General features: G+C 70.6%; 37 protein-coding genes and 3 pseudogenes. 32 read left to right on the top strand and 8 right to left on the bottom strand.

Annotated elements, in window-relative coordinates; all coding sequences use genetic code 11:
* Nucleotides 1–714: pseudogene (locus tag ABZ818_RS32610) on the bottom strand (Fe-S oxidoreductase); the annotation flags it as partial.
* Nucleotides 715–940: 226 nt separating this feature from the next.
* On the opposite strand from ABZ818_RS32610, the gene ABZ818_RS32605 reads away from it, so the two are divergent.
* The 7 genes from ABZ818_RS32605 to ABZ818_RS32575 all read left to right on the top strand — a co-directional run bounded on the left by ABZ818_RS32605 (nucleotide 941) and on the right by ABZ818_RS32575 (nucleotide 9764).
* A complete protein-coding gene (locus tag ABZ818_RS32605; protein WP_361422644.1) occupies nucleotides 941–2326 on the top strand; it encodes an undecaprenyl/decaprenyl-phosphate alpha-N-acetylglucosaminyl 1-phosphate transferase in 1386 nt (461 codons plus the stop codon).
* Nucleotides 2327–2419: 93 nt separating this feature from the next.
* Complete coding sequence (gene dnaK, locus ABZ818_RS32600; protein WP_361422641.1) at nucleotides 2420–4267, top strand: molecular chaperone DnaK; 1848 nt, start codon at nucleotides 2420–2422, stop codon at nucleotides 4265–4267.
* Nucleotides 4264–4950 carry a nucleotide exchange factor GrpE gene (gene grpE, locus ABZ818_RS32595; protein ID WP_361422638.1) on the top strand — a complete coding sequence of 229 codons (687 nt, stop codon included), beginning with the start codon at nucleotides 4264–4266 and terminating at the stop codon, nucleotides 4948–4950. Before dnaK ends, grpE begins: the two co-directional genes overlap by 4 nt.
* A 39-nt stretch (nucleotides 4951–4989) precedes the next feature.
* Entirely contained in the window at nucleotides 4990–6165 is a 1176-nt protein-coding gene (gene dnaJ, locus ABZ818_RS32590; protein ID WP_361422635.1) for a molecular chaperone DnaJ, read from the top strand.
* A 5-nt stretch (nucleotides 6166–6170) separates the two neighbouring features.
* On the top strand, nucleotides 6171–6620 hold the full coding sequence (locus tag ABZ818_RS32585; RefSeq protein ID WP_361422654.1) for a helix-turn-helix domain-containing protein: 450 nt from the start codon (nucleotides 6171–6173) through the stop codon (nucleotides 6618–6620).
* Between the two features lie 793 nt (nucleotides 6621–7413).
* Complete coding sequence (locus ABZ818_RS32580; RefSeq protein WP_361422651.1) at nucleotides 7414–8523, top strand: substrate-binding domain-containing protein; 1110 nt, start codon at nucleotides 7414–7416, stop codon at nucleotides 8521–8523.
* A gap of 197 nt (nucleotides 8524–8720) precedes the next feature.
* Nucleotides 8721–9764, top strand: coding sequence for a helix-turn-helix transcriptional regulator (locus ABZ818_RS32575; protein ID WP_361422632.1), 1044 nt, complete (start codon nucleotides 8721–8723; stop codon nucleotides 9762–9764).
* On the opposite strand, the gene ABZ818_RS32570 is transcribed toward ABZ818_RS32575, so the two are convergent.
* Both ABZ818_RS32570 and ABZ818_RS32565 read right to left on the bottom strand, forming a co-directional pair.
* Nucleotides 9727–10716 carry a helix-turn-helix transcriptional regulator gene (locus tag ABZ818_RS32570; protein ID WP_361422629.1) on the bottom strand — a complete coding sequence of 330 codons (990 nt, stop codon included), beginning with the start codon at nucleotides 10714–10716 and terminating at the stop codon, nucleotides 9727–9729. The two genes, ABZ818_RS32575 and ABZ818_RS32570, sit on opposite strands and share 38 nt — an antisense overlap.
* A 19-nt stretch (nucleotides 10717–10735) precedes the next feature.
* Nucleotides 10736–11713, bottom strand: coding sequence for a helix-turn-helix transcriptional regulator (locus ABZ818_RS32565; RefSeq protein WP_361422626.1), 978 nt, complete (start codon nucleotides 11711–11713; stop codon nucleotides 10736–10738).
* A gap of 313 nt (nucleotides 11714–12026) precedes the next feature.
* Here ABZ818_RS32565 and ABZ818_RS32560 point away from each other — a divergent pair, with 313 nt between their 5' ends.
* Nucleotides 12027–12362 carry a hypothetical protein gene (locus tag ABZ818_RS32560; RefSeq protein ID WP_361422623.1) on the top strand — a complete coding sequence of 112 codons (336 nt, stop codon included), beginning with the start codon at nucleotides 12027–12029 and terminating at the stop codon, nucleotides 12360–12362.
* A 146-nt stretch (nucleotides 12363–12508) separates the two neighbouring features.
* On the opposite strand, the gene ABZ818_RS32555 is transcribed toward ABZ818_RS32560, so the two are convergent.
* A complete protein-coding gene (locus tag ABZ818_RS32555) occupies nucleotides 12509–12928 on the bottom strand; it encodes a TIGR03618 family F420-dependent PPOX class oxidoreductase (RefSeq protein WP_361422620.1) in 420 nt (139 codons plus the stop codon).
* Between the two features lie 165 nt (nucleotides 12929–13093).
* Between ABZ818_RS32555 and clpB the strand changes: the two genes are divergently transcribed.
* Together clpB and ABZ818_RS32545 are read left to right on the top strand one after the other, a co-directional pair.
* A complete protein-coding gene (gene clpB / locus ABZ818_RS32550) occupies nucleotides 13094–15691 on the top strand; it encodes an ATP-dependent chaperone ClpB (protein WP_361422617.1) in 2598 nt (865 codons plus the stop codon).
* Between the two features lie 331 nt (nucleotides 15692–16022).
* Complete coding sequence (locus tag ABZ818_RS32545) at nucleotides 16023–16559, top strand: YbjN domain-containing protein (protein WP_361422614.1); 537 nt, start codon at nucleotides 16023–16025, stop codon at nucleotides 16557–16559.
* A gap of 187 nt (nucleotides 16560–16746) precedes the next feature.
* Here ABZ818_RS32545 and ABZ818_RS32540 read toward each other — a convergent pair whose 3' ends face one another.
* On the bottom strand, nucleotides 16747–17937 hold the full coding sequence (locus ABZ818_RS32540; protein ID WP_361422611.1) for a pyridoxal phosphate-dependent aminotransferase: 1191 nt from the start codon (nucleotides 17935–17937) through the stop codon (nucleotides 16747–16749).
* Nucleotides 17938–18560: 623 nt separating this feature from the next.
* Between ABZ818_RS32540 and ABZ818_RS32535 the strand changes: the two genes are divergently transcribed.
* From ABZ818_RS32535 to ABZ818_RS32495, 9 genes are all read left to right on the top strand, one after another.
* The gene (locus ABZ818_RS32535) at nucleotides 18561–19802 is read left to right on the top strand and encodes a S53 family peptidase (RefSeq protein WP_361422608.1); all 1242 of its coding nucleotides are present in this window, start codon (nucleotides 18561–18563) and stop codon (nucleotides 19800–19802) included.
* Nucleotides 19803–20828: 1026 nt separating this feature from the next.
* Nucleotides 20829–21356, top strand: coding sequence for a DUF2617 family protein (locus ABZ818_RS32530; protein ID WP_361422605.1), 528 nt, complete (start codon nucleotides 20829–20831; stop codon nucleotides 21354–21356).
* Between the two features lie 89 nt (nucleotides 21357–21445).
* Nucleotides 21446–23101 carry a polyamine aminopropyltransferase gene (locus ABZ818_RS32525; RefSeq protein ID WP_361422602.1) on the top strand — a complete coding sequence of 552 codons (1656 nt, stop codon included), beginning with the start codon at nucleotides 21446–21448 and terminating at the stop codon, nucleotides 23099–23101.
* Nucleotides 23102–23194: 93 nt separating this feature from the next.
* Complete coding sequence (locus tag ABZ818_RS32520; RefSeq protein ID WP_361422599.1) at nucleotides 23195–24187, top strand: SRPBCC domain-containing protein; 993 nt, start codon at nucleotides 23195–23197, stop codon at nucleotides 24185–24187.
* A 394-nt stretch (nucleotides 24188–24581) separates the two neighbouring features.
* Nucleotides 24582–25379, top strand: coding sequence for an aldose 1-epimerase (locus tag ABZ818_RS32515; RefSeq protein ID WP_361422596.1), 798 nt, complete (start codon nucleotides 24582–24584; stop codon nucleotides 25377–25379).
* 10 nt (nucleotides 25380–25389) lie between these two features.
* The gene (pyrE, locus tag ABZ818_RS32510) at nucleotides 25390–25938 is read left to right on the top strand and encodes an orotate phosphoribosyltransferase (RefSeq protein WP_361422593.1); all 549 of its coding nucleotides are present in this window, start codon (nucleotides 25390–25392) and stop codon (nucleotides 25936–25938) included.
* Nucleotides 25939–26100: 162 nt separating this feature from the next.
* Complete coding sequence (fbaA, locus tag ABZ818_RS32505) at nucleotides 26101–27132, top strand: class II fructose-bisphosphate aldolase (protein WP_361422590.1); 1032 nt, start codon at nucleotides 26101–26103, stop codon at nucleotides 27130–27132.
* A 117-nt stretch (nucleotides 27133–27249) separates the two neighbouring features.
* On the top strand, nucleotides 27250–28752 hold the full coding sequence (locus ABZ818_RS32500; protein ID WP_361422587.1) for an MFS transporter: 1503 nt from the start codon (nucleotides 27250–27252) through the stop codon (nucleotides 28750–28752).
* A gap of 75 nt (nucleotides 28753–28827) precedes the next feature.
* Nucleotides 28828–29142 (top strand): DUF3151 domain-containing protein, encoded by a 315-nt coding sequence (locus ABZ818_RS32495; RefSeq protein WP_361422584.1) that lies wholly within the window; start codon nucleotides 28828–28830, stop codon nucleotides 29140–29142.
* Nucleotides 29143–29175: 33 nt separating this feature from the next.
* On the opposite strand, the gene ABZ818_RS32490 is transcribed toward ABZ818_RS32495, so the two are convergent.
* Complete coding sequence (locus tag ABZ818_RS32490) at nucleotides 29176–29595, bottom strand: DUF3151 domain-containing protein (protein WP_361422581.1); 420 nt, start codon at nucleotides 29593–29595, stop codon at nucleotides 29176–29178.
* A 122-nt stretch (nucleotides 29596–29717) separates the two neighbouring features.
* On the opposite strand from ABZ818_RS32490, the gene ABZ818_RS32485 reads away from it, so the two are divergent.
* On the top strand, nucleotides 29718–31166 hold the full coding sequence (locus ABZ818_RS32485; RefSeq protein ID WP_361422578.1) for a recombinase family protein: 1449 nt from the start codon (nucleotides 29718–29720) through the stop codon (nucleotides 31164–31166).
* Nucleotides 31167–31610: 444 nt separating this feature from the next.
* On the opposite strand, the gene ABZ818_RS32480 is transcribed toward ABZ818_RS32485, so the two are convergent.
* Nucleotides 31611–32126 carry a helix-turn-helix transcriptional regulator gene (locus ABZ818_RS32480; RefSeq protein WP_361422575.1) on the bottom strand — a complete coding sequence of 172 codons (516 nt, stop codon included), beginning with the start codon at nucleotides 32124–32126 and terminating at the stop codon, nucleotides 31611–31613.
* Nucleotides 32127–32464: 338 nt separating this feature from the next.
* Between ABZ818_RS32480 and ABZ818_RS32475 the strand changes: the two are divergent.
* The 7 genes and pseudogenes from ABZ818_RS32475 (at nucleotide 32465) to ABZ818_RS32445 (ending at nucleotide 40280) form a co-directional block, all read left to right on the top strand.
* Nucleotides 32465–33956 (top strand): annotated as a pseudogene (locus ABZ818_RS32475) (DnaB-like helicase N-terminal domain-containing protein).
* A 260-nt stretch (nucleotides 33957–34216) separates the two neighbouring features.
* A complete protein-coding gene (locus ABZ818_RS32470; protein WP_361422572.1) occupies nucleotides 34217–35050 on the top strand; it encodes a DUF2637 domain-containing protein in 834 nt (277 codons plus the stop codon).
* A gap of 219 nt (nucleotides 35051–35269) precedes the next feature.
* Complete coding sequence (gene mobC / locus ABZ818_RS32465) at nucleotides 35270–35920, top strand: plasmid mobilization relaxosome protein MobC (protein WP_361422569.1); 651 nt, start codon at nucleotides 35270–35272, stop codon at nucleotides 35918–35920.
* Nucleotides 35917–37548 (top strand): annotated as a pseudogene (locus ABZ818_RS32460) (mobilization protein); the annotation flags it as partial. The gene mobC and the pseudogene ABZ818_RS32460, both read left to right, overlap by 4 nt.
* 434 nt (nucleotides 37549–37982) lie before the next feature.
* Nucleotides 37983–38219 (top strand): hypothetical protein, encoded by a 237-nt coding sequence (locus ABZ818_RS32455; RefSeq protein WP_361422566.1) that lies wholly within the window; start codon nucleotides 37983–37985, stop codon nucleotides 38217–38219.
* 275 nt (nucleotides 38220–38494) lie between these two features.
* Entirely contained in the window at nucleotides 38495–38947 is a 453-nt protein-coding gene (locus tag ABZ818_RS32450) for a DUF5994 family protein (protein ID WP_361422563.1), read from the top strand.
* A 124-nt stretch (nucleotides 38948–39071) separates the two neighbouring features.
* Nucleotides 39072–40280: a PP2C family protein-serine/threonine phosphatase gene (locus tag ABZ818_RS32445; protein WP_361422561.1), complete on the top strand. Its 1209-nt coding sequence runs from the start codon at nucleotides 39072–39074 to the stop codon at nucleotides 40278–40280.
* Between the two features lie 30 nt (nucleotides 40281–40310).
* Here the strand turns inward: ABZ818_RS32445 and ABZ818_RS32440 are convergent, their stop codons facing one another.
* Nucleotides 40311–40793, bottom strand: a complete 483-nt coding sequence (locus tag ABZ818_RS32440; protein ID WP_361422559.1) for a DUF5994 family protein — start codon at nucleotides 40791–40793, stop codon at nucleotides 40311–40313.
* Nucleotides 40794–40861: 68 nt separating this feature from the next.
* Here ABZ818_RS32440 and ABZ818_RS32435 point away from each other — a divergent pair, with 68 nt between their 5' ends.
* From ABZ818_RS32435 to ABZ818_RS32415, 5 genes are all read left to right on the top strand, one after another.
* Complete coding sequence (locus ABZ818_RS32435; protein ID WP_361422556.1) at nucleotides 40862–41020, top strand: hypothetical protein; 159 nt, start codon at nucleotides 40862–40864, stop codon at nucleotides 41018–41020.
* A 468-nt stretch (nucleotides 41021–41488) separates the two neighbouring features.
* A complete protein-coding gene (locus ABZ818_RS32430; protein WP_161202746.1) occupies nucleotides 41489–41692 on the top strand; it encodes a cold-shock protein in 204 nt (67 codons plus the stop codon).
* A 177-nt stretch (nucleotides 41693–41869) separates the two neighbouring features.
* Entirely contained in the window at nucleotides 41870–43345 is a 1476-nt protein-coding gene (locus ABZ818_RS32425) for a DEAD/DEAH box helicase (RefSeq protein WP_361422552.1), read from the top strand.
* 111 nt (nucleotides 43346–43456) lie between these two features.
* Nucleotides 43457–43774, top strand: a complete 318-nt coding sequence (locus tag ABZ818_RS32420) for a CBS domain-containing protein (RefSeq protein WP_361422648.1) — start codon at nucleotides 43457–43459, stop codon at nucleotides 43772–43774.
* A gap of 61 nt (nucleotides 43775–43835) precedes the next feature.
* On the top strand, nucleotides 43836–44147 hold the full coding sequence (locus ABZ818_RS32415) for an SCO5918 family protein (RefSeq protein WP_361422549.1): 312 nt from the start codon (nucleotides 43836–43838) through the stop codon (nucleotides 44145–44147).
* Nucleotides 44148–44244: the final 97 nt, after the last annotated feature.

Here is a 44244-nt window from a genome sequence, read left to right as displayed (position 1 = left end):
CCAGGCCACGCCCATGTTGGTGTTCAGGGAGACCACGATCATCCACACGAAGGACGTGCCGACCTTGATCATCGCGGTCAGGTAGACCAGGTTCTGCAGGGTGCCGGCCGACAGGCCCTTGAAGGCGAGCACCAGCGGGTACGAGGCGAAGTACCCGGCCTCGTAGTGCTCCACGTGGTGCAGCGCGCCCTCCAGCCCGCGCAGGACGTAGATCGCGAGGCCGATGGTGAGGATGACGTACTCGACGAAGTACGCCTGGCCGGCCTTGGAGCCGGCGAAGCGGGACTTGCGGCCGGGCCGGGACGGCAGGCTCAGCAGCCGGATCGCGATGAGCACGGCGATGCCGAGGACGGTCATCACGCCGATGAACTCGATGTACATCTCGAACGGCAGGAAGTCGCCGATGACCGGCAGCGTCCAGTCGGCCCGGAACAACTGGCCGAACGCCTGCGCGAGGGTGGGCGGCAGCGTCAGGAAGCCGACGGCCACGAACCAGTGGGCGACGCCCACGATGCCCCACCGGTTCATCCGGGTGTGGCCGAGGAACTCCCGGACCAGGGTCACGCTGCGCTGGTAGGGGTTGTCGGTACGGGTGCCGGCGGGTACGGGCTGGCCCAGCTTGAAGTACCGGACGAACTGGCCGATGGCACGGGCGAGCAGCGCGACGCCGACCACGGTCAGGACCAGCGACACGATGATCGCGGCGAGTTGCATGGGGGCTCCTGGGGCGGCCTCGAGATTACTGAGCGGTAACTTATGTAGTCCGTCTGAGACTACCCCCATCCTCTGTCGCAATGCAGCCGGGCGCGGGGTGATCTGGGTCGCTGAGCGGCACCTTGAGGGCCGTCCGGGGGGTGCCTGGGGGCCGCCCGGGAATCCTGTCGCGTTCCGATCGTGTTATTCGCACCCGATCGCCCCATATACCCCTAATTTAAGAACCGTGCTATACGGGATCGCCACCGCCATCACCGCTCTCCTCCTCGCCGCCCTGCTCTCGGCGCTGCTCCGAGTGCTCGCGCTCCGGCTGGGTCTCGTCGACCGCAGGAGGCGGGCACGCCCCTTGCCGCTGCTCGGCGGCCTGGCCGTGGTGCTCAGCACCTGCCTGATCGCCGCGGCCGGCCGCTGGACGGGTACCGCCCCGCTGGGCGACGGGGTGGGCGGGCTGCTCGCCGCGGGCGCGGCGGTCGCCGTACTCGGGACCGCCGCGGACGTATGGCGGCTGAAGACGCCGTTCGTGCTCGTCGGTACGGCCCTCGCGGCGGCCTGCGTGGTGCCGTACGACGAGATCGGGCCGGTGGCCGGGATCGCCGCCGTGGTCTGGATCGCCTGTGTGGCCGCCGCCTTCCGGGGACTCGATCACGCGGACGGCCTCGCGGGCACCGTGGGAGTGCTCACCGCGTTCGGGGTGGGCGTGTGCGCGGCGGCCGAGGTGATGGACGACCTCGCGGTGCTGCTGAGCGTGCTGGCCGCCGCCCTCACCGGCTTCCTGATGCACAACTGGCATCCGGCGCGGGTCGCGTTCGGGTCCGGCGGCTCGCTGTTCACCGGCTTCGTGGTCGCCTCCGCGGCCCTCCTCGCCCGTACCGGGTACGGCACGGTCTCCACCGTGGCGGTGCTGTTCGCGCTCACCGCCACGGCGAGCGCCGACGCCGTGCTGGTCCTCGTGTCGCGGAAGCTGGCCGGGCGTCCCCTGCTGCGCCGCGGCCCCGACCATCTCGCGCACCGGTTGCGCCGGCTCGGGCCGACTCCGCCGGGCGCGACCGTCCTGCTCGGTCTCGCCACCTTCGCCGCGGTGCTGGTCGGGGTGCTGGTGCACACGGGCTGGGCCGGGCCGACGGCCGTACTGTGGGTGGCCGGGGCGGCCCTGGCGGTCGTCCTCGGGCTGCTGCGGGTGCCTGCGTACGCGCCGCGGCGGCCGACCGAACTCAACAGCGTCCGCGCGCAGACCCCGGGTTCCGGCACGCGCCCGCAGTCCCGGGTGCCCGGCACCCGCGGGCGGCCCGAGGAGCGGACCGCCCGGAGCATGCCCGCCGCCGGTGCCGCCACGCGCGCGCGTGGCGACGCGTCCGGTTCCGGGGCACCGCCACGCGTGCGCGCAGACTCCTCCGGTGCCCGTCCCCGCACCGAGCCCTTCCGGGTCCTCCGCGCCCTGAGGCAGTCCGGCGCGGGGGCTCCCAGAGCCCCCCGCGGCAGGGCTCCGTACGACGCGGAGACCGGTGCACCCGGCGTTCAGGCCCCTCGCCGTCAACTTGAATATCCGCCTCCTCCACCCCGGCAATCCACATCACCGCAGGTCAGAGCGCCCTTGCGTATAAGGGATGGATAAGACTTGAGTCGATGCGGCTCAGGTCTGTTGACCCGACGGTGAGCCTCGGGCACACTTGAGTCCGTTCCACTCAAGTCAGCTGGAGGATTCACCATGGCACGTGCGGTCGGCATCGACCTGGGCACGACTAACTCCGTCGTCAGCGTTCTGGAGGGCGGCGAGCCCACCGTCATCACCAACGCCGAGGGTGCCAGGACCACGCCGTCCGTCGTCGCCTTCGCCAAGAACGGCGAGGTGCTGGTCGGCGAGGTGGCCAAGCGTCAGGCCGTCACCAACGTCGACAGGACCATCCGGTCGGTCAAGCGCCACATGGGCACCGACTGGAAGATCAACCTCGACGGCAAGGACTTCAACCCGCAGCAGATCAGCGCCTTCGTGCTGCAGAAGCTGAAGCGGGACGCCGAGTCCTACCTGGGCGAGAAGGTCACGGACGCGGTCATCACCGTCCCGGCGTACTTCAACGACGCCGAGCGCCAGGCCACCAAGGAGGCCGGCGAGATCGCCGGTCTGAACGTGCTGCGCATCGTCAACGAGCCGACCGCCGCCGCCCTGGCGTACGGCCTCGACAAGGACGAGCAGATGATCCTCGTCTTCGACCTCGGTGGCGGTACGTTCGACGTCTCGCTGCTGGAGATCGGCGACGGTGTCGTCGAGGTGAAGGCCACCAACGGTGACAACCACCTCGGTGGTGACGACTGGGACCAGCGCGTCGTCGACTACCTGGTCAAGCAGTTCCAGGCCGGTCACGGCGTGGACCTGTCCAAGGACAAGATGGCCCTGCAGCGTCTGCGCGAGGCGGCGGAGAAGGCCAAGATCGAGCTGTCCTCGTCCACCGAGACCTCGATCAACCTGCCCTACATCACTGCGTCCGCCGAGGGCCCGCTGCACCTGGACGAGAGGCTCACCCGCGCCCAGTTCCAGCAGCTGACGGCCGACCTGCTCGAGCGCTGCAAGACGCCGTTCTACAACGTGATCAAGGACGCCGGCGTCTCCGTCAACGACATCGACCACATCGTGCTCGTCGGTGGTTCCACCCGTATGCCCGCGGTCGCCGAGCTCGTCAAGGAGCTGACCGGCGGCAAGGAGGCCAACAAGGGCGTGAACCCGGACGAGGTCGTCGCCATCGGCGCCTCGCTCCAGGCCGGTGTCCTCAAGGGCGAGGTCAAGGACGTCCTGCTGCTCGACGTCACCCCGCTGTCCCTCGGTATCGAGACCAAGGGCGGCATCATGACCAAGCTGATCGAGCGCAACACCACGATCCCGACCAAGCGTTCGGAGATCTTCACCACGGCCGAGGACAACCAGCCGTCGGTGCAGATCCAGGTCTACCAGGGCGAGCGCGAGATCGCCGCGTACAACAAGAAGCTCGGCATGTTCGAGCTGACCGGTCTGCCGCCGGCGCCCCGCGGCGTCCCGCAGATCGAGGTCTCCTTCGACATCGACGCCAACGGCATCATGCACGTCACGGCGAAGGACCTCGGCACCGGCAAGGAGCAGAAGATGACCGTCACCGGCGGCTCCTCGCTCCCGAAGGACGAGGTCGACCGCATGCGCGAGGAGGCCGAGCGCTACGCGGAGGAGGACCACAAGCGCCGCGAGGCCGCCGAGACCCGCAACCAGGGCGAGCAGCTCGTCTACCAGACCGAGAAGTTCCTCAAGGACAACGAGGACAAGGTCCCCGGCGAGATCAAGACCGAGGTGGAGTCCGCCGTCACCGAGCTGAAGGAGCAGCTCAAGGGCGAGGACACCGCCGCGATCCGTACCGCCACGGAGAAGGTCGCCGCCGTCTCCCAGAAGCTCGGCCAGGCCATGTACGCCGACGCCCAGGCCGCGCAGGCCGCGGGCGGTGCCGGTGACGCCGGCGCGGGCCAGGCCAAGGCCGACGACGACGTCGTGGACGCCGAGATCGTCGACGACGAGCGCAAGGACGGTGCGGCGTGACGGAGGAGACCCCCGGCTTCGAGGAACACCAGCCGCAGCCTCCACCGCAGTCCGACGCCGCCTCCGGCACCACCCCCGAGGACGCCGCGCCGGCCGCCGCCCAGGACAAGGGCGCGGCCCCGGCCGGTGACGCGGACCAGTCGGCCGCGCTGACGGCCCAGCTGGACCAGGTGCGCACGGCGCTCGGCGAGCGCACGGCGGACCTGCAACGGCTCCAGGCCGAGTACCAGAACTACCGGCGCCGGGTCGATCGCGACCGGATCGCGGTACGGGAGGTCGCTGTCGCGAACATCCTGTCCGAGCTCCTGCCCGTGCTCGACGACATCGGCCGCGCGCGGGACCACAGCGAACTGGTGGGCGGTTTCAAGTCCGTCGCCGAGTCGCTGGAGACCGTGGTGGCGAAGCTCGGGCTGCAGCAGTTCGGCAAGGAGGGCGAGCCCTTCGACCCGACGATCCACGAGGCCCTGATGCACTCCTACGCACCGGACGTCACCGAGACGACGTGCGTGGCGATTCTGCAGCCCGGGTATCGGATCGGCGAGCGCACCATCCGCCCCGCGCGGGTGGCGGTGGCCGAGCCCCAGCCCGGCGCGCAGACGGTCAAGCCGGCCGAGGAGTCCGGCACGGCCCAGGCCGCCGAGCAGGGCGAGGACGAGGAGAGCGGTGGCCCGGAGGAGGGCTGACGTAATAACGGACGACGCACGAGAGGAGGGACGTCGGGGATGAGCACCAAGGACTTCATCGAGAAGGACTACTACAAGGTCCTCGGCGTCCCCAAGGACGCCACCGAGGCCGAGATCAAGAAGGCGTACCGGAAGCTCGCCCGCGAGTTCCACCCGGACGCCAACAAGGGCAACGCCAAGGCCGAGGAGCGCTTCAAGGAGATCTCCGAGGCGAACGACGTGCTCGGCGACGCCAAGAAGCGCAAGGAGTACGACGAGGCCCGCACCCTGTTCGGCAACGGCGGCTTCCGCCCCGGACCGGGTGCCGGCGGCGGCTCCTTCAACTTCGACCTGGGCGACCTCTTCGGAGGCGCCCAGGGCGGGAGCGGCAGCGGCGGCTTCGGCGGCGGAATCGGTGACGTCTTCGGGGGCCTGTTCAACCGGGGCGGCACGGGCACCACGCGCGCCCAGCCCAGGCGCGGCCAGGACATCGAGTCCGAGGTCACGCTGAGCTTCACGGAGGCCATCGAGGGCGCGACGGTGCCGCTGCGCATGTCCAGCCAGCAGCCGTGCAAGGCCTGTTCGGGCACCGGCGACAAGAACGGCACACCGCGGGTGTGCCCGACCTGCGTCGGCACCGGGCAGGTGGCGCGCGGCTCGGGCGGCGGATTCTCGCTGACGGACCCGTGCCCGGACTGCAAGGGCCGCGGACTCATCGCGGAGAACCCCTGCGAGGTCTGCATGGGCTCCGGGCGGGCCAAGTCGTCCCGGACGATGCAGGTCCGCATCCCGGCCGGGGTCAGCGACGGCCAGCGCATCCGGCTGCGCGGCAAGGGTGCCCCGGGCGAGCGCGGCGGACCCGCGGGCGACCTGTACGTGGTGGTGCACGTCGGGGAGCACCCGGTCTTCGGCCGCCGGGGCGACAACCTCACCGTCACCGTGCCGGTCACGTTCGCCGAGGCGGCCCTCGGCGGCGAGGTCCGCGTGCCCACCCTGGGCGGTCCCCCGGTGACGCTGAAGCTGCCCCCGGGCACACCGAACGGGCGTACGATGCGGGCCCGCGGCAAGGGCGCGGTCCGCAAGGACGGCAGCCACGGCGACCTCCTGGTCACCGTGGAGGTGAGTGTCCCGAAGGACCTGTCGGGGAAGGCTCGTGACGCGCTTCAGGCGTATCGCGAGGCCACCGCGGGCGAGGACCCGCGGGCCGAGCTGTTCGAGGCCGCGAAGGGAGCATGAGTGAGATGGACGGCCGCCGTCGCAACCCGTACGAACTGACGGAAGACACACCGGTGTACGTCATCTCGGTGGCCGCCCAGCTGTCCGGACTGCACCCGCAGACACTCCGCCAGTACGACCGCCTGGGCCTGGTGTCCCCCGACCGCACCGCCGGCCGAGGGCGCCGCTACTCGGCCCGTGACATCGAACTGCTCCGCCAGGTGCAGCAGTTGTCGCAGGACGAGGGCATCAACCTGGCCGGCATCAAGCGCATCATCGAACTGGAGAACCAGGTCACCGCGCTCCAGTCCCGGATCGCGGAACTCCAGGCGGCGCTGGACGGCGCCGCGGCGGCGATGCGGCAGCGCGAGGCCGCCGTCCACGCCTCCTACCGCCGGGACCTGGTCCCCTACCAGGAGGTCCAGCAGACCAGCGCGCTGGTGGTGTGGCGGCCCAAGCGGCAGCAGCCGGACTGACACGCACCCGGCCGCGGACGGCGCACGACACACTCGGGCACGAGCGACGACGAGGGGCCGGGAGGCCGTACAGCCTCCCGGCCCCTCGTCGTGCCGCCGGCGGCCCCGGCTCAGGTGAACGCGTGGGTGCCCACCGGCGCCGACTCGGTCCCGTCCGGGTAGGCGCCGGTGGACCGGTAGAAGACCGTGGTGTCGCTCGGCGCCGTGGTGTCGAGGTACCACTGGGTGCCGGTGACCGGCGTGGCGGTGATCCTGCCCCAGGTGCCGGCCGCGGGATCCCAGCGGTCGACGAGGAAGCCGATCGCCGGGCCACGCGGGTCGAGCGAGGGGGTGTACGAGACGCGGACCGAGTTGCCCTCGGCCTGGTTGTCGGCTCTCGGGCGAGGCGCAGTTCACGGCCGCCGAGGCGGGAGCGGTCGCCGAGAGCATCCCGCAGGCGGCGGTGAGCGCGACGGTCGTGGCCGTGGTACGGCCGGCTGGCTTCATTCGGTCCTCTGGTCGTGACGGGAACGCCGGAGCAAGGCTCCCGTCACCACGACTCGCGTGGGGGGGGAGTTGGTTGTACGGATCTTGGCCCGGTGGTGGGCGGCCGTCGAGTGGGGGGCCCGTAAAGGGCGTTTGGAGGCGATTCCGCAAGGCTCCGCAAGGTCTTCACAGGCACAGCGGAGCGTTGTGTTGCCATCTCGTTAAGTGGTTCCGCTTGACGCCGGTGGTCGCCTCCGCGTTGGCTTTTCAGTCACCTGGGTCGCAATGCTGCGCCCACGTCCGGAAGGCACCAGAAGTGAGCACCTCGATGCGTCGTATCGCCATAGCCGTGGTCGCGCCCACGCTGACCTTCTCGCTCGCCGCCTGCGGGGCGCTCGGCGGGTCGGGGAGCAGCAGCGACGCGAGCCCGACCAAGGGCAACGACCTGACGGTGGGTCTGCTGCTGCCGGAGACGGCCAACACCCGGTACGAGAAGTTCGACTACCCCATCATCAAGGACAAGGTCGCGGCCCTGACCCGGAACCAGGGCAAGGTCGAGTACGCCAACGCGGACGCGGACGCGGGCCGGCAGGCCGGCCAGATGCAGCGGATGATCGACAACAAGGTCGACGTCATCCTGCTCGACGCCGTCGACTCGCACGCCATCGCCGACATGGTGCAGAAGGCCAAGGACGCGGGCATCCCGGTCATCGCCTACGACCGGCTCTCCGAGGGCCCGATCGACGCGTACATCTCCTTCGACAACGAACTGGTGGGCGAGGTGCAGGGCCGCTCCCTGCTCGAGGCACTGGGTTCCGGCGTCGACACCACCGACAAGATCGTCATGATCAACGGCTCGCCCACCGACCCGAACGCCAAGCAGTTCAAGGAGGGCGCGCTCTCCCAGCTCAACGGAAAGGTCACGATCGCCAAGTCCTACGACACCAAGGACTGGAAGCCCGAGAACGCCGAGGCGAACATGGCCCAGGCGCTCGCCTCGCTCGGCCCGGACAACATCGACGCCGTCTACTCCGCCAACGACGGCATGGCGGGCGGCGTCATCAAGGCCTTCAAGGCGGCGGGCATCACCGACCTGCCGTTCATCACCGGCCAGGACGCCGAACTCGACGCCGTGCAGCGGATCGTCACCGGCAAGCAGTACATGAGCGTGTACAAGTCCTACCCGACGGAGGCCGAGACCGCCGCTCAGATGGCGGTCGCCAAGGTCCAGGGCAAGGAGATCCAGTTCGACTCCCTCACCCGGGACCGGGTCAGCAGCCCCACCCACAAGGACATTCCGGCCCAGTTGGTCTCCGTGGTCGCCCTGACGAAGAACAACATCAAGGACACGGTCATCGATGACGACATCTACAAGGTGGCCGACATCTGCACCGCGAAGTACCGGGAGGCCTGCGTGGCGATCGGTCTTCTGAAGTAACTCCCATGCGGGCCGGACCCGTTCGGGTTCAACAGTCGGTTCCGGCCACGTTGCAGTCCGTCAAGTGGAGGTTGGTGCACACCGGTCGAAACCGCTGGTTTTCGGGGGTCGTGCCGGTAGGAGCCGTGTTGCACAGCCGGTCCGCGCCGCGCATAGTTGCGCTGCGGAAGACGCGGAGACCGGGGGTGTGATGGGGCATGACCGGGCACGGGACGGCGGAGCATCCACACGGTGCCGAGCGACTGTGCGAGGCCGGCGAGCACGTGTATTCCCGGGCCGTACGACGGGGCCGGGTGCCGCGCCGGCTCGCCGAGCCGGCGCCCTGCCTGCTTGAACTCGCCCTGCTGCACCCGGACCCCGACGACATGGACTTCCTGGTGCCGACCGCGCCGCAGGAGGTCATGACCCGGCTGCTGCGCGGGATGTACGACGAGGTCAGTGAGAGCCACCGGCGGGTGGGCTCGGTGGTCGCCGCCGTCGAGCGGTACGCCGGGCTGGGCCGCCAGGTGCGCGTGTCCGCCGCGGCCGTGGAGGGCACGGCGATCCGGGTCCTGGACGGCCTGTCCCGCATCCAGGCGGCCATGGACGAGGCGACCGAGGCGTGCACCACCGAGGTGCTGACCGTCCAGCCGGGCGGCATCCGCCGCGAGCACGAGCTGTCCGAGGGGCTGCACCGCGCACTGGCGCTGCGCGGGCGCGGGGTGCGGATGCGGGACCTGTACACGCACGTGGCCCGGCACGGCCAGGGGCTGCTCAACTACCTGGAGCTGATGGGCGACGCGGTCGAGGCGCGCACGCTGGACGAGGTGATCGACCGGCTGATCCTCTTCGACCGCACGGTCGCCTTCGTGCCCGCCAACGCCGACCGCACCATGGCGCTGGAACTGCGCCATCCCGCGCTGGTGGAGTACCTGGGGACGGTCTTCGAACGGCTCTGGCGGCTGGCGATCCCGCTGACCGCGCCGCTGCCGGACACGGGCATCGAGGGCATCTCCCACCGCGAGCGGTCCATCGCGGCGCTGCTGGCCGAGGGACACCAGGACGCGGTGATCGCCGAGCGGCTGGGCATCAGCGTCCGCACCTGCCGGGCCCACATCGCCCGGCTGTCGGAGACGCTGGGCGCGGCCAGCCGTACGCAGTTGGGCGTGCGGATCGCCCAGGCGGGGCTGGACGGGCCGCCGCGCACCGCCGTGGTGGGGCCGTTCACGGTTCCGGGTCAAGAATTCCCGACTGCCCGATGAGGTAGCCCAACTGGGCCCGGCTGCCGCTGCCGAGGGTGGCGGCGAGCTTGGCGATGTGCTCACGGGCGGTGCGTACGTTCATGCCGAGGCGGTCGGCGATGACGGCGTCCGTGTGACCCTCGACGAGGAGGCCGGCGATGGCGCGCTGGCGGGGGGTGACGCCGTCCGCGGACGGCTGTCGGACGGTCAGTGGGTACATGGGGGTGGCCAGCCGCCACAGCCGGTCGAAGGTGGTGGCGAAGTACCCCACGAGAGCCGGGTGGCGCACTTCGAGCGCGAGGGTGGCGTCACCGTTGGCGGGGATGAAGGCGACCCGGCGGTCGACGAGGACGAGGCGGGCGGTGACCTCGTCGAGGGAGCGGGCCTCGACGTCGCCGGTCAACCGCTCCTGATAGGCGGGCACCGAGGGCACATGACGCAGAGTGTGCTGGTAGAGGGTGCGGATGCGGCCACCTCGGTCCAGCAGTGCCTGGTCGCGCACCAGCGACACGGCCCGGGCCTCCTCGACGCGTCGGCCGACGAGGCCCGCGTGCGGTTGCACGCACAGCAGCTCCCGGCTCGCCTCGGCCATGGTCTCGGTGATGGCCTGGTTGATCCGGCGGGTACCGCTGAGGAGTCTGAGCACCGGCGAGTCCGGCCCGGCGGTGCGCGGTCCGTCGACGCGCATCAGCGTCGCGAACCTCTCGGTCAGCCGCTCCTCGCGGCGTCGCTCCTCGGCGATGCGCTCGGCGGAGCCCCGGAGGAGCCGGTGCAGGACGGCGGCGGGCGGCACCGGTTCGAGCCGGCTCGTGTCGGCGACCGAGGGGTGCAGCAGGCCGAAGTCGACCAGGCAGGGTGCGACGGTGGCCTCCCGGGCGGTCACCTGCCCGTGGCGCAGGGCTCGTTCGTACAGTGCCGTGCCCGGGGAGCACAGGTCCTCCGGCCGGTGGTCCGGATGCGGTGCCGACGTCACGACATGTGTCCCCTCGCCGTCAGTGGTCCTGCTCCAGAATCCCCGACTGGGCGATGAGGTAACCGAGTTGGGCCCGGCTGCCGCTGCCCAGAGCCGTGGCCAGCTTGGCTATGTGGGCACGGCAGGTGCGCACGTTCATGCCCAGCCGACGCGCGATGGCCTCGTCGACGTGGCCCTCGACGAGGAGCTTGGCGATGGAGTGCTGGATCTCCGTGATGCCGTCGGGGGCCGTTTCGTAGGGGGCGCCGGCACTCAACGGGACCGCGCGGTTCCACATGAACTCGAAGACCTTGATCAGGTACCGGACCAGTCCCGGATGACGTAGCTCCAGCGCGACCTGCTGATCGTCCCGGGTGGGGATGAAGGCGACCGTCTCGTCGCAGATGATCAGGCGTTCCACCAGTTCGTCGATCGTGCGGTACTCCACCTTGCCGTTGGCGAGTTGGTCCACGTAAGCCAGTTGTTCGAGGTTGTAGCGGACCGTGTGCTGGTAGAGGGTGCGGATGCGCACGCCGCGGTCGACCAGCGCCGTGTCACGCTCCAGGCCCTGCAGGATGGTCCGCTCCGTGAAACGGTTGCTCGGCTGGACGGTGAGCATCTCGACCTGGCATTGGGACGTGGCCAGGTCGAGTGCGGTGTTGATCCGGCCGCTGCCCTCCAGGACCGTTATGGCGTGGGTGGCCGATGTCGTCTGCGCGCTGAGTGAGAGGAACGGCTCGAATGCATCGGACAGTTCGATCGACCGCCGTCGGCGCTCGGCGATCTCGCGCTCGAGCGGACCGAGACGCCGAGCCAGCGCGATGCCCGGTGGGACGGGGCGCAGCCAGTCGGGATCGTCGGGATCGGGATGGAGCAGGGCGAACTCCATGAGACACGGGGCCGGTTCGGCGTCGGCGCGGGAGATGCGCCCGGAGCGCAGGGCGCTCGCATAAAGTCGGCCACCTTCGTCGCACATCTCGGTCACCCCGTGGGGATGTGTCTCGTTAGTCCGATTCATTGTCAAATCTCCACCCCCCAGGGTCCTGAACGTGCAGGAACATGATGCACCGATTGTGTGGCCATGACGTGCCTGAATGAGCCATCGTCGTATTCCGACGGGGGAAGAGGGGACCTTCAAGTGAGGATGAAGCCGACTATGGGCAAGAGAGTGCTTCGCTCGATACTTGTCGCCACCTTCTCCGCTGCTGTGGCCCTCGTGGCGCTGAGCGGCCAGATGGAGAAGAAGGTCGACGACCGAGCGGACAGCAAGTGGCCGGCGGTGGCCGTGAACACAACTCCTGCGGATTCGGCAACGAGTTCTGGGGGCTGACGTGACCACTCCACCCGACGACCGTTCCTTCCGCCGCGAGATGGCCACCGCCTACCGCTCCGGTTGGCACTTCATCGACCTGGTCACCGCCCTCCCCCACAGCGGTGACTCGTTGATGGTGGCCGTCTTCGGTGAGCCGGTCGTCGTTACGCGGGACGAGGACGGAGACGTACGGGCGTACCGGTGTCTGCGGCGGCCTCGGGGGGCGCCGCAGCCCGTACGGTGTGCCGTCCGTTACGGAATGATCTTTGTGAACCTGGACCAGAGGGACCACCGCCAGGTGGCAGTGGAACCCTCGGCCCTCAGGACTGTCACCGCCACCCCCCGCAGTGCCTGACGCGATTCCCCCGTCGTAACAGATCGCTCAGGTGCTTCCCCCCGCAGCGGCGTCACCGTGACCTGAACACGGTGACGCCGCTGTAGTTTTCCCTGGAAATCTCCGGGTATCGGCGGATTCGATCACTGGCTGAAAAAGAGCGCCGCTCAGCCGCGCCCCAGTGCCCGGGTCAGCTCGATCTCGATCACCACACGGGACGGGTTGGGCCCCGGGGTCCGCTCGTAGCGCTCGGCGTACCGCCGCTCCGCCTCCCTGATCCGCTCCGGCTCCGTGCGGACGAACGCGCGTCCCTCCAGCGTCGCCCACCGCCGCCCGTCCACCTGGCATACCGCGACCGGCGCGCCCTGCGGGCCGGCCGCCAGGACGTGTGCCGCCTTCGCGCTCGCCTTGTTCGTGATCACCCGGGCCAGCCGCGCCTCCGGGTCATAGGTCACCCCGACGGGAACGACGTGCGGGGTGCCGTCCGGGCGCAGGGTGGTCAGCGTGCACAGGTGCCGTTCCCGCCAGAAGCCGAGATACGACGCGTCGGGGGCGCCCGGGTCGAGGGCGTACGTGGTGGTGGCCATGAGTCGCAACCTAACCCGCCCGGCACCCCGCGAGCCGCGAACCCCCTTCTCCGGGAAAGCTCCCGCTCCGACCTTGAGTGGAATAGACTCAAGTTTGTGTACGCTGACTGAGTCAGGACTGGGAGATGTGGCAGAGAGCGCTCGTCAAGGAGGAGAGAAGCGACCGTGGACGCCGAGCTGACCAACAGGAGCCGTGACGCGATCAACGCGGCCGGCAACCGGGCCGTCCGGGAGGGGCACCCCGACCTCACCCCCGCCCACCTGCTCCTCGCGCTGCTCGAGGGGCAGGACAACGAGAACATCATCGACCTGCTGTCGGCCGTCGAGGCCGACCAGGCCTCCGTCCGCTCCGGCGCCGAGCGCGTGCTCGCGTCACTGCCCAGCGTGACCGGGTCCACGGTCGCGCCGCCGCAGCCCAACCGTGAACTGCTCGCCGTGATCGCGGACGCGCAGAGCAGGGCGCGGGACCTCGGGGACGAGTACCTGTCCACCGAGCACCTGCTCATCGGCATCGCCGCGAAGGGCGGCGCGGCCGGCGAGGTACTGTCCGGGCAGGGCGCCGATGCCAGGAAGCTTCAGGACGCCTTCTCGAAGGCGAGGGGAGGACGCCGGGTGACCACACCCGACCCCGAGGGCCAGTACAAGGCCCTGGAGAAGTTCGGCACGGACTTCACCGCGGCGGCGCGCGAGGGCCGCCTCGACCCGGTGATCGGCCGGGACCAGGAGATCCGCCGTGTCGTGCAGGTGCTGTCGCGCCGCACCAAGAACAACCCGGTCCTCATCGGCGAGCCCGGCGTCGGCAAGACCGCCGTCGTCGAGGGGCTCGCCCAGCGGATCGTCAAGGGCGACGTTCCCGAGTCCCTGAAGGACAAGCGGCTGGTGGCGCTGGACCTCGGGGCGATGGTCGCGGGCGCGAAGTACCGCGGCGAGTTCGAGGAGCGGCTCAAGACCGTACTGGCGGAGATCAAGGACTCCGACGGCCGGATCATCACCTTCATCGACGAACTGCACACCGTCGTCGGCACGGGCGCCGGCGGCGACTCGGCGATGGACGCCGGCAACATGCTCAAGCCCATGCTGGCCCGCGGTGAGCTGCGCATGGTCGGCGCCACGACGCTCGACGAGTACCGGGAGCGGATCGAGAAGGACCCGGCGCTGGAGCGGCGCTTCCAGCAGGTGCTGGTCGCCGAGCCCAGCGTGGAGGACTCCATCGCGATCCTGCGCGGGCTCAAGGGCCGCTACGAGGCCCACCACAAGGTGCAGATCAACGACTCCGCGCTGGTGGCCGCCGCGACCCTGTCCGACCGCTACATCACCTCCCGCTTCCTGCCCGACAAGGCGATCGACCTCGTCGACGAGGCCGCCTCCCGGCTGCGGATGGAGATCGACTCCTCACCGGTGGAGATCGACGAACTCCAGCGCGGCGTCGACCGGTTGCGCATGGAGGAGCTGGCGCTCGACAAGGAGACCGACGCGGCCTCGCGCGAGCGGCTGGAGAAGCTGCGCCGCGACCTCGCCGACAAGGAGGAGGAGCTGCGCGGCCTGACCGCCCGCTGGGAGAAGGAGAAGCAGGCCCTCAACCGGGTCGGCGAGCTGAAGGAGCGGCTGGACGACCTGCGCGGCCAGGCCGAACGCGCCCAGCGCGACGGCGACTTCGACACCGCCTCCAAGCTGCTGTACGGCGAGATCCCGGACCTGGAGAAGGAGTTGGAGGCCGCCTCGCAGGCCGAGGAGGAGGCTGCCAAGGACACCATGGTCAAGGAGGAGGTCGGCCCCGACGACATCGCCGACGTGGTCGCCTCCTGGACCGGGATTCCGGCCGGCCGCCTGCTGGAGGGCGAGACGCAGAAGCTGCTGCGCATGGAGGAGGAGATCGGCAGGCGGCTCATCGGCCAGGCCGAGGCCGTCCGGTCCGTCTCCGACGCCGTACGCCGCAGCCGGGCCGGCATCGCGGACCCGGACCGGCCGACGGGCTCGTTCCTCTTCCTCGGCCCGACCGGCGTGGGCAAGACCGAACTCGCCAAGGCGCTCGCCGACTTCCTCTTCGACGACGAGCGGGCCATGGTCCGCATCGACATGTCGGAGTACGGCGAGAAGCACAGCGTGGCCCGGCTGGTCGGCGCCCCGCCCGGCTACGTCGGCTACGAGGAGGGCGGCCAGCTCACCGAGGCGGTGCGCCGCCGCCCGTACAGCGTGGTGCTGCTCGACGAGGTGGAGAAGGCGCACCCGGAGGTCTTCGACATCCTGCTGCAGGTGCTGGACGACGGCCGCCTGACGGACGGTCAGGGCCGCACGGTCGACTTCCGCAACACCATCCTGGTGCTGACCTCGAACCTGGGCAGCCAGTACCTGGTCGACCCGCTGACGAGCGAGGAGGAGAAGAAGGAGCAGGTCCTCGAGACGGTCCGCGTCTCCTTCAAGCCGGAGTTTCTCAACCGGCTGGACGACCTGGTGGTCTTCTCGGCCCTGAGGAAGGAGGAGCTGAGCCGGATCGCAGGGCTCCAGATCGACCGGCTCGCCCGCCGCCTGGCGGAGCGCCGCCTGACCCTGGACGTCACCCCCGACGCCCTGGCCTGGCTCGCCGAGGAGGGCATGGATCCGGCCTACGGCGCCCGCCCGCTGCGCCGCCTGATCCAGACCGCCATCGGCGACCGCCTCGCCAAGGAGATCCTGGCCGGCGAGATCAAGGACGGCGACACGGTCCGCGTCGACCGCTTCGGCGAGGGCCTGCTGGTGGGCCCGGCGACCGGCAAGACGCTGTGAGCCCCGGCGCGGTCCGCCACCACGGTGGGTGGCGGACCGCGTCACACCGTGAACGCCGGGAACCGTGTCGGGCCGGTGCGGGGATCTCCGTGGGTCCGCCGCTCAGTGGGTACTCGGAGGCGGACAGCACGATGCCCGCGAGAGCGGCGAGGAAGGACACAGTCCCTTCGTCCCGCCCCGTGTCCGCGTCATGACCTCCCACCTCCGTTTGCCGGACGTCCACCTGACGGCCGGATCGTGTCAGCCCAGGGCTGACAGCCTCCCGGAGGGCTTGCCACCCCCCTCCCCGCATGAGGGAGGATGGCGAGATCCGTACGAAGGGAAAAACACGGTGAGCATCGACCCGTCCTCGATTCCGAACTTCGGGGGCCAGCCCGAGCCGCAGCCCCAAGGAGCGGCGGGCCCCGTCGTCCCGGATCAGGACCTCGTGAAGCAGCTCCTGGACCAGATGGAGCTCAAGTACGTCGTCGACGACGAGGGCGACCTCGCGGCGCCGTGGGAGCAGTTCCGTACGTACTTCATGTTCCGCGGCGAGGCCGACCAGCAGGTCTTCTCGGTGCGGACGTTCTACGACCGGCCCCACAAGATCGACGAGAAGCCGCAGCTGCTGGAGTCCATTGACGACTGGAACCGGCGCACCCTGTGGCCCAAGGTGTACAGCCACACCCACGACGACGGCACCGTCCGCCTCATCGGCGAGGCGCAGATGCTGATCGGCATGGGCGTGAGCCTGGAGCACTTCGTCTCCTCGACGGTCAGCTGGGTGCGGGCCGCCATCGAGTTCGACCGGTGGCTCGTCGAGCAGCTCGGCCTCGAGCAGGAGATCAACGAGGCGGACAAGCCCGAGGACGACAACGACGAGGAGTAGTCCCTCGGCGATCGCGCACAGCGGTGTCCGTGTGAACGCGCGCAGATACGTGCCGTAGCCGGACGGGAGCCCGGCCCGGGACGCAGGCCACGACTGGCCGCGTACCGGGACCGGGCTCTTCCCCGTGCGGACCGGGGACCGCGCGCATCCAGGGCCGTGCCGGACCAGGGCCCGCGCGCACCCCGGCTCACAGGCTCCGGAGGCGGGAGACGGCCTCCTGCAGGACGTCCGTCCGCTTGCAGAAGGCGAAGCGGACCTGGGTGCGGCCCGCCTCCCGGTCGTCGTAGAAGACCGCGTTGGGGATGGCGACCACGCCGCAGCGTTCGGGCAGGGCGCGGCAGAAGGCGATGCCGTCCTTCTCGCCGAGCCGGGCGATGTCGGTGGTGATGAAGTACGTGCCCCGGGGGCGGAAGACCTCGAAGCCCGCCTCGGTCAGGCCGGTGGCGAGCAGGTCGCGTTTGGCGCGCAGGTCCTCGCGGAAGCCGGTGAAGTGGCTGTCGGGGAGGGCGAGTGCCTCGGCGACCGCGTACTGGAACGGCCCGGCGCTCACGTAGGTCAGGAACTGCTTCGCCGAGCGGACCGCCGTGACCAGGGGAGCGGCGGCGGTGACCCAGCCGACCTTCCAACCGGTGAACGAGAACGTCTTGCCCGCCGACGAGATGCTCACCGTGCGCTCGCGCATGCCGGGGAACGTGGCGAGCGGGATGTGCTCGGCGTCGTCGTACACGAGGTGCTCGTACACCTCGTCCGTCACCACGAGCAGGTCGTGCTCGACGGCGAGCCGGGCGATCTCGGCCAGTTCGGGGCGGGTGAGGACGGTGCCGGTCGGGTTGTGCGGGGTGTTCAGGAGCAGCAGCCGGGTCCGCGGGGTCACCGCGTCGCGCAGCTCGTCCAGGTCGAGCCGGAACCCGGCACCCTCCTGGTGCGGCCGGAGCGTCACCGGCACCCGCTTCCCGCCCGCCATCGCGATGCAGGCGGCGTACGAGTCGTAGTACGGCTCCAGGGCGATCACCTCGTCGCCGGGCTCCAGCAGCGCGAGCAGCGCCGCCGCGATCGCCTCGGTGGCGCCCGCCGTGACCAGCACCTCCGTGTCCGGGTCGTAGGAGAGCCCGTACCGCCGCAGCTGGTGCTCCGCGACCGCCGTGCGCAGCTCGGGGATGCCCGGGCCCGGCGGATACTGGTTGCCCCGCCCGTCGCGCAGCGCGCGGACGGCCGCCTCCCGGATCTCCTCGGGTCCGTCGGTGTCGGGGAAGCCCTGCCCCAGGTTGATCGACCCGGTCCGCACGGCGAGCGCGGACATCTCGGCGAAGACGGTCGTCCCGAACTCGGCGAGCCGGCGGTTGAGGAGCGGGCGTGCGCTGGAGGTCATGCCGGCCATCCTCCGTCCAAGCTCTGGACTTCCTCAACTCTGCTTCACCGATTCGCACCTGCGTCGGTACCCGAACCACCATCACGGGATCGGCGGCGCTTCGGTCGAGGGCGGAAGCGGATCCATGCGCACTCCGAGTCAGTTACGCCCGCGAGCTGGGCCTCCTGAGTGTGGCATGAACCTGACTAGCAGGTTGAGCGGACGCCGGGTCAGCCGTCACCACCCGTGCGCGAGGCAACCCCGGCCCTTGAAGGTCGAGTTGGCACCCGGCTACAGCTGCACGAGAACGGGGGCGACTTGCGGGTCTCGATATGCCACCCGGGTCGTACTTTGCGCGCTCGGCATGGCCGTACGGCCCTGAATCGGACAACAGTGACAAGCAGCACATCAGTGAGAAGTCGCACAGGGGCAAGTACTTGCTCTGCGCATGGCCTCGCGGTGGGATTGCGGCAACTGTCGAGTGGGGGTCTCACCTTGCAAGGGGATTAGCCATGCGCGGAGTTCGTGCGCGACGCCGCATCGCGGTCGCAGTGGCCGGGGTCACAGCCCTCGCCAATGTCGCACTGATATCACCTATTTTGTCCGGTTCTGCGGCCGCCGCACCCGTGCATTCTGTGCAAGGAGTCAAGACCGTGCCGGCAGCAGCCGGGCAGCAATCGGAGAACACGGCCCGCGGCTTGCTGACCACCGAGCAGTGCCAGGCGAAGTGGCAGATCTCCTGTTACACCCCGACCCAGTTCCAGCGGGCGTACAACCTGAACCCGCTGTACCGGGCGGGAGTCACCGGCAAGGGGCGCACGATCGTGATCGTGGATTCCTTCGGTTCGCCGACCATCCAGCATGACCTGGATGTCTACAGCGCCCGGTTCGGTATGAAGAGCACCCACGTCGACGTGGTCAAGTGGGGTGCCGTCCCGCCCTTCGACCCCGCCAACGGGGACCACAACTTCTGGGCCGGGGAGAGCACTCTTGACGTGGAGATGGCGCATGCCGTCGCCCCGGACGCGCGCATCGTCCTGGTGGAGACCGGGGTCAACCAGAGCGGGGACGGCACCACCGGCCTGCGAGAGATGATGGACGCCGAGAAGTCGCTCATCGACCGCGGTGTGGGCGATGTGATCAGCCAGAGTTTCGGCGCGACGGAGAACACCTTCCCCGGCTTCCGCAGCGGTGACTTCTCCAGCATTGAGAACCTGCGGTACGCCTTCAAGGACGCGGCCAGGCGCGGTGTGACCGTCCTCGCCGCCTCCGGCGACGACGGAGCCACCAGCCCCACCGCGAACGGCGAGGCCGACTACCCGTACCGTGCCAACTCCTGGCCGTCCTCCGACCCGCTGGTCGTCTCGGTCGGCGGCACCCAGCTGCACTTGGATGCCAAGGGCGACCGCATCGCGCCGGACAGTGTCTACAACGACGACGGCGCGAGCGGCGGCGGCCTGTCCCCTGTCTTCGCCCGTCCCTCGTACCAGAACGGGGTCGAGCAGGTGGTCGGCGACCGCCGCGGCACCCCCGACGTTTCGATGTCCGCCGCGATGAACGGCGGCGCATGGGTGTACTCCAGCTACGACCCGAAGCGGGTCGGCTGGGATGTCTACCGTGGCACCAGTGCGGCCAGCCCGCTCTTTGCGGGCATCGTGGCCCTGGCCGACCAGGTCGCCGGACACCGGCTGGGTGACATCCACCAGGCGCTGTACTCGCTGTCCGCGCAGTCCTCGCGGAACCCGTCCAACGGGATCGTGGATGCGAAGGACGGCACGAACAACAGCTACGCGGGAGTCACCGGCCACACCGCGGCGAAGGGCTACGACATGGCGACCGGTGTCGGCACCATCGACGCGGCCCGCTTCGTCCGGGCCCTCGCCAAGGAGGGCTGAAAGCATCCCCGTCCCCGATGAGCGGGCGCCTGCCGCAGACCGCCGGGCCCCGCGCCGGGACGGCGGCTTCTGTGGCTTCGTACGGCCTCTGATCTGCCAATCTGTGCAGGTCAGGGGTCTTTTCTTTGAGTTGACCCTCAGAACTTCCTCAAGTGTGCTTTGGCCGGTCCGGCGGCCGGGCATCTCCCGTGCACGCTGCGAGGCGCCCACGGGGGGCCGCTTCGGCGGAACGCCCCGGGAACGTCCGGAGGCGTCCGGGGAACGGCCTCGGGCGCGGTCGGCGGGGTCCCGGGGATCGGAGGGAGGACGCCATGGTTCTGGGCATCGTCCTGGCGGTGATCGCGGTGTTGTGCGTGACCGCCGTGGCGGCGGGGCGCCGCAAGGCCCGCCGCGACCGGTTTGCCACGTCGTACCGAGGCCGGCGCACGGGGTCGGTCGGGGGCAGCGCGAGCGCCGGGGGCGCCGGCTGGTGGGCCGGGTCGGATGGCGGCGGCAGTAGCTGCTCGTCCGGCGGCGGCCATCACTCGGGAGGGGGTCACTCGGGAGGGGGTCACCACTCGTGTGGGGGTCACTCCTGCGGGGGCAACTCCTCGTGCGGCGGAGGGTCGTCGTGCGGAGGCGGAGGCGGATGCGGGGGAGGCAGCTGATCCGGGCCGCTGATCCGGGCCGCTGATCAGGGCAGCTGATCCGGGGCGGCCGGGCTCCGTGGGGGGAACCGCATCCGGGCCGGCGCCCGCCGGGAGGCAGTCCCCGGCGGGTGCGCCGGCCCCGCGCGTACGCCCTGGCGCATGCCAGGGTTGAACAGTTGAGCTGTGGGGCCCTCTGAGGGATGGAAACCGCACGAAGTTGGGTAAAAACCCTGTGACGGAACCGCTGTTCATGATTGCCTCTACCGACGCAGCCCCTCGGACGTCTCGCACACCCCCCTCCCGAGCTGGGCTGAGCCGGGCCGTTGTCCCCGTGCCCACCGGGGCGTGCCGGCCCGTTCCTGCCTTCTTTTTCTTTGCGTGCTAGCGGAGCCGATCCATGCTCACGACCCTGAACACCTCCTACACCGACACGCGCGCGGCCGACCTCGCCTGGGCCCTGGGACGCGAGCCGCTGCCCGCACTTGCCACCCTGGACCTCGAACTGACCGGTGCGAAACTCCAGTTGAGACTTCTCGGCGCATCCCACCAGGTGCTCCTCGAGGAGGAGCGGGGAAGCTGTTCGGAGACCGTGGCGTGCATCCCGGGCTCCAGCACACCCCTGCCGCTCGGCGTCGCCAAGCGGGCCGACGACTGGGAGTACGAGTTCGCCGCCCGTGTCGAGTTCCTCTCGCCGGGGTCGTTCACCGGCCGCGCCCAGGAGTTGCTGGCCCTCGTCTCCGACCATCCAAACGGTCTGGCGGGGGTCTTCCCGGGCAGCCCGAACGCGTTCACCGCGATGCTGGCGCAGTGGCACGACGGCCAGGTGCACTGGCGGACCTGGCACGCCTACCCGCAGGACGGCCAGTTGGTGACGACCCGGACGAGGGTGGGGGTGCGCTGTTCAGCGCTGGCAGGAGCGAGTTGAGCGCGGGTAAACATGCGAAGCGCGACAACTTCCTTTTCCACACGTGTGGGTGACGAAGCGTCCCGCTGCGGTGACGTAACGTCACGGGTGTGATCGAACCGCACGCCCCGGCCCCGCACGCCCCGGCCCCGCCCGGCGCGGCGCCGTCCTTCAGCGGCCCCGCGCTACTGCCCGTCCGGCCGGGAACCGGCCGGTTCCTCGTCCTCGCGGGCGTCTTCGTCTGCGCGGCCTGCGGACTCGTGTACGAGCTCGAACTCGTGGCGCTGGCCTCGTACCTGATCGGCGACTCGGTCACCCAGGCGTCGATCGTGCTGTCCGTCATGGTGTTCGCGATGGGCATCGGCTCGCTCGCCGCGAAGCGGCTGCGCCGGCACGCCGCCGTCGCCTTCGGCGCGATCGAGGCGGCGCTCGCGCTGGTGGGCGGGTGCAGTGCCATGGCGCTGTACGCGGTGTTCGCCTGGACCGGCGGCTGGGGCGGCATGTGGGCGGACGGCCCGCGCTGCCTGCTGGTCGCCTTCTCCCTGGCGATCGGCCTGCTGATCGGGGCGGAGGTGCCGCTGCTGATGGAGCTGATCCAGCGGATCCGCCGCCAGGACGCGGGCGGCGCGGTCGCCGACCTGTTCGCGGCGGACTACGTGGGCGCGCTCGTCGGCGGGCTCGCCTTCCCGTTCCTCCTGCTGCCGCTGCTGGGGCAGCTGACCGGGGCGCTGGTGACCGGCGCCGTCAACGCCGTGGCGGGCGGTGTCCTCGTCCTCGGCCTGTTCCCGCGGGACCTGACCCCGCGCGGCCGCTGGCTGTTGATCGTCGCCAACCTCGCCGTGCTCGGTCTGCTCGCCTCCCTCACCGCCCTGGTCGGCGACTTCGAACGGGCCGCGCGGCAGGCGATGTACGGCGGGGACGTCCGGGTGGCCCTGCGGACCGGCGAGCAGGAGGTGGTCCTCACCGGCGGCGGCCCGGGCCGTCCGCTGCGCCTGTTCCTCGACGGGCGGCTGCGGGTCAGCGGCCGCGACGGGCGCCGCTACCACGAGGCGCTGGTCCACCCCGCGATGACCGGGCCGCACGCGCGCGTGCTGATCCTCGGCGGCGGCGACGGGCTCGCCGCGCGCGAGGTGCTGCGGCACCCCGGCGTCGAGCGGGTGGACGTCGTCGAGCGCGACCCGGCCCTCGTCCGGCTGGCGCGCGGCGACCCGGTACTGGCGGGGCTGGACGAGCACGCCTTCGACGACCGGCGGGTGCACGTGAGCACCGCCGACGCCTTCGACTGGCTCCGCGGGGCGCCGGCGGCGGCGTACGACGTGGTGATCGAGGACCTGCCCGATCCGGGCATCACGGCGAGCACGAAGCTGTACGCGCAGGAGTTCTACGGCCTGGCCCGGCGGGCCCTGGCGCCCGGCGGGCGGCTGGTGGCGCACGCCGGGCCGGTCTCCTCCCGGCCCCGGGTGTTCTGGACGGTGGAGGCCACGGTCCGGGCCGCCGGACTGCGCACCCTGCCGTACCGCGTGGACGGCCGCGACGCCGGGTTCGCCGCCGGGCCCGACCGTACGGCCGGCGCCCCGCGTGTCACCCGCGACTGGGGCTTCGTCCTGGCGGCCCGTATGCCGCCCGCCCTCCGTCTGGACCCGCGGGCCCCCGCTCCCCGAACGCTCACGCCGGCGTCGCTCACGGCGGCCGCCCGCGACGCGGCCCGCACCCGCGTCCCCGGCCTTCAGCCCTCGACGCTGGTCCACCCCCGGTACGCGGACTGATCCGGGCCCGCCGCCGGCCTGTGCGGTGTGAGGGGGACGGGTTCTGGGCGAGGGGGGGGTAATCGGGGGCGGCACTGGGTACCCTCGGCTGACATGGAGCACGAGGTGTTCGTTCCGGTTCCGGTTCGGCGGCTGCGGATGGCGCTCGCCGATCCCGCGCGGGTTGCCCGGGCGGTTCCCGGGCTCCAGCAGGACGCGGGCGGCGAGCCCGTCAGCGGCCGGCTCAAGATGCGGATCGGCGGCCACTCCATCACCTACCGCGGCACGCTGCGCGTCCGCGCGCTCGACGACGGCTCCTACGCCGTCGAGGGCGACGCGACCGAGTCCCGCGGCACCGGCTCGGTGAAATTCACGCTCACGCTCCGCCTCCGCGACACCGACGACGGCTCCACCCTCACCTTCGAGGGCACGGCCTCCGCCGAAGGCCGCGTCACCGAGCTGCCCCCGGACTCCGTACACACCGCCACGACCCGCCTCCTGAACCGCTTCGCGGAAAGCCTGTCCACGGAAGCGGCTGCGGGGCCGGCTGCCGCCGGGGCGGATGATGTCGAGGCAGAAGCCTCCGAGCCGGAAGCCCCCGAGTCGCAGGACGCCGGGCCCGAGGCGCCCGGGGCCCATGGTGTGGTGGGGCTGGCCGAAGAGGCGACGGAGGACTTTGCTCCGTTGGCGAGTGGTGACTTCGAGGCCGCTCCGGACGCGGACGACGCCCCGGCCCCGCCGCTCGGGGACGAAGGCGAGGCGCGCCCGGCCGGGCCTGGCGGGCGCGGTTCCGTCTTCGACGCCGATGTTCCGCCCTCCGCCCTCGACCCGCTGGCCGACGAGGAGGACGAGGACGACGAGCCCCCCGTCTCCGAGGACTTCACCGAGGCCGCCGAGCCGCCCGCCGAGGCGGCGCACGCGCGGCGCACGATGATCGGGCGCAGCGCCGAGGAGGTGGACCATGCCCCGCCGCGCGGCCGTTACGCCCCCGTCCCCGCCCCGCTGACCGTCTCCGCCGGTCCCACCCTTCGCTGGGCGGCGCCTGCGGCGGCGCTGGTGGTGGCGTCGGTGATCGTCGTGGGCCGGGCCCTGAGGCGCCGTCGCTGAGCGCCACCTCGGCTCCGCACCGAGGCCGTTACGCGCCTCCCGCTCCGCTGCCCATCTTCGCCGGGCCACCTTTTGCCGGGCGCCCCCGACTCCGCCTCGCTGACCGTCTCCGCCGGGCCCAGCCTCCACTGGGCGCCCCCGTTCCTGCTCCGCTCACCTTTTCCGGGCCCACGCCCGGTTGGGCGGCGCCTGTGGCGGCGCCCGTCCCCGCCCCCCAGGGCGTCACGCCCCCGTCCCCGCCCCGCTTGACCGCTTCCGCCGGCCCCGCCCACCGCTGGGCCGACCCGGCGCTGCCCCAGCCCTGTCCCTCGCACTCCGCTCGATCCACCCGCTCGGTCCACTCGCTCGACCGTGACGCGGAACGCCGTCTTGATCGGACAAGTAGCCTCGTGGGGTGAGTAACGAAGACATCACGCTGACCGCGGGCGACGCGGAAGCGGTCGTGCAGCCGGGGAACGGCGGGCGCGTCGGGAGTCTGCGGGTCGGCGGCCTCGAACTGCTCCGTCAAGGAGAGCGGTTCGGCTGCTTCCCGATGGTCCCCTGGTGCGGCAGGATCCGCGACGGCCGCTTCCGGGACGGCGCCACCGTCCACCAGATGCCGCTCAACTCCCCACCGCACGCCATCCACGGCACCGCCCGCGACGGTGCCTGGCGCACCGCCCGCACCTCGGCGGGCGAGGCGGTGATCACGTACGACCTCGTCGACCCCTGGCCCTACCCCGGCCGCGTCACCCATTTCGTCGCCCTGACCGAGGACGCCCTGACCCTGACGATGTCCGTGGAGACGTACGAGTCGTCCTTCCCGGCGCAGATCGGCTGGCACCCGTGGTTCCACCGCAACCTCGGGGGAGCCGGCGCCCAGGACGTCCGCGTCGACTTCCGGCCCGCCTGGCAGGAGGAGCGCGGCGACGACCACCTGCCCACCGGTCACCGCGTCGAGCCCAAGCCCGGCCCCTGGGACGACTGCTTCGGCATGCCCGGCGGCGTCGACGTCACGCTCACCTGGCCCGGCCAACTGGAGCTGAGGGTGACCAGCCGTGAGGAGTGGGTCGTCGTCTACGACGAGCAGCAGGCCGCCGTGTGCGTGGAACCGCAGACCGGCCCGCCCGACGGACTGAACACCCTCCCGCGCCTGGTCACTCCGCTGGAACCGCTGGAGGCCTCGACGACCTGGACCTGGCGCCGCGTTTAAGCTGGCTGTCATGAGCGACGTTCGCGGCGAGCTGCTGCAGCAGATCAAGGACAAGGCCGTGGTGCACGGCAGGGTGACGCTGTCGTCCGGCCTGGAGGCCGACTACTACGTCGACCTGCGCCGCGTCACTCTCGACGGCGAGGCGGCTCCGCTGGTCGGCCAGGTGCTCCTGGACCTGACCGCCGACTTCGACTTCGACGCGGTGGGCGGCCTGACGATGGGCGCCGACCCCGTCGCGGCCTCGATGCTGCACGCCGCCGCCGCGCGCGGGCGCAGGCTGGACGCCTTCGTGGTCCGCAAGGCCGCCAAGGCCCACGGTCTGCAACGGCGTGTGGAGGGCCCGGAGATCAAGGGCCGCCGCGTCCTGGTGGTGGAGGACACCTCCACCACGGGCGGCTCTCCGCTCGCCGCCGTCGAGGCGGTGCGGGAGGCCGGCGCCGAGGTCGTCGCCGTGGCGACGATCGTCGACCGGGCCACGGGCGCGGCCGAGAAGATCAATGAGGGCGCCGGTGTGCCGTACGTCTTCGCGTACTCGAAGGACGACCTGGGACTGGACTGAGACAGCCCCGAGTCCGTGTGCGCGACCCGGTCGTCCATCGGCCGGGCAGGGTGTCCGACACATCCGTCAACGTCTGCGAAGATGGGGCCGACGATGACGTCACTCCCTAGGTCAGGGCCGTAAGTACGCAGAACGCACCCCGCACATACAAGGAGCGGACAGATGCCCATCGCAACCCCCGAGGTCTACAACGAGATGCTCGACCGGGCGAAGGCAGGCAAGTTCGCCTACCCGGCCATCAACGTCACCTCCTCCCAGACCCTGCACGCGGCCCTGCGCGGCTTCGCGGAGGCGGAGAGCGACGGCATCGTCCAGATCTCCACGGGTGGTGCGGAGTTCCTGGGCGGCCAGTACAGCAAGGACATGGTCACCGGCGCCGTCGCCCTGGCCGAGTACGCGCACATCGTCGCCGAGAAGTACCCCGTCAACATCGCGCTGCACACCGACCACTGCCCGAAGGACAAGCTCGACGGGTACGTGCGTCCGCTGATCGCGATCTCCGAGGAGCGCGTCAAGGGCGGCCGCAACCCGCTGTTCCAGTCCCACATGTGGGACGGTTCCGCGGAGACCCTTGCCGACAACCTGGCGATCGCCCAGGAGCTGCTCGTCCGCACCGCCGCCGCCAGGATCATCCTCGAGGTGGAGATCACCCCGACCGGCGGCGAGGAGGACGGCGTCACCCACGAGATCAACGACAAGCTGTACACCACGGTCGACGACGCGATCCGCACCGCCGAGGCCCTGGGCCTGGGCGACAAGGGCCGCTACCTGCTGGCCGCGTCCTTCGGCAACGTGCACGGCGTGTACAAGCCGGGCAACGTCGTGCTCCGCCCCGACCTGCTGAAGGAGCTGAACGAGGGCGTCGCGGCGAAGTTCGGCCGCCCGGCCGGCAGCCAGCCGTTCGACTTCGTCTTCCACGGCGGCTCCGGCTCCACGGAGGAGGAGATCCGCACGGCGCTGGAGAACGGCGTGGTGAAGATGAACATCGACACCGACACCCAGTACGCCTTCACGCGCCCCGTGGCCGACCACATGTTCAAGAACTACGACGGCGTCCTCAAGGTCGACGGCGAGGTCGGCTCCAAGAAGACCTACGACCCGCGCACCTGGGGCAAGGTGGCCGAGGCGTCGATGGCCAAGCGCGTGCTGGAGGCCTGCGGCAACCTCCGCTCGACCGGCACGAAGATCAAGTAACTCCCGGTTTCCCTGCGACGGGCCCGGTGCTTCGGCACCGGGCCCGTCGTCCGTCCGTCCGCAGCTCGTCCGTCCCTTCGCCTGGCCTGGAGCCGGCCGGCGCGGGATGATCCCCTCATGGCTGTCGCCGCACAGCACGCCCCCGCCGTGAGGATCTCCAGCCCCACCGGCCGCTGGATCCTGCTCACCACCGTGCTCGGCTCCAGCATGGCCATGCTGGACTCGACCGTCGTCAACGTCGCCCTGCCCCGCATCGGCCGCGACCTGGACGCGAACCTCGCCGCGCTCCAGTGGACGGTCAACGCCTACATGGTCACCCTGGCCGGCCTGATCCTCCTCGGCGGCTCGCTCGGCGACCGCTACGGCCGCCGCAGGATCTTCGTGCTCGGCGTCGTCTGGTTCGCCACCGCCTCCCTGCTGTGCGGCCTCGCCCCGAACGCGGGCGTCCTCGTCGCCGCCCGCGCCCTGCAAGGGATCGGCGGCGCCCTCCTCACCCCCGGCTCGCTCGCCCTCATCCAGGCCTCCTTCCACCCGGACGACCGAGGCAGGGCCGTGGGCCTGTGGTCCGGGTTCGGCGGTATCGGCGCGGCCGTCGGCCCGTTCCTCGGCGGCTGGCTGGTGGCCGGGCCCGGCTGGCGGTGGGTGTTCCTGCTCAACGTCCCGGTGGCCCTGGTCTGCGCTCCCATCGCCGTGCGCCACGTCCCCGAGTCCAGTGCGGGCCCCGCGCACGGCCGCTTCGACGTCCTGGGCGCGGCCCTCGGCGCCCTGTCCCTGGCCCTGGTGACGTACGCCCTGATCGAGGCCCGCGGCGGCACCCTGGCCGTCGCCCTGACCGCCGCCGCGGGCGTGCTCGCCGCCGTCGCCTTCGTGTACGTGGAGAAGCACCGCCGCGATCCGATGGTGCCGCCGGACATCTTCGCCTCCCGCCAGTTCACCGCCGTCAACCTGGTCACCCTGTGCGTGTACGCGGCCTTCGGCGGTTTCTTCTTCCTCACCGCCCTGCAACTCCAGGTGGTGGCCGGCTACTCACCACTGGAGGCGGGCACCGCCCTGCTCCCGACGACCGCCCTCATGCTGCTGTTCTCGGCCCGCTCGGGCGCCCTCGCGGACCGCATCGGGCCGCGCCTGCCGCTCACCGTGGGGCCGTTGCTGTGCGCGGTGGCGTTGCTGCTGATGCTGCGGGTCGGAAAGGGGGCGGACTACCTCACGGACGTGCTGCCGGCCCTGCTGGTCATGGGCGCGGGCATGGTGACCCTGGTCGCCCCGCTCACCGCCACCGTGCTCGCCTCGGTGGACACCTCCCGCGCCGGACTGGCCAGCGGCATCAACAACGCCGCCGCCCGCGCGGCCGGCCTGATCGCGGTGGCCGCGCTGCCGCTGCTGGCCGGGATGGGCCCGGAGGCGTACCGCTCGGCGGACGCCTTCGACGCCGCGTTCCGCCGGGCCATGCCCATCTGCGCGGCGGTCCTGGTGGCGGGGGCGGTCCTCGCCTTCACGACCGTCCGCCGCCCGGCTCCGGGCTGCCGCCGGCCCGAGTGCCGCACCCACGGCAGCGTGACGACACCGCCGCTGGAGACGGGCCGCGGGGGTGCGGCCTCCGGTACCGGTCCGGCTTCGTGAGCTGTGGAAGGGGCCGTTCCGCCCTGGCCGGGAGCAGTCGTTACCGATCACGGACCATGCAGCAGACTGGACCCCATGACCATTCACGAAAACCTCCTTGGCGGTCCGCCGCCCACGCACCTCCCCGACGACCCCGAGCCCCGTGAGCTCCTCGCGAAGGGGACCTCGCCGGCCGAGGTGGCGGCGCGGTACCCGGCGTCGTCGCTGGCCTGGGCGCAGCTGGCCGACGACGCCTTCGAGCGGAAGGCGGCCGTGGAGTCGTACGCCCGAACGGGCTACCACCGCGGTCTGGACGCCCTGCGCCGCAGCGGCTGGAAGGGCCATGGCCCGGTCCCCTGGGAGAAGGGTGCTACATGTGGTTGTGCACTGAGTGCCGCCGTCGCCTCCTGAGTGACGGCGGCACAGTCGTCTTTGTCGTGGTGACTACCGCTTCAGCTCGGCGTACGCCTCGGCGCTGCTGTCCTTGAGGAACTGCCAGCAACGCTCCGACTCGTCCTTCTCGTCGATCTCGCCGGCGGCACGAGCGAGGGCGGCGAGGCAGCGCAGGAACCCGCGATTGGCTCGGTGGTCCCAAGGGATGGGCCCGTGGCCCTTCCAGCCGGCCCGACGCAGTGCGTCCAGACCGCGGTGATAGCCGGTGCGCGCGTACGCGTACGACTCGACCACTCGCCCGGCCTCGAAGGCGTCGTCGGCGAGCATGGCCCATGCGAGCGAGAACGTAGGGTACTTCGCCGCGACCTCGGCCGGAGGCTGGGACTCCTCGCCCAGGAGGCGGTACGCCTCTTCGTTCTCCGGGAGGTACGTCGGCTCCGGGCCGCCGAGCAGGTTCTTGTGAGTCGTCATGGATGCAGTCTGCCACTTACGGCCTGGAGTTCGGGAAGCCGACGACGAGAAACAGATATGGCGTGTGGGGGGCTGAGAACAGCGGTTGATGTAATCAATCCCGGTGTGCGACGATCCGGCGCATGGCAGCACGTCGGGGGGCCTCCGGGGCCGTACAGGTAGGCATCTACACCCGGATCAGCAAGGACGACGAGGCCGAGGGTCTCGGTGTCGCGCGGCAGGAGCAGGACTGTCGCCTGCACTGCGCCGCCAGAGGCTGGGAGGTCGCCAGGGTCTACGAGGACAACGACCTGTCCGCGTACAAGCGCAAGACCGTACGCCCGGAGTTCCGGCAGATGCTGGAGGACCTCAAGGCCGGACGGATCGACGGAGTCGTCGCCTGGGACATCGACCGTTTCACGCGCCAGCCGCGCGAACTCGAAGCGTGGATCGACGAGTACGAGGAGGGCGAGCGTCGCAAGCGCCGCCTCGTCTTCGACTCCGTGTCGGCGTCGGACATCGACCTGTCCACGGAGAACGGGCGCTTCATCGCGCGCATCAAGGTCACCATCGCCAACAAGTCCTCGGCGGACACGTCACGGCGTACGAAGCGCAAGCACCTGGAGCTGGCCGCGCAGGGGAAGCTGCCCGGCGGCCGGGCGCCGTACGGCTGGAACCGCGAGGACCGCAGGACGCTGGTTCCGGACGAGGCGGAGAACCTCCGCAAGGCGGTCAAGGACTTCCTCGGCGGGGTCCGCTGGGCGACGATCGCAAGGGAGTGGCGAGACAACGGAGTCAGGTCGCACAGCGGAGGCTTCTTCGACGACTCCAAGATCAAGCGGATGCTGATGAATCCGCGGATCTGTGGCTACCGCATGCACCAGGGGGAGTTGTTCCTGGACGAGCACGGAGAGCCGGTGGTCGGCGACTGGGAGCCGGCCATCACCCCGGACGAGTGGTATCTGCTCATGGAGAAGATCCGACAGGAGTCGGAGGGGCGGACGGTACGGGACTACGCCACCAAATACCTGCTCTCCGGCATCGCCCGGTGCGGACGATGCGGCACCAAGATGCGGGCCTTCCCGTCGTACCGGAAGTCGAAGACGTCCTCGCAGTTCAGGTACGCGTGCCCCGGAAAGAACGACGGGGGATGCGGGGGAGTGGCCAGGGCGGGTGAACCGGTCGACCGCCTCATCAGAAACGCCGTGTTCCTCAGCTCGGACAAGGCACTGGCGAACGTGCAGGCGCGTGCACCAGAATGGACCAAGGAGGAGCAACTCGCCTCCCTGGAAAGGGATATGGCCGAGTTCAAGCAGGCGTGGCAGGAGAAGCGCATGTCGGCCGCGCGCTACATCGCGCACACCGAGGACCTGGAGAAGCAGATCGCAGGGCTGCACCGGGAGCGTGCCCTGCACCGGGCCGAGGCCGCGACCTTCGTGGCCGGCCCCATCGACATACGAGAGCGGTGGGAGAAGCTGACGATCGAGCAGCAGCGCGCCGCCGTTCTCAAGGTCTTCCGCGCGGTCGTCATCAAGCCCGCGTCCAACGGGCCGATCTTCGACCCGACGGACATCGAGCCAGTGCTCAGGTGACAGACGAAAGCCGGGCCTGTGGGGACAGGGGCCCGGCTTCGTTCATTCACGTGGTTGGGCTGTTCAGGCCCGATTTATGCCGAAGATCCGGAGCAGATCCTCGATCCACTCCTCGTCCCGCTCTGGGAGCTGATCCTCGACGCGACGCAACCACTCGTCCTCGGTCAAAGAGCCTCGACCTCCCGCGCCGTGTCACCGGGACTGCCGCTCGGGCGGGCGAGAGGTGGTGGGGCATGGAGAGGGAAGCGAAGGCGTGGCGGGGCGGCGTCGGAGTGCGGAGTCGGTGCGGGGGCAGGGGGCATTGCGGGTTGGCGCAAGGGGTGGTTCCTCTTCTGACGGGCGTGGGGTGCGGCAACACCGGCCTGCCGGTCGATCGCTAGGGATGAGGGTGGAGATGCCCGTCCTGGGGGTTTGCGGGCCCGGGACGGGAGTAAGGGCCGGAGGCTACGCCTCGTCGGCGGGGGCGGCGTCGTTGTGCTCGCCGGGCGGAGGTCCGTACGTCTCCGGCAGGTGCTTGGTGGACGCCTCGGCCATGGCGTTGGAAACCATCACGTCCGCCTCCTCGCGGATGTCGGGGTGCTCGGCGAGGTACGCGTCAAGAGCATCGCGCGCCTTGGTGTAGGCGGCGTTGACGCGCTGGGTCTCGCGGAACGCGTCCACGACGGCGTCAATGAGTTCCATGGCCCGCGCCTGGGCGGCGAGCTGCGGAGGCCCGACGAGGTTGCGCAGGTCGATGCCGAAGACCTCGGCGAAGCCGATGGCCTCGTCGAGGTTGATGCGGCGTTTGCCGTTTTCGATCCGCCAGACTGCGGACGGGTTCATCTCGAAGCCGGCCTCGTTCAGGTGGTCGGATAGGGCGTTGGTGCTCCAGCCGCGTGCCTCGCGCTCCAGCTTGATGCGCACCGCGACGTTGCCCTCGCCGCTGAGCAGGACGCCTTGCGGCGGGTCTTCGTCGGCCATGGCACCTCCTTCCGTTCGGAGCAGGTCGCTGCCGTACGCAGCGACCCTAAAACAGTAGCATGCCTTCTGCGAGATGCAGAACTCTTCTGCGATATGAAATCCGTGTGGCATGGTGGTAGCCCCAAGCCCCATCAACCCGAGGAATCCCCGCGGCCCACCCCCACGTAGCGCCGCATGCAAAAAGCCCCCGGCTGTCACCGGGGGCCAAGCGCAAACCTCTCAACCGCCATCCCTAGCGATCGACCCGCGAGGCCGGGATTGCCGTCCCGTATGGCCCGCGAGCAGAGGAGCTGATGCCCAGTATGACCGATGCCCAACCGAATACGCCATCCCGCTCCATGGACATCCACGCGCCGTCCCCGGGCGAGGATGCACAGGCTGTCTTCAACCTGGACGCCGAAAGCGCGGTGCTCGGCGTCTGCATGCACTGCAGCGACGTCATCGACACCGTGCGGCCCATCCTGGGCGAGGACGCCTTCTACCGGCCCGCGCACGAGACGGTCTGGCGCGCGCTGCTCGCCCAGCACCGCGAGGGCAAACCGACCGATCCGATCGTCCTGACCGAGCTTCTTGAGCAGCAGGGGGACCTGAAGCGGGTTGGCGGCGCCGTCTACCTGCACCAGCTCGCCGGTGCGCTCTATGACGCAGGCAGCGCGGAGCACCACGCGGAGATCATCCGCAAGAAGGCCGACCTGCGCCGCCTGCTGGCCTCCGCCGTCCGTACCGTCCAGCGCGCCCAGGAGCCCGGTGCCGATCCCGACGCGATACGCAGCGAGATCGAAACGGAGGTGCGCGCCGAGCGGGAGCGCGCACTCGCCTCCGGCCACGGTCGCCTGAACCGCTTCGCCGTGGACGGATGGTGCTTCGTCAAGGAGACCGGTGCGAACGCCGAACCCCTGTGGGGCACGCGTGAGAAGACCGTCTGGGCACCTGGCGAGAGCCTGTTGATCGTCGGCGCTCCGGGCGTCGGCAAGACCACCTTGGCCCACCAGGTGGTCTTCGCCCGCCTCGGCCTCCAGGAGACGGTCCTGGAGATGCCGGTCTCCCCGAGCAGGCGGGTGCTCTACCTGGCCATGGACCGCCCGAAGCAGATCGCCAAGGCCATGGACCGCCGCGTCTTCCCGACCGACGAGAAGATCCTCCGCGAGCGTCTCGTCGTCTGGCAGGGCCCGCCTGCCCGCCACCCTCGACAAGGAGCCCGACCTCCTGGCCGACCTCGCCGCCGCCCACCGGGCCGACACCATCGTGATCGACAGCCTCAAGGACGCCGTCAGCACGATGGTCGACGACGGCCTCGCCGTCGCCTTCCACAACGCCCGGATGCGCGCCCTGCGCAACGGCGTGGAGATCATGGAGCTGCACCACCAGCGCAAGGCCACCGCCGACGCCCCGCGCGGCCAGCGCCCCAGCCTGGACCAGGTCTACGGCTCCACCTGGATCACCGCCGGCGCAGGCAGCGTCCTCTTCATCACCGGCCGGGCAGGCGACCCCGCCGTCACCCTCCACCACCTCAAGACGCCCACCGGGGAGATCGGCCCGCTCGACGTCACCCACGACCACATGCGCGGCACCACCACGGTCGACCCCACCAAGGACCCCGCAGTCCTGCTGCGCAACGCCCCCAACGGGCTGACCGCACGCGACCTGGCAGCCGTCCTGATCGGCGAGGGCGAGCCCGAACGCGCCGACGTGGAGAAGGCACGCCGCCACCTCGCCCGCCTCGTTGACAGCGGCCTGGCCACCAAGGCCGACGGCATCGCCGGAGGAGCCGGAGGCGGACAGCAGACCCGCTACTACGCCTCCGCACGCCACCTCACCGCCGTCGGCTGACCCTCACCCGGCCTGCGCGAAGCGATCACGCGACCGTACACGCGGCCTTCGCGCGCAGCCCGCGCCGTGTACCGCTCACAGCGCACACGCTCACCGCAAAACCGCAGGTAGAACGATCACGCGAGCGTCCACGCCGTACACGCGCCCAAGCGATCACGCGCGGGGCCCCCTTTAGAAGGGGGCCCGCGTGAACGCCCCCTCCGTGAACGCCCCTCACTCCCTCACCACAAGCCCCACCGTGCCCCCTTGGAGTCCCTGACTTGCCCTCCCCTGCCCCGATAGCCCCGGCCGTCATCCGCGGCAGCCGCTCCCTCCGCGTCGGCATCGTCCTGCTCGCCGCCGTCGCCTTCGCACTCTCCTACGACGCCCTGCGCCAGATGGCCGTCGCCAGCCACGTCCGCGGGCTGCTCACGTACCTCTTCCTCCTGGTGATCGACGGCTTCATCGCCATCGGCATCGTCGCCCTGCTCGTCCTGCGCACCGCCCCGCTGCGCTCCCGCCTGTACGTGTGGACCCTCGTCGGCGTAGCCACGTTCACCAGCATCGGGGCCAACGTCGTACACGCCATCCGCCTCAACGAGGGAACCCGCCTCCACCTCAACAACGCCACCGCCGGCACTCTGTCCGGCATCGCTCCACTCGCCCTCGCCGGCGCCGTCCACTTCTACCTCGTCATCAACCGCCACCTCGCCGCCAACAGCGCAGTGGCGGAAGCGCCAACGGCCACACCGCCCGCCGCCTCCGCCACGCCAAGGCAGAGCCGAGATGCCCGCCAAGGACAGGCGGACGACGTCAGCGCCGCTCCGCCCACCATGACGAGCAAAGCACCCGCGCCCGAGGCGAAGGCACCCGCCACCGTGGCGCCGCCCGCCAAGAAGGCTCCCAGGATGGGCCAGCGCAAGCGCACGGTCCCCGAAGAGGAACTGCTGGCCGTGGCGCACGCCATCGGCGTCGAGACCGGCGAAGTCCCTCGCCCCGCCTTGGAGAAGGCGGTCAGGGCCAAGGGCTACACGGTCAGCAAAGACGACGCCCAGAGGGCCGCCGCCACGGTCAGGGCGGAACTGGCTGCCGCCAAGAACGTCATCGCCGTCTAGGCACGGCACCAGAACGCCAGGCGCTGGCGATCGCCTGCCGCCACCGCCTGGTACAGCCGTATGCACTTCGCCACCGGACCGATTCCCGGGGGTACGGCTGCTCCGCCGACGCCAGCCCCCCGGCCGAGGCCACACCTAACGACCTACGCGGAGCCAACTCCGGCTCAGACATCCCCGCGTACGACCCACCTCCCGCACGACCCCACGGAGAACGATCCAATGCACGACCAGCCCCACCATCAGGCCAACCAGCGCAGCAGCTCGACCGAAACCCCGGCCCCAGCGGGAGCAAGGTATGCCGCTGGACCGTCCAAGGACGGTCCCAACGGGGATGCCTCCGCCCCGGGGGTGGCGGAGGCGCTCGGGCACCAGGGGGTGCCCGAGGGGGAACAGCCCGCCGACGCTGCCACTGTCGCCTTGCCGCGTGCCGCCGAAGCCGCCGCGTTGCACTGTGTCGCCCGACGTCGCAAGCCCGACCCGAACGGCCAGCGCAAACAGCGTGTCGACGCCCGCTACAGCATCGAGGAGAAGGCCAAGATCCTTGGCCGAGCCCGGAAGCTGAACGTCAGCGGTGCCTACCTCGTCGGCGCTGCGGTCATGGCCTACATCGACGGTGACCTCTCCTTGCCCGGCCAGCGCACCCCGCTCGACGACTACATCGACGAACTCAACGCCCTGCGCAGCCAGGTCGCCAAGATCGGCAACAACGTCAACCAGATCGCCAAGAAGCTCAACTCCGACGGCCACCCACACCCTGGGGACACCGCCGTCCTGGCCCAGGCCGAACGCACCCTCACCACGGTCCGCGCAGCCATCGGCGACATAGCGACAGCCGCGAACCAGGCCGTCGCCAAGAAGGCACCCCGATGATCGCCAAGATCAGCAGCGGCAAGGACACCGCCGGACTGATCCGCTACCTGTTCGACACCAAGAAGGCCAAGGACCACACCGACGCCCACCTCGTCGCCTCCTGGGACGGCTTCGCCCCCGCCCCCGGCCGCAGCGACGACTTCGCCGCCGCCCAAAGGCGCCTTGTGGCTGACCTCGACCTGCACGTCAAACAGGCCCGCCGCCACGACCGCGCCCCCGAGCGGCACGTGTGGCACTGCTCGCTCCGCGCCGCCCCCGAGGACCGCGTCCTCGGCGACGAGGAGTGGGCCGACATCGCCCGCCGCGTCGTGGCGGCCACCGGCATCGCATCCGACGGAGATCCGGACGGCTGCCGCTGGGTCGCCGTACGCCACGCACCCGACCACATCCACATCGCCGCCACCAAGGTCCGCGGCGACCTGCGTACCGCACGCCACTGGAACGACTACCTCACCGCCGACCGCGAACTGGCAGCGGTCGAGAGGGAGTACGGCCTCCACCAGGTAGTGCGCGGTGACCGCACCGCCGCCAAGAGGTCCACCCGGGCTGAACAGGAGAAGGCCCGCCGCCAAGGCCGGCAAACAACCTCACGCGAACGCCTGCGCACCACCGTCCGCCAGCTGGTGTCCGTCGCCGCCAGCCCGGAGGAGTTCCTCCACCTGCTCGACGGTGTTGAGGGCGTCCGCGTTGAGGTCCAGCGCTTTCCCTCCGGGGACGTGCGCGGCTACAAGGTCGCCGTCGAAGGAGACACCAACGCCGCAGACGAGCCGATCTGGTTCTCCGGCTCCCAACTCGCCCCCGACCTGTCCTTCCTCAAGATCACCGAACGCCTCACCGGCATCACCACCCCAGCAGTCACCGAGGCGGGCGGCCGGCGCAGGCCGAACCCCTGGCACCAGGCCACCGCGGCAGCCGAACGCATCCCCCACCACCTCGACCAGAGCGACGACACCGTCGCCCAGGCACACATCGCAGCCTTCGCCGAGGCCCTCGATGTCCTGCCACTGCTCGCCCTCAGCCACCTGCGAGCACAGCTTCAGCAGGCCGCCCTCGCATTCGAACGCGCCTCCCGCTCCCGCATCCGCGCCCAGCAGGACCAGGCTCGCGCCCTGCGCGGCGCCGTACGCACGCTACGCACCGCACCGGTCACCGGTGACGGGAGCGGGCTGGCGATGTTCCTCGACATCGCCGTCCTGGTCGTCATCACCGCCGCCCGCTGGCACCAGGCCCGTCGGCACGACCAACAGGTCACCGCAGCCCACCAAGCTCTGATCCACCTCCAGGCAGTCTATGAGCACGCTGCGGCTCAACCACTTGCCGCCCTGGCCCAGCGCAAGCCACCCACCCACACCGTGGAACGCCACGCCCAGCACATACGAGCCGTCCTGCCCGACCGTGCCGAGCACGTCCTCGACGACCCCGCCTGGCCGGCACTGGCCGCCGCCCTCGCCCAAGCCGAGACCACCGGCCACGACCCGCGCCAGCTCCTCCAGACTGCCGTCGACCAGCGTGCACTGGACGATGCCCGCTCCACGACCAGGACCCTCACTTGGCGCATCCAACGCCTTTCCCAAAGGCGTGCGCCCAGTGACCGAGCGCGAGCCGCCCAGGCTCGCACGGCCGCGATCGCGCGACCGGGGCACTGCCGACCCTGCGCCAAGCCGCTCCCACCAACCTGGTGCGACTGCGGCACGTCCCCGACACCGCTGATCCGGGTGCAACTGCCTCGCTTCAGCGAGGCGGTGCGGTCGAGACCGAGACCCTCAGTTCTGCCGTTGCCTGGCGAGCTTGGCCAGCAGACCATCGACGCTGCCGGTGTGGACGATCACTTCCTCGTCCTCGGCCGGGATGTCGAAGCGGGCGAAGAAGTCGTCGAGGGCTTCGGGGGTGACGGTGAGGGCGTTGGCGTCTCCGCGCTGGTTGCGCTCGGCGAGGCGCCGTAGCAGTTCCTCCCGGTGGGCCGGGAGGTAGACGACCACGGGGTGGCCACCCGCTTCGCGGGCGGCCTGCTAGCATCCAACGGCTCACCGCCTGCGCACGGTTCCTGGTCCTCACCCAGGTCGTGGCCAATCCGCACGCTCAGCGCCGCGACATCGCCCGCCGCCTGCAACAGCGTCTGCTCACCGACCGGCGCGCCGCCCTGGGAGTCGCCATGCTCCATCCGGCTGACCAGGCCGGGCAAGCCGCCTTGGAGTCCTGGGGCTGGCAGAACATGCGAGAGATCGTCGGGCTGCCGGGTCCGGTCGCCCCCTGTGTGCTGATCCTGCCTCCGGGAGGGCCGTCCCGAGCAGGCCGGTGATCGAGCGTCTGCTGTGGACACCGTTGTGTCAGGCGACAAGCGGCTGCGCCGTCCTGGCCGGTACAGCCGTCTGGCTCGGCACCTCGCGCCCGCCCCCCATGGCCGGGAGTACGCTGACCACACCGAGAGCTTTTGGGCCGCACGACCACGGCGGCGCCGTTCCCGGCGAGTAACAGACGCGGGCAGCCGCCAGCCGCCCGGGACGGGATCGCACGATGGATGCCATCACAAGGCCCGCCGAAGGTACGTCACCAGGTGACGCACAGACCTACCGGATGCCCTTGCCTCGGCTGCGTCTGACGCCGGACGTCAGCCACGGCCCGCTGGACGGAGCCTGGTGGCCGCGCTGTGACGCGCTGGAACTGGAGCTGCCCGCGCTGGTCGGCTCATTGGACCCGGCTGTCGGCACCGTCATCCGCGTCACCGTGGACACCGCGTCCTGGCCCGATGCCCCGCAGACGGTGCTGGCGCCCGGCCACGCAATCGAGGTGGTCCGGACCGACCTCGCCGCCGAAGCCCATGCCATCACCCTGGACTGCGGCACGGTGGGTCGCTGGGAGCTGCTGGTGATCCCACCCGACGAGCCGGCCGGAGCGGCCAACCGGCTGCTGACCGCCGCCGCCGACCCCGAGAACCCGCTGTCGGCGCCGCGCATCCTGGCACTCGCCGAGAACGGCCTCGACGGAGAAGCCACATGGGAGTCGGAAGGAGGCCCCGGACTCAGGTGAGAGCCTGACGCCGTCGGGCCCATGTGACCGGCCGGCGGCTCCGGTCGCCGACGTCCCTCGGTGGAGCGATGACACGAGCGATCTCTTCGTCGTCCCACCCCGCCGCAACCGCTACGTGCGGATCATGGCGGGTGAGATGGTGATGCACGGACGGCGCGCGGACCGCTCCGAGAGCTTCGGGGAAGCGCTGCTGGGCGCGGTTCTCGATCGCGCGCACGAGCTACCGCCCCATCTGATCGGGCCGCTGGTCGCCGACGTCGTGGAGCGCTTGGGGGGCCGCCGTCCGCAGGTGCTGCTGCAGGACTACGGCCAGCTGCTGCTCGTACCCCTGCCCGGCAAGGGCCTCACGGACGGGGAGCCGCAGGCGATCGACGCCTCCGAGGCGGGCCGCTGCTTTCTCGACGCGGTCCCTGTCGAGCTGCCCGAGGAGGACGGCGTACGGGTCCACCTACCGCTGCTGGACGGCGGAGACCAGGTAGGGGTCATGGCAGTCACGCTGGACAGCGTCGATGACGACGACAGACGCCTGCTGCTGAGGATCTCCGGCCTGGTGGCCGACCTGCTGGTAACCAAGCACGGTTACTCCGACCTGTTCTTCGGAGTCCGACGCGGTGAGCCGATGAGCGTCGCCGCGGAGATCCAGTGGTCCCTGCTGCCACCGCTGGCGATGATCATGCCTCGGGTTGCCGTGGCCGGGATCCTGGAACCCGCCTATGACGTGGCCGGCGATAGCTTCGACTACGCGCTCAACGGGGACGTCCTCCACGTGGTCATGATCGATGCGATGGGGCATGGCCTGGACGCGGCCACGATGGCCACCGTGGCCATCGGCGCCTACCGCCACGCCCGCCGCCTCGGTATCGGGCTGTCGGAGATCTACGAGTCCATGGACCGCGCCGTTGCGGGGCAGTTCGGTCCCGAGCACTTCGTCACCGCGCAGATGATGCAGCTGGACACGACGACGGGACGGGTGCAGTGGGTCAATGCCGGACACCCGCCGCCGATCCTCGTCCGTGGCCACCGCGTCGCGCAGCGCCTGGTCGCCCCGACGACACTCCCTGTCGGCCTGGGTGGTTCGGAGCCGCGGATCAGCAAGCTGGGGCTGGAGCGCGGGGACCGCGTCCTCTGCTTCACCGACGGACTGGTCGAGGAGCACAAGACCGGCGGGGAGGAGTTCGGGGAGGACCATCTGATCGACTGTGTGAACCAGTTGGAGAGAACCGGCCGCGGGGTCCGGGCGGTGGCGCGCTCCCTGTCCCACACGCTCAAGCGGGCTCGGGGCGGACACACCACGGATGACGCGACGCTGCTCATGGTGGAGTGGCGCGGCTGACCTCACCAGCCTCGGTCGAGCTGCGGCGCATCAGTCCGACGGCTCCTGCCCGCGTCCGGTATCGATGAGGATCTGTTCCGCCCGGCTGATGTTGTCTGCCCGGACCGCCTGGGCCATCGCGGCGCGGGCGGCCTCGGGTGTCGCGTTCGGCGGGACCACCAGCAGCGAGAAGAGGTCCCGGTCTCCCCGGGTGATCAGGACGGTGTCGTCACCCACCGGGAAGGAGTCGATGTGCACCACCCGGTCGTCGACGACGATCCGCGTCGGGAGCCCTGCCCAGGCCGCGGTGTCCAGCCCGACGCGGGTGACGGGGCCGAGGTGCCTGGTGAGGGCGCTCAGCAGCTCGGGAAGCTCGGCAGCGATGTCGCGCGACCGCGGCCACCAAGCACCATCCAGGACACCTTCCCGCGACTCCGTCGTCTCCAGCCGGAGGAGCGCGCACCCCGGCCGTACGGTCCGGTGAACGCCGCTCGGCAGATGCAGGGAGTCAGGGGGTGAATCGGAGCCGGTCATGAGGACCACCCGTCTTCGGGAGCGGGTGCGAACACGGGACTCGCCTCGCCCCTCCCACGCTACTCCCCGTGCCCCCCGGAATCTCCGGGATCCACCTGACCGACGCGGTCCTGATCACCGTCGGCTGGACTTCGCACAAGTCGCCCGCCACCGCATCGCTGACCCATGAGGGCGTCCGCTTGACGGAGGAGGAAGAAGGGTCGGCTGCACCCACTCAGGGTGACTGACACCGTAAGGATCACGTGGCTGTTCCAGGACGAGGTCGCGCGCTGCCCCTGCGAGGTGGCTGTCGTCCACCGGTCGTCGCGCTCTTCGCGATCGATGTGACCTCTGTTGCGGTGTGGGAGTCTCGGGCGTGTTCGCGGTTGTGTCATCCGCTGACGACGTTGGCAGCGGCACATCTCCCGTCGAGGGAGGTCACAGGGCTGCGGGCGGAAGGGCACCACAGGAAAGCCGCGCCCTCGGAGAGCAATATCTGTGCCCGTGAAATGAGATATAGGTGCGGGGAACGGCGAGCATTCCTCGACCGCCCGGCGGAGCGGAATTATCGACCGCGCAAGGCTGGTCGCACCGTGCTACTGTCGATCTCAGTTGCAGGTGTGGTTGCCAGAAGGTTTTTCCGACGGCTGATCATCACGGCGACACGGAATGCGCACAGGGCGTATTTCTGACACCGCCTCCGAAGGAGAAACAAAATGGCTACTGGCACGGTGAAGTGGTTCAACGCGGAAAAGGGCTTCGGCTTCATCGAGCAGGACGGCGGCGGCGCCGACGTCTTCGCCCACTACTCGAACATCGCCGCCCAGGGCTTCCGCGAGCTGCTGGAAGGCCAGAAGGTGTCGTTCGACATCGCGCAGGGCCAGAAGGGCCCGACGGCCGAGAACATCGTTGCCGCCTGACGCACCGGCACTGACGCATACTTCGCAGCTGGGGCCCGCACCTTGGGGTGCGGGCCCCAGCTGGCTTCATTCCCAGGGCGATACGGCCCTGTTTTCGGCCCGTTCTCGCGATTCTCTGCGCCGCTCATTCTGCTGCGGAAATTCCTTGATACGTGCCCGCATCGAGGAAGGTTCCGCATGAACCGCACACGCACCAATCGCACATACGACCGTTTCGGAGGAAGCGCCGCTGCGGGCCGCTCCGGCGCTCCGCGCCGCTCCAACGGTTACGGAAACCGACAGCCGGCGCGGGGCGAGTTCGCCCTGCCGAAGACGGTCACGCCCGCGTTGTCCGCTGTCGAGTCGTTCGCCGATCTCTCCATGCCGGCGCCGTTGCTGGCCACGCTCGGCCATGAAGGCGTGACCGTACCGTTCCCGATCCAGGCGGCGACCCTGCCGAACTCCCTGGCCGGCCGTGACGTACTCGGTCGCGGCCGCACCGGCTCGGGCAAGACCCTCGCCTTCGGCCTCGCGGTACTGGCCCGTACGGCGGGCCGGCGCGCCGAGCCGCGCCGGCCACTGGCCCTGATCCTCGTCCCCGCCCGAGAGCTGGCCCAGCAGGTCACCGACGCGCTCGCTCCCTATGCCCGCTCGGTGAGTCTGCGGCTCGCCACCGTCGTCGGTGGAATGTCCATCGGCAGGCAGGCCGGTGTGCTGCGTGGCGGTGCGGAGGTGGTCGTCGCGACGCCCGGTCGGCTCAAGGACCTCATCGACCGGGGCGACTGCCGGCTCGTCGATGTCGGCATCACGGTGCTCGACGAGGCCGACCAGATGACCGACATGGGCTTCATGCCCCAGGTCACCGCCCTGCTCGACCAGGTGCGCCCCGAGGGCCAGCGGATGTTGTTTTCGGCCACCTTGGACCGCAACGTCGACCTGCTGGTCCGCCGCTACCTGACCGACCCGGTGGTTCACTCCGTCGACCCGTCGGCCGGTGCCGTCACCACGATGGAGCACCACGTACTCCACGTGCACGAGTCGGACAAGCACCGCACGACCACCGAGATCGCGGCCCGGGACGGCCGGGTCATCATGTTCCTGGACACCAAGCACGCCGTGGACCGGCTGACCAAGCACCTGCTGAACAGCGGTGTCCGCGCCGCGGCCCTGCACGGTGGCCGGTCCCAGCCGCAGCGCACCCGGACCCTGGCGCAGTTCAAGGACGGTCACGTCACCGTCCTGGTGGCCACCAACGTCGCGGCCCGCGGCATCCACGTCGACAGCCTCGACCTGGTCGTCAACGTGGATCCGCCCAGCGACCACAAGGACTACCTGCACCGTGGCGGCCGTACGGCCCGCGCCGGGGAGTCCGGCAGCGTCGTCACCCTGGTGACCCCTGACCAGCGCCGCGGCATGAACCGGCTGATGGCCTCGGCCGGCATCACCCCGCACATCACCCCGGTCCGCTCGGGCGAGGCGGAGCTGAGCCGCATCACAGGCGCCCAGGCGCCCTCCGGGGCCCCTGTGGTCATCACCGCGCCTGTCGTGGAACGCACCCGCCGCGCGCCTTCGCCGTCCCGGGACCGTCGAGGCCGCGCCGGCCAGGGCCGACCCGGCGGCGCGGGGGTGCGCCGCAGGGCACAGCGGCGGCCCGGGAACGACTCGGCTGCTTAGGCCGGCGCAGTCCCCGGAGCCCCCTTGGCCTCCCGGGGCCGCAAGGGCCACCAGGCCGACCATCCCTCACCGAAGGAGACACCCTTGACGCCAGCGCGGACGCCGTACCGTATGCCGGACCCCGCTCCCGTGACCGCGGTCGAGGACATCGAAGGGCACGGGCCTCGGGTATGTGACGACATGACCGTCGAGGTGGCTCTGGCCGTCATGGCGGGTGCCCGGGTCGAGTACCTGACCGTGTGCGACGGCGACGACCAGAGCACTGGTTTGATCACCCTGGTCCGGCTCGCCGTTCTCCGCGACAGTTCCGCGTACACGGACCGGATCCGTCTGCGGGACATCCTCGACGGACCACTGCCCTCGCCCGGCGGCCGCTCCGGCGTCGGTGAGTACGGCCGGGTTCCGGGCGTACCCGCCCTCGCGTGCTGATCCGTCTCACCCGGGGGCGGCCCATTCTCCTTCTCCCGCGACTTCTCCCCTGTGAGGCATCATGCGCTGTGTCATCGCCCGATACCCGTTCGACCTGACCAGGACCGGGGTGCTGGCCTCGATGAAGGGCGTCAGGCCCGAGCTCGTCACGAGTGCGTCCGTGACCATCGGCCGCCGCCGCTACCCCGTCAGGCAGGTGGGCCAGGTCATCACGCGACAGGACCCGCGTGACTTCACCGCCGGTGAGGTCACGCGGGCCATGACGCGCCTCGGCTTCACCTGCCACGACCGCCCCGAGGCCGCGCCCGTGGGTGTGGGTGGACCCACTCTCCCCCGAACCGCGTCCGGCGGCACCGGCCCTGTGGCCGTGTGAGGACGGGCGGGAGACCGCCCTCGGGATCCCGGTGGGGGGGGGGGGGGCCGGGGCGGGGGGGGGGCCCCCCCCCGGGGGGGCGGGCCGCGGGCGGACA

Origin of the sequence: Streptomyces sp. NPDC047453 (assembly GCF_040643155.1) — a bacterium.
In the GTDB taxonomy this organism is placed as follows: Bacteria; Actinomycetota; Actinomycetes; order Streptomycetales; family Streptomycetaceae; genus Streptomyces.
The sequence above is the reverse complement of the archived record's forward strand: the minus strand, read 5'-3'. Positions and strand labels throughout refer to the sequence as shown.

Coding starts and splice junctions, on each gene's coding strand:
- ABZ818_RS32520 (WP_361422599.1), top strand. CDS start 23,195: ATGGAGCACGAGGTGTTCGTTCCGGTTCCGGTTCGGCGGCTGCGGATG.
- ABZ818_RS32445 (WP_361422561.1), top strand. CDS start 39,072: ATGGCGGGTGAGATGGTGATGCACGGACGGCGCGCGGACCGCTCCGAG.
- dnaJ (WP_361422635.1), top strand. CDS start 4,990: ATGAGCACCAAGGACTTCATCGAGAAGGACTACTACAAGGTCCTCGGC.
- ABZ818_RS32415 (WP_361422549.1), top strand. CDS start 43,836: ATGCGCTGTGTCATCGCCCGATACCCGTTCGACCTGACCAGGACCGGG.
- ABZ818_RS32425 (WP_361422552.1), top strand. CDS start 41,870: ATGAACCGCACACGCACCAATCGCACATACGACCGTTTCGGAGGAAGC.
- ABZ818_RS32480 (WP_361422575.1), bottom strand. CDS start 32,126: ATGGCCGACGAAGACCCGCCGCAAGGCGTCCTGCTCAGCGGCGAGGGC.
- ABZ818_RS32555 (WP_361422620.1), bottom strand. CDS start 12,928: ATGGCCACCACCACGTACGCCCTCGACCCGGGCGCCCCCGACGCGTCG.
- ABZ818_RS32565 (WP_361422626.1), bottom strand. CDS start 11,713: ATGAATCGGACTAACGAGACACATCCCCACGGGGTGACCGAGATGTGC.
- pyrE (WP_361422593.1), top strand. CDS start 25,390: ATGAGCGACGTTCGCGGCGAGCTGCTGCAGCAGATCAAGGACAAGGCC.
- fbaA (WP_361422590.1), top strand. CDS start 26,101: ATGCCCATCGCAACCCCCGAGGTCTACAACGAGATGCTCGACCGGGCG.
- ABZ818_RS32495 (WP_361422584.1), top strand. CDS start 28,828: ATGACCATTCACGAAAACCTCCTTGGCGGTCCGCCGCCCACGCACCTC.
- ABZ818_RS32430 (WP_161202746.1), top strand. CDS start 41,489: ATGGCTACTGGCACGGTGAAGTGGTTCAACGCGGAAAAGGGCTTCGGC.
- mobC (WP_361422569.1), top strand. CDS start 35,270: ATGCACGACCAGCCCCACCATCAGGCCAACCAGCGCAGCAGCTCGACC.
- ABZ818_RS32575 (WP_361422632.1), top strand. CDS start 8,721: ATGACCGGGCACGGGACGGCGGAGCATCCACACGGTGCCGAGCGACTG.
- ABZ818_RS32500 (WP_361422587.1), top strand. CDS start 27,250: ATGGCTGTCGCCGCACAGCACGCCCCCGCCGTGAGGATCTCCAGCCCC.
- ABZ818_RS32450 (WP_361422563.1), top strand. CDS start 38,495: ATGCCCTTGCCTCGGCTGCGTCTGACGCCGGACGTCAGCCACGGCCCG.
- ABZ818_RS32420 (WP_361422648.1), top strand. CDS start 43,457: ATGCCGGACCCCGCTCCCGTGACCGCGGTCGAGGACATCGAAGGGCAC.
- dnaK (WP_361422641.1), top strand. CDS start 2,420: ATGGCACGTGCGGTCGGCATCGACCTGGGCACGACTAACTCCGTCGTC.
- ABZ818_RS32540 (WP_361422611.1), bottom strand. CDS start 17,937: ATGGCCGGCATGACCTCCAGCGCACGCCCGCTCCTCAACCGCCGGCTC.
- ABZ818_RS32485 (WP_361422578.1), top strand. CDS start 29,718: ATGGCAGCACGTCGGGGGGCCTCCGGGGCCGTACAGGTAGGCATCTAC.
- ABZ818_RS32440 (WP_361422559.1), bottom strand. CDS start 40,793: ATGACCGGCTCCGATTCACCCCCTGACTCCCTGCATCTGCCGAGCGGC.
- ABZ818_RS32585 (WP_361422654.1), top strand. CDS start 6,171: ATGGACGGCCGCCGTCGCAACCCGTACGAACTGACGGAAGACACACCG.
- ABZ818_RS32490 (WP_361422581.1), bottom strand. CDS start 29,595: ATGACGACTCACAAGAACCTGCTCGGCGGCCCGGAGCCGACGTACCTC.
- ABZ818_RS32580 (WP_361422651.1), top strand. CDS start 7,414: ATGCGTCGTATCGCCATAGCCGTGGTCGCGCCCACGCTGACCTTCTCG.
- ABZ818_RS32530 (WP_361422605.1), top strand. CDS start 20,829: ATGCTCACGACCCTGAACACCTCCTACACCGACACGCGCGCGGCCGAC.